This window comes from Elizabethkingia occulta (assembly GCF_002023715.1).
Classification (GTDB): Bacteria; Bacteroidota; Bacteroidia; order Flavobacteriales; family Weeksellaceae; genus Elizabethkingia; species Elizabethkingia occulta.
The window spans coordinates 115,343-173,013 of record NZ_MAHX01000005.1 but is presented as its reverse complement, the minus strand read 5'-3'; the positions used below and the strand labels follow the sequence as shown (position 1 = coordinate 173,013).

56 protein-coding genes (2 of these 56 running past the window's edge) are annotated in these 57,671 nt (G+C 34.5%); 28 read left to right on the top strand and 28 right to left on the bottom strand.

The window, feature by feature from the left end:
• Positions 1–467, top strand: the final stretch of a protein-coding gene (locus BAZ10_RS02970) for an aminopeptidase P family protein (protein WP_078770778.1). 928 nt of this gene lie to the left of the window's left edge; only the last 467 of its 1,395 coding nucleotides appear in the window; its start codon lies beyond the left edge, outside the window; the stop codon is at positions 465–467.
• Positions 468–480: 13 nt separating this feature from the next.
• Entirely contained in the window at positions 481–2,652 is a 2,172-nt protein-coding gene (locus tag BAZ10_RS02965; RefSeq protein WP_078770777.1) for a S9 family peptidase, read from the top strand.
• Between the two features lie 371 nt (positions 2,653–3,023).
• Here BAZ10_RS02965 and BAZ10_RS02960 read toward each other — a convergent pair whose 3' ends face one another.
• The 3 genes from BAZ10_RS02960 to fsa all read right to left on the bottom strand — a co-directional run bounded on the left by BAZ10_RS02960 (position 3,024) and on the right by fsa (position 5,872).
• Complete coding sequence (locus BAZ10_RS02960) at positions 3,024–3,581, bottom strand: DUF6705 family protein (RefSeq protein ID WP_078770776.1); 558 nt, start codon at positions 3,579–3,581, stop codon at positions 3,024–3,026.
• A gap of 19 nt (positions 3,582–3,600) precedes the next feature.
• Entirely contained in the window at positions 3,601–4,980 is a 1,380-nt protein-coding gene (locus BAZ10_RS02955; protein WP_078770775.1) for a hypothetical protein, read from the bottom strand.
• Positions 4,981–5,218: 238 nt separating this feature from the next.
• Positions 5,219–5,872 (bottom strand): fructose-6-phosphate aldolase, encoded by a 654-nt coding sequence (fsa, locus tag BAZ10_RS02950; protein ID WP_078770774.1) that lies wholly within the window; start codon positions 5,870–5,872, stop codon positions 5,219–5,221.
• Positions 5,873–5,999: 127 nt separating this feature from the next.
• On the opposite strand from fsa, the gene pepE reads away from it, so the two are divergent.
• Positions 6,000–6,698, top strand: a complete 699-nt coding sequence (gene pepE, locus BAZ10_RS02945; protein WP_078770773.1) for a dipeptidase PepE — start codon at positions 6,000–6,002, stop codon at positions 6,696–6,698.
• A 46-nt stretch (positions 6,699–6,744) separates the two neighbouring features.
• Here the strand turns inward: pepE and BAZ10_RS02940 are convergent, their stop codons facing one another.
• Complete coding sequence (locus BAZ10_RS02940) at positions 6,745–7,149, bottom strand: acyl-CoA thioesterase (RefSeq protein ID WP_059154036.1); 405 nt, start codon at positions 7,147–7,149, stop codon at positions 6,745–6,747.
• Between the two features lie 128 nt (positions 7,150–7,277).
• Between BAZ10_RS02940 and dnaA the strand changes: the two genes are divergently transcribed.
• From dnaA to BAZ10_RS02910, 6 genes are all read left to right on the top strand, one after another.
• A complete protein-coding gene (dnaA, locus tag BAZ10_RS02935; RefSeq protein ID WP_078770772.1) occupies positions 7,278–8,732 on the top strand; it encodes a chromosomal replication initiator protein DnaA in 1,455 nt (484 codons plus the stop codon).
• A 65-nt stretch (positions 8,733–8,797) separates the two neighbouring features.
• On the top strand, positions 8,798–9,247 hold the full coding sequence (locus BAZ10_RS02930; RefSeq protein WP_078770944.1) for a low molecular weight protein-tyrosine-phosphatase: 450 nt from the start codon (positions 8,798–8,800) through the stop codon (positions 9,245–9,247).
• Between the two features lie 11 nt (positions 9,248–9,258).
• Positions 9,259–9,957: an SAM-dependent methyltransferase gene (locus tag BAZ10_RS02925; protein WP_078770771.1), complete on the top strand. Its 699-nt coding sequence runs from the start codon at positions 9,259–9,261 to the stop codon at positions 9,955–9,957.
• Positions 9,958–10,007: 50 nt separating this feature from the next.
• Positions 10,008–11,132, top strand: coding sequence for an AI-2E family transporter (locus BAZ10_RS02920; RefSeq protein WP_078770770.1), 1,125 nt, complete (start codon positions 10,008–10,010; stop codon positions 11,130–11,132).
• Positions 11,133–11,143: 11 nt separating this feature from the next.
• Complete coding sequence (locus BAZ10_RS02915; RefSeq protein WP_078770769.1) at positions 11,144–11,716, top strand: hypothetical protein; 573 nt, start codon at positions 11,144–11,146, stop codon at positions 11,714–11,716.
• Between the two features lie 326 nt (positions 11,717–12,042).
• Complete coding sequence (locus BAZ10_RS02910) at positions 12,043–12,423, top strand: GreA/GreB family elongation factor (protein WP_078770768.1); 381 nt, start codon at positions 12,043–12,045, stop codon at positions 12,421–12,423.
• 35 nt (positions 12,424–12,458) lie between these two features.
• Here the strand turns inward: BAZ10_RS02910 and BAZ10_RS02905 are convergent, their stop codons facing one another.
• Positions 12,459–14,057, bottom strand: a complete 1,599-nt coding sequence (locus BAZ10_RS02905) for a peptide chain release factor 3 (protein ID WP_078770767.1) — start codon at positions 14,055–14,057, stop codon at positions 12,459–12,461.
• Positions 14,058–14,115: 58 nt separating this feature from the next.
• Complete coding sequence (locus BAZ10_RS02900; RefSeq protein WP_245803729.1) at positions 14,116–14,823, bottom strand: hypothetical protein; 708 nt, start codon at positions 14,821–14,823, stop codon at positions 14,116–14,118.
• A gap of 128 nt (positions 14,824–14,951) precedes the next feature.
• Between BAZ10_RS02900 and BAZ10_RS02895 the strand changes: the two genes are divergently transcribed.
• From BAZ10_RS02895 to BAZ10_RS02880, 4 genes are read left to right on the top strand one after another with little or no spacing between them, the layout of a single operon-like run.
• Positions 14,952–15,782, top strand: coding sequence for a CPBP family intramembrane glutamic endopeptidase (locus tag BAZ10_RS02895; protein ID WP_078770766.1), 831 nt, complete (start codon positions 14,952–14,954; stop codon positions 15,780–15,782).
• A gap of 5 nt (positions 15,783–15,787) precedes the next feature.
• Positions 15,788–16,354 (top strand): RdgB/HAM1 family non-canonical purine NTP pyrophosphatase, encoded by a 567-nt coding sequence (gene rdgB, locus BAZ10_RS02890; protein ID WP_078770765.1) that lies wholly within the window; start codon positions 15,788–15,790, stop codon positions 16,352–16,354.
• Between the two features lie 33 nt (positions 16,355–16,387).
• Entirely contained in the window at positions 16,388–17,302 is a 915-nt protein-coding gene (locus BAZ10_RS02885) for a ribonuclease Z (RefSeq protein ID WP_078770764.1), read from the top strand.
• 1 nt (position 17,303) lies between these two features.
• On the top strand, positions 17,304–18,071 hold the full coding sequence (locus BAZ10_RS02880; protein WP_078770763.1) for a TIGR02757 family protein: 768 nt from the start codon (positions 17,304–17,306) through the stop codon (positions 18,069–18,071).
• A gap of 94 nt (positions 18,072–18,165) precedes the next feature.
• Here BAZ10_RS02880 and BAZ10_RS02875 read toward each other — a convergent pair whose 3' ends face one another.
• The 3 genes from BAZ10_RS02875 to BAZ10_RS02865 form a co-directional block, all read right to left on the bottom strand.
• The gene (locus BAZ10_RS02875) at positions 18,166–19,821 is read right to left on the bottom strand and encodes a SusD/RagB family nutrient-binding outer membrane lipoprotein (RefSeq protein ID WP_078770762.1); all 1,656 of its coding nucleotides are present in this window, start codon (positions 19,819–19,821) and stop codon (positions 18,166–18,168) included.
• Between the two features lie 11 nt (positions 19,822–19,832).
• Entirely contained in the window at positions 19,833–22,793 is a 2,961-nt protein-coding gene (locus BAZ10_RS02870; RefSeq protein ID WP_078770761.1) for a SusC/RagA family TonB-linked outer membrane protein, read from the bottom strand.
• A 421-nt stretch (positions 22,794–23,214) separates the two neighbouring features.
• Complete coding sequence (locus BAZ10_RS02865) at positions 23,215–23,940, bottom strand: Bax inhibitor-1/YccA family protein (RefSeq protein ID WP_078770760.1); 726 nt, start codon at positions 23,938–23,940, stop codon at positions 23,215–23,217.
• Between the two features lie 235 nt (positions 23,941–24,175).
• Here BAZ10_RS02865 and BAZ10_RS02860 point away from each other — a divergent pair, with 235 nt between their 5' ends.
• Positions 24,176–26,068, top strand: a complete 1,893-nt coding sequence (locus BAZ10_RS02860; protein ID WP_078770759.1) for a DUF3857 domain-containing protein — start codon at positions 24,176–24,178, stop codon at positions 26,066–26,068.
• A gap of 6 nt (positions 26,069–26,074) precedes the next feature.
• The gene (locus tag BAZ10_RS02855; protein WP_078770758.1) at positions 26,075–28,012 is read left to right on the top strand and encodes a DUF3857 domain-containing protein; all 1,938 of its coding nucleotides are present in this window, start codon (positions 26,075–26,077) and stop codon (positions 28,010–28,012) included.
• Between the two features lie 84 nt (positions 28,013–28,096).
• Here BAZ10_RS02855 and BAZ10_RS02850 read toward each other — a convergent pair whose 3' ends face one another.
• From BAZ10_RS02850 to rsmA, 3 genes are all read right to left on the bottom strand, one after another.
• The gene (locus tag BAZ10_RS02850; RefSeq protein WP_078770757.1) at positions 28,097–29,065 is read right to left on the bottom strand and encodes a glycoside hydrolase family 130 protein; all 969 of its coding nucleotides are present in this window, start codon (positions 29,063–29,065) and stop codon (positions 28,097–28,099) included.
• A gap of 15 nt (positions 29,066–29,080) precedes the next feature.
• Positions 29,081–30,373 (bottom strand): MFS transporter, encoded by a 1,293-nt coding sequence (locus BAZ10_RS02845; protein WP_078770756.1) that lies wholly within the window; start codon positions 30,371–30,373, stop codon positions 29,081–29,083.
• 144 nt (positions 30,374–30,517) lie between these two features.
• Positions 30,518–31,285: a 16S rRNA (adenine(1518)-N(6)/adenine(1519)-N(6))-dimethyltransferase RsmA gene (rsmA, locus tag BAZ10_RS02840; RefSeq protein ID WP_078770755.1), complete on the bottom strand. Its 768-nt coding sequence runs from the start codon at positions 31,283–31,285 to the stop codon at positions 30,518–30,520.
• Between the two features lie 92 nt (positions 31,286–31,377).
• On the opposite strand from rsmA, the gene BAZ10_RS02835 reads away from it, so the two are divergent.
• From BAZ10_RS02835 to truB, 4 genes are all read left to right on the top strand, one after another.
• A complete protein-coding gene (locus BAZ10_RS02835) occupies positions 31,378–32,277 on the top strand; it encodes a cell division protein FtsX (protein ID WP_078770754.1) in 900 nt (299 codons plus the stop codon).
• Positions 32,278–32,279: 2 nt separating this feature from the next.
• Positions 32,280–32,567: a DUF3098 domain-containing protein gene (locus BAZ10_RS02830; protein ID WP_059154016.1), complete on the top strand. Its 288-nt coding sequence runs from the start codon at positions 32,280–32,282 to the stop codon at positions 32,565–32,567.
• On the top strand, positions 32,567–33,385 hold the full coding sequence (locus BAZ10_RS02825; RefSeq protein WP_078770753.1) for an undecaprenyl-diphosphate phosphatase: 819 nt from the start codon (positions 32,567–32,569) through the stop codon (positions 33,383–33,385). Before BAZ10_RS02830 ends, BAZ10_RS02825 begins: the two co-directional genes overlap by 1 nt.
• A 73-nt stretch (positions 33,386–33,458) precedes the next feature.
• The gene (gene truB, locus BAZ10_RS02820) at positions 33,459–34,166 is read left to right on the top strand and encodes a tRNA pseudouridine(55) synthase TruB (protein ID WP_078770942.1); all 708 of its coding nucleotides are present in this window, start codon (positions 33,459–33,461) and stop codon (positions 34,164–34,166) included.
• Between the two features lie 111 nt (positions 34,167–34,277).
• Here truB and BAZ10_RS02815 read toward each other — a convergent pair whose 3' ends face one another.
• The 15 genes from BAZ10_RS02815 to BAZ10_RS02745 form a co-directional block, all read right to left on the bottom strand.
• Positions 34,278–35,051: a nucleoside phosphorylase gene (locus BAZ10_RS02815; RefSeq protein WP_078770752.1), complete on the bottom strand. Its 774-nt coding sequence runs from the start codon at positions 35,049–35,051 to the stop codon at positions 34,278–34,280.
• 28 nt (positions 35,052–35,079) lie between these two features.
• Positions 35,080–37,122: a M48 family metalloprotease gene (locus BAZ10_RS02810; RefSeq protein WP_078770751.1), complete on the bottom strand. Its 2,043-nt coding sequence runs from the start codon at positions 37,120–37,122 to the stop codon at positions 35,080–35,082.
• A gap of 210 nt (positions 37,123–37,332) precedes the next feature.
• Entirely contained in the window at positions 37,333–38,304 is a 972-nt protein-coding gene (locus BAZ10_RS02805; RefSeq protein ID WP_078770941.1) for a bifunctional helix-turn-helix transcriptional regulator/GNAT family N-acetyltransferase, read from the bottom strand.
• A 205-nt stretch (positions 38,305–38,509) separates the two neighbouring features.
• Positions 38,510–38,950, bottom strand: a complete 441-nt coding sequence (locus BAZ10_RS02800) for an HD domain-containing protein (protein WP_078770750.1) — start codon at positions 38,948–38,950, stop codon at positions 38,510–38,512.
• A gap of 61 nt (positions 38,951–39,011) precedes the next feature.
• A complete protein-coding gene (locus tag BAZ10_RS02795; RefSeq protein WP_078770749.1) occupies positions 39,012–39,293 on the bottom strand; it encodes a hypothetical protein in 282 nt (93 codons plus the stop codon).
• 76 nt (positions 39,294–39,369) lie between these two features.
• Positions 39,370–40,605, bottom strand: a complete 1,236-nt coding sequence (locus BAZ10_RS02790; protein ID WP_078770748.1) for a YdcF family protein — start codon at positions 40,603–40,605, stop codon at positions 39,370–39,372.
• A gap of 196 nt (positions 40,606–40,801) precedes the next feature.
• Entirely contained in the window at positions 40,802–42,577 is a 1,776-nt protein-coding gene (locus tag BAZ10_RS02785; protein ID WP_078770747.1) for an acyl-CoA dehydrogenase family protein, read from the bottom strand.
• 186 nt (positions 42,578–42,763) lie between these two features.
• The gene (locus tag BAZ10_RS19420) at positions 42,764–42,985 is read right to left on the bottom strand and encodes a four helix bundle protein (RefSeq protein WP_221405757.1); all 222 of its coding nucleotides are present in this window, start codon (positions 42,983–42,985) and stop codon (positions 42,764–42,766) included.
• Positions 42,986–43,019: 34 nt separating this feature from the next.
• Complete coding sequence (locus BAZ10_RS02775; protein WP_078770746.1) at positions 43,020–44,198, bottom strand: acetyl-CoA C-acyltransferase; 1,179 nt, start codon at positions 44,196–44,198, stop codon at positions 43,020–43,022.
• A gap of 36 nt (positions 44,199–44,234) precedes the next feature.
• Positions 44,235–44,597: a four helix bundle protein gene (locus BAZ10_RS02770; protein ID WP_078770745.1), complete on the bottom strand. Its 363-nt coding sequence runs from the start codon at positions 44,595–44,597 to the stop codon at positions 44,235–44,237.
• Positions 44,598–44,625: 28 nt separating this feature from the next.
• Positions 44,626–47,028 carry a 3-hydroxyacyl-CoA dehydrogenase/enoyl-CoA hydratase family protein gene (locus BAZ10_RS02765; protein WP_078770744.1) on the bottom strand — a complete coding sequence of 801 codons (2,403 nt, stop codon included), beginning with the start codon at positions 47,026–47,028 and terminating at the stop codon, positions 44,626–44,628.
• 14 nt (positions 47,029–47,042) lie between these two features.
• Positions 47,043–47,492, bottom strand: a complete 450-nt coding sequence (locus BAZ10_RS02760) for a MarR family winged helix-turn-helix transcriptional regulator (protein ID WP_009093306.1) — start codon at positions 47,490–47,492, stop codon at positions 47,043–47,045.
• 169 nt (positions 47,493–47,661) lie between these two features.
• Complete coding sequence (locus BAZ10_RS02755) at positions 47,662–48,594, bottom strand: ABC transporter ATP-binding protein (protein ID WP_078770743.1); 933 nt, start codon at positions 48,592–48,594, stop codon at positions 47,662–47,664.
• Entirely contained in the window at positions 48,584–49,564 is a 981-nt protein-coding gene (locus BAZ10_RS02750) for a FecCD family ABC transporter permease (protein ID WP_078770742.1), read from the bottom strand. Before BAZ10_RS02750 ends, BAZ10_RS02755 begins: the two co-directional genes overlap by 11 nt.
• An 8-nt stretch (positions 49,565–49,572) precedes the next feature.
• Positions 49,573–50,139 carry a TlpA family protein disulfide reductase gene (locus tag BAZ10_RS02745; RefSeq protein WP_065082627.1) on the bottom strand — a complete coding sequence of 189 codons (567 nt, stop codon included), beginning with the start codon at positions 50,137–50,139 and terminating at the stop codon, positions 49,573–49,575.
• Between the two features lie 93 nt (positions 50,140–50,232).
• Here BAZ10_RS02745 and BAZ10_RS02740 point away from each other — a divergent pair, with 93 nt between their 5' ends.
• On the top strand, positions 50,233–51,276 hold the full coding sequence (locus BAZ10_RS02740; RefSeq protein WP_078770940.1) for a 2Fe-2S iron-sulfur cluster-binding protein: 1,044 nt from the start codon (positions 50,233–50,235) through the stop codon (positions 51,274–51,276).
• A 62-nt stretch (positions 51,277–51,338) separates the two neighbouring features.
• Positions 51,339–51,920 (top strand): SanA/YdcF family protein, encoded by a 582-nt coding sequence (locus tag BAZ10_RS02735; RefSeq protein ID WP_034867009.1) that lies wholly within the window; start codon positions 51,339–51,341, stop codon positions 51,918–51,920.
• Positions 51,921–52,094: 174 nt separating this feature from the next.
• On the opposite strand, the gene BAZ10_RS19190 is transcribed toward BAZ10_RS02735, so the two are convergent.
• Positions 52,095–52,253: a helix-turn-helix domain-containing protein gene (locus BAZ10_RS19190; protein ID WP_245803728.1), complete on the bottom strand. Its 159-nt coding sequence runs from the start codon at positions 52,251–52,253 to the stop codon at positions 52,095–52,097.
• A 172-nt stretch (positions 52,254–52,425) separates the two neighbouring features.
• Here BAZ10_RS19190 and BAZ10_RS18940 point away from each other — a divergent pair, with 172 nt between their 5' ends.
• From BAZ10_RS18940 to BAZ10_RS02700, 7 genes are all read left to right on the top strand, one after another.
• Positions 52,426–52,602 carry a bacteriocin-like protein gene (locus BAZ10_RS18940; protein ID WP_165689653.1) on the top strand — a complete coding sequence of 59 codons (177 nt, stop codon included), beginning with the start codon at positions 52,426–52,428 and terminating at the stop codon, positions 52,600–52,602.
• Positions 52,603–52,669: 67 nt separating this feature from the next.
• On the top strand, positions 52,670–53,494 hold the full coding sequence (locus tag BAZ10_RS02725; RefSeq protein WP_078770741.1) for a GLPGLI family protein: 825 nt from the start codon (positions 52,670–52,672) through the stop codon (positions 53,492–53,494).
• Between the two features lie 43 nt (positions 53,495–53,537).
• Positions 53,538–54,374, top strand: coding sequence for a GLPGLI family protein (locus tag BAZ10_RS02720; RefSeq protein WP_078770740.1), 837 nt, complete (start codon positions 53,538–53,540; stop codon positions 54,372–54,374).
• 64 nt (positions 54,375–54,438) lie between these two features.
• Positions 54,439–55,059, top strand: coding sequence for a uridine kinase (udk, locus tag BAZ10_RS02715; protein ID WP_009088536.1), 621 nt, complete (start codon positions 54,439–54,441; stop codon positions 55,057–55,059).
• 2 nt (positions 55,060–55,061) lie between these two features.
• Positions 55,062–55,412: an FtsB family cell division protein gene (locus tag BAZ10_RS02710; RefSeq protein ID WP_034867016.1), complete on the top strand. Its 351-nt coding sequence runs from the start codon at positions 55,062–55,064 to the stop codon at positions 55,410–55,412.
• 3 nt (positions 55,413–55,415) lie between these two features.
• Positions 55,416–56,591: a methylmalonyl-CoA mutase family protein gene (locus BAZ10_RS02705; protein ID WP_078770739.1), complete on the top strand. Its 1,176-nt coding sequence runs from the start codon at positions 55,416–55,418 to the stop codon at positions 56,589–56,591.
• Positions 56,581–57,671, top strand: the 5' portion of a protein-coding gene (locus BAZ10_RS02700; RefSeq protein ID WP_078770738.1) for a class I SAM-dependent methyltransferase. 64 nt of this gene lie beyond the right edge of the window; only the first 1,091 of its 1,155 coding nucleotides appear in the window; it begins with the start codon at positions 56,581–56,583; its stop codon lies beyond the right edge, outside the window. The genes BAZ10_RS02705 and BAZ10_RS02700 overlap by 11 nt, the downstream gene beginning before the upstream one ends.

Here is a 57,671-nt window from a genome sequence, read left to right as displayed (position 1 = left end):
AAGGACTTACTGATTTAGGATTAATGAGAGGAAATCCTGAAGAGGCAGTAAAAAATCATGCTCATACTTTATTCTTCCAATGCGGATTAGGGCATATGATGGGATTAGATGTACACGATATGGAAGATTTGGGCGAACAATACATTGGCTATACCGAAGAAGAGCCGAAAGACACCAAAACTTTTGGACTTAAGTCTCTACGTTTGGGTAAAACACTGGAAACCGGATTTGTATTAACCGTAGAACCTGGCATCTATATGATCCCGGAACTAATCGATATATGGCAGGCAGAAAATAAAAATGCTGAATTCATCAATTATGATAAAGTAAATGAATACCGGAATTTCGGAGGCGTACGTGTTGAAGATGATTTCCTGATTACAAATGAAGGATACAGACTTTTAGGAAATGGACTAATTAAAACGGTTGAAGAAATTGAAAACTACAGAGCCCAACATTTAGCTTAATTAAATACCAGATATGAAGAATATAAAAAAACTAGTTAACCTTGCGTTTTGTTATTTGTGCATTTCTCCTCTGATAGCACAGAACAAACAATGGACGCCAGATGGGAATGCGTATTATTCGTTTACCAAAAACGGAATCGAGGTTGTAGATCTTGTTAATTCCGGAAAAAACCAGCCTTTTCTGCCAAAAGAAGCACTTATTCCCGCAGGAAGTTCAACACCGCTGAATGTGCAAAGTTTTCAGGTATCTCCAGATGGAAATAACCTGTTATTATTTGCTAATACAAAACGTGTATGGCGGGTGAATACAAAGGGAGATTATTGGGTTTTTAATAAAAATACAAAGAAACTTACCCAGCTGGGTAAAGGTTTGCCTGAAGCCTCTCTTATGTTTGCTAAGTTTTCGCCAGACGGAAAGAAAGTAGCTTATGTGTCTAAACACAATATTTATATTGAGGATCTTGCAAACAATAAACTAAACAAAATAACCAACGATGGTACCGACAGAATGATTAATGGAACATTCGACTGGGCTTATGAAGAAGAATTTGGTGCCAAAGACGGTTTCAGATGGTCTCCGGACGGAAACAAAATTGCTTACTGGAAGCTGGATGCCAATGGTACTAAGAACTTTTTGATGATTAATAATACCGATAGTCTGTATTCATTTACGATTCCGGTAGAATATCCAAAAGTAGGCGAGAACCCTTCAGGTTGCAGCATCTGGTTTTACGATCTTTCTACAAATACTACCAAAAAAGCCAATATAGAAGGCGATGAAGTACAACATTATATTCCGAGAATGGAATGGGTATTGGACTCAAAGTCAATTATTCTACAACAGCTGAACAGAAAACAAAATCAGAGTAAAATTATTCTGGCAAATGCTTCTACAGGAGCTAGTAAAACTATCCAATCGGAATCGGATCCGGCATGGATTGATGTGAAAACAATGTGGAATGATGGTGATCCAAGCGGATGGGATTGGATCAATAACGGGAAGGAATTCCTTTGGCTATCCGAAAAGGATGGCTGGAGACATATCTATAAAATAGACTTGAATGGAAAGGAAACATTAATTACAAAGGATGCTTTTGATGTTATAAAGCCAGAGTTTTTTGATGTTCCTAATAAGTTAATTTATTTTTCAGCTTCACCTAAAAATGCTGCTCAGGAGTATTTATATAAAGTAAGTCTGGATGGCGGAAAAGCAGAGAGAATTACACCAGAAGCCTATACCGGATCTAACAAATATACGATATCACCAAACGGAAAGCTTGCGATATTCAATAACAGTAGTGTAGATGGGGTTTCTGCAGGTACGGTGATTTCTCTTCCTGACCATAAAGAATTGGTAGCTGCAAAAAGATCCGCTAAAGCAGATCCTGCAAAATCCAAAGCAGAATTTTTCCAGATAACAACCCAAGATGGTGTTACTTTAGATGGATGGGTAGTAAAACCTAAGAATTTTGATCCTACAAAAAAATATCCAATTGTTTTCACAGTATATGGTGAGCCTGGATCCCAAACAGTAACTGATAATTTCTATACAGGCTGGAACAGCTTATATATTGGTGATATGGCTCAGGATGGTTATCTGTATGTTTCTCTTGAAAACCGTGGTACACCAGCTCCAAAAGGACGTGAATGGAGAAAATCTGTTTACCGTAAAATTGGACAGCTTAATATTCGTGACCAGGCAATGGGAGCTAAAGCTTTATTTGCAAAATGGCCATATATAGATACTTCCAGAGTTGCTGTATGGGGCTGGAGTGGTGGTGGATCTTCCACATTAAACCTTTTAGGTCAATATCCAGAAATTTACCAAACAGGAATCGCCATTGCACCTGTAGCCAATCAGCTATTCTACGATAACATCTATCAGGAAAGATATATGGGGCTTCCACAGGAAAACAGAGAAGATTTTGTAAAAGGTTCTCCTTTGGCTTATGCTAAAAACCTGAAAGGAAATCTTTTATTGGTACATGGAACAGGTGATGATAATGTACACTATCAGAATACAGAAGTCTATATTAATGAGTTGGTAAAATACAACAAACAATTCCAGTTGATGTCTTACCCTAACAGAACGCATTCTATTAGTGAGGGAGAAGGAACATCACTTCACCTGGCAACAATGTTTACGAAATATTTAAAAGAACATTGTCCTCCGGGAGGAAGGTAATAAATAAAAAATAATCATAACCGAAGGCTTTGCTTTCGGTTTTTTTATATAAACAGCAGAAGGGTAATGAATGAGAAAGCTAAATTTGTAATCTATACGTTTAAGTACCGATTATCTTATAATTAATAACTTGTTAAATAAAATAAGTCTATGTATCAAGGAGTTATACAGTTTTTAACTATTTTTCATCTATTAACTTCTGTAATTTTAAAATTGTAAATAATCAAATTTCCCGATTACTTCGTATTACAATATTAATAAAAAAAACAATATGATGTTAATAAATAAAAAAAATACCCATTCAAAAAAAGAAGAGGTACAAAGAAAAACCCCGAGGTTAGTCGGGGTTTCGTACTTAAATTAATTTAGAATTATTGTTTAGTAAAAGTTAAATCTTCAGTTTTTGGCAAATAAACTTTAAGATCAGAACCTTGTGGACACTCTCCTGCTATAATTAATGAACTCTCAGGATAGTAGCTCCATTTAATATGGGTTGAGTCTATATATTCTAAAAAAACTCTGCCACTTCCAACTCCACAATCACCTCCTGAATATGTAAAAGCGATAGTATTATCTGGACGAGGAATAATACTCTTAATATTAGCTTCCGTAATTGCTTTGTCCAAAGTACTTTGTATAATTGCTCCATTTGAATTTTTAATAACATATCTTACAAATAAAACATCGTTATAAAAGCTGATATTTCCAAATTTAGAGGGGTGTTTTGTTACATTATCAATGGTTAAATAAATACTTGCTCCATTATAATCAGTTCGCCATGTGCCAGTATAACGAGGAAGTATATTGTCCAAATCTTTCAAATAAGAATTAGTCGTTATTTCTGTATAATAGGTGTTCAATGGAAGAATCTGCGCCTTAAGTGGCAATGATAACATAAGGCTAACAATAATAAAGAATAAATTTTTCATAATTAAAATTATTTACTAATTAACATGGTTTTGGATCAGCAATAGTGCCATCAGTATTTTGTGTGATAGTAGATGTATTTCCGTCCTTTTCTTTAATTAAATTAACTTTTCCTTTCAATCCCATTTTTTCTGTAATATCAAAGAATAATTTTTGCAGTTGTTTATCAGAAAGTTGTTCACCTTTTTTCAAATATACCGACATTCCATATTGTATCCGATCATAATCTTCTCTAAAACCTTGTACTTGGCTATCATAAATAACAGGAATATCTGCCTTTGTTCCATTGAAACTTATAAAATAATTACCACTCTTAGAAATCATACCTACAAAAGCATTGCCAACATTATCATCAGATTGCATTCTTGCGGCAAATAGCATCATTCTTATATCTTTTACGGATAGCATATTAACTCCACCTTCTGGATGATTATGATATACTCCTTCCATATTATTATCTATAGGAATTAATACATTATCCTGCTCACCTTGATACATAGTAGGATCTCCAACTTTATTTTGTCTATATGCTGTTTCACCAGCTCCCGGTATTTTTGCTTTTGCTTCTAAATCTTTAATAATTTCTCTTCCCTTTTCGGTAGCAATTTTATTTTTCATTTTACTACATGCATCTTTATTACTTGGATCAGTCGTAGTTCCGTGTGTACTACTACCACCACTCATACCAGTTCCCGGACCACTACTTCCGGCTCCGCCACCTCCAGAAGGTTCATCAGGATATTTAGGAACCCATTGATCAGGAGGAGGAGTTGTTGGATTCTTTTTTGTTATCACTACTTCTTCAATGTCTATAGGCTTTTGTTCATTACCATTTTTTAATGCAACTGGATTTATTAGTTTTGATGTTGATGCTACTGTTCTGGAGGAAAAATTACCAATCTTTTTATCATAGTAATTCTGGAAAACGTTCTTAATATCTGCCAGTTCAGCAGAATTATCATTCATATAAGAGAAATTAACAAAGCTTCTTTCTTCATTAATAACGCCATACCACGCTGCTGCTACTTTCCCGCTTTCATCTGTTACAGGAAATATTATAGCTTTTTTATCTTCCCCAAAAGTTTGAGAAGCAACATCCAGTCGTATTACTCCGACGGATTTATCCATCCACTGAGCATAATCGGGATGATTTTGCATAAAGTTTGTTATAATCTCTGCAAAGGGTTTAGCATAGCTAATATATTTTTGAGGTGCTGTAGCTTGATTTGCTCCTGCGATTGGCTGAACAATATTATTCTGTTTCTCAAATCTCTCAAAAGCAGCAATTTTCTCTTTTGAAGCTACTGTTTGTTCAGTTGTTGCACTATCTGTACGACAAGAATAGAATACGGATAATGTCAGAATTCCCCACAATGCGGGATAAAATAAATGTTTTTTCATTCAATAATATTTTAATGATTCAATATTTAAACTTAAACATTTTATTTTAAATGACAATTTAACATAAAAAATTAATAAAAAATACCCACATCTGTTATAGAAGTGGGTAAGATTTTAAAACAATCCTGTTTGTTTAAAATCTGGGAAAAGGAATTATATATAGGCTTCATTAATATAAAGCACCCCTAAAAAGTTAAACTTTATAGGGGTGTTTTGTATAAGTTATTTATACTATTAACTATCCAAGTTTCTTAGCATCGGCTACAAACTGAGCTAAACCAAGATCTGTTAATGGGTGCTTTAATAAGGCTAGGATTGAAGGTAACGGAGATGTAATAACATCTGCACCAATCTTAGCACAGTTAATAATGTGCATAGGACTACGGATAGATGCTGCTAAAATCTCAGTATCATACATATAGTTATTGTAGATTGTTCTGATTTCCTCGATTAGGTTAAGACCGTCAGTAGAAATATCATCAAGACGTCCTAAGAAAGGAGAAACATAAGTAGCTCCGGCTTTAGCAGCTAAAAGCGCCTGTCCTGCAGAGAAAATTAATGTACAGTTCGTTTTAATTCCTTTATCAGAAAAATATTTCAACGCCTTTACACCATCTTTAATCATAGGTATTTTTACCACGATATTTGGGTGGATAGCAGCTAATTCTTCTCCTTCTTTAATCATTTCCTCATAAGTAGTAGAAAGAACTTCAGCAGAAATATCACCATCTACAATCTCGCAAATTGTTTTATAATGCTGCTTAATAGCCTCAGCTCCATTAATACCTTCCTTCGCCATCAAAGACGGGTTAGTCGTTACACCATCAAGAATTCCTAAATCTTGTGCTTCTTTAATCTGCTCTAAGTTGGCTGTGTCGATAAAAAATTTCATTTCTCTTTTAGATTTATAAACTTTCACAAAGATACGATTTGCTTTGGCATTCCGAAAAAATAATATGAGTTCTTCCTTTTACTATCCGTAAAAGCTTTATTTTTGTTTGTCTATACAACATATATATATGAACATACTCTTAGCGTCCACTTCTACATTATTTGGTGGACAATATTTAGAATACATTCGAGAAGAAATTATAAAGCTATTCAACGGAGCAGACGAAATTATCTTTGTACCATTCGCACGTCCGGGAGGTATTTCTCACGATGAATATACAGATAAAGCAAGAAGTTTTTTTTCTACAATCAATATAAAGGTAAAAGGATTGCATGAATATGATAATCCTATAGAAGCATTAAACGAAGCTAAAGGCTATTTTACGGGAGGTGGTAATACTTTCCTTTTGGTAAAGACGTTACATGAACAAGGATTACTTTCTGTATTGAAACAAAACGTAGAAAGTGGTAAACCTTATATGGGAGCCAGTGCAGGCTCTAATATTGGAGGACTTAATATGAGAACGACCAATGACATGCCTATTGTATATCCACCAAGTTTTGAATGTATGGGATTGGTACCTTTTAACCTGAATCCGCATTATCTTGATCCTAATCCGGAATTACATCATAATGGTGAAACCAGAGAAACCCGTATTCTTGAATTCTTAACACAGAATGATACTCCGGTTGTGGGATTGCGCGAAGGAAACTGGATCAGAAGAATTGGTGATAAGATAACAACTGAAGGTTCCGAATTAACCAGAATTTTTGAAAGGGGCAAAGAACCTTATGAAATAGAGGCAGGGAGCGTACTGAGATTTTAAAATAAAAAAAGAGACTAATTAATTCGGTCTCTTTTTTATTCTGTAACTAAAAGTGTTTATCCATAAGTTCCATTAACCAGTCCGGACACTTGACAACTTTATTTTTTTCAGCATCCAAAAAGAAAAGGGTAGTGGATGCTTCCGTCAGCTTTTCACCCTCTTCATTATATATTTCATAATCGAAAATAATCCGAACTCCCGGACGCTCTTTTACCTTCACTTCAATCCTAAGTTCCTGATCATAAAGAGCTGGCTTCAGATATTTAATATTATACTCCGAAACCGGAAGCCAAATTCCACGTTTTTCAATCTCATCATATGACATTCCGATACCCCGAAAAAGTTCTACACGAGCCACCTCAAAATAGGTTGCGTAGTTACCATAATATACATATTTCATGGGGTCGGTTTCGGCGTATCTAACTCTTAATGTGCATGTTGTACTAATCATTTTAAGTCTTTATCTATACTTACAAATATATTTTTTAATAAGCAAGAGTCAAATATTTTTTTTTACTAATTTTAATTTTCATATTTGTCATCCTGTTATTTTCAAGACGCAAAAACTACTATCTTTCTATGGAGCAGAACATTACTTTGATTTGGGACAATTGCCTCAGCTTTATGAGGGATAATCTCAATTCTATTGAGGAAAAAGAAGGTGTTAATAAATTAGACGATTCCTTCGATTTACTCTTTTCAAAAGTAAAGCCTGTTTCTTTATTAGAAAAGAACCTTACACTGCAGGTTCCAAGTGATTTCTATCGTGAATATATTGAAGATAATTACCTATCTCTTCTTTCAGCGGCTTTAAAGAAAAACATCGGAAAAGGTGTAAAGCTTTGGTATTCTGTAATGGAGAACAAACCGGTAGGGAAGGTTCCACCAGTAACTATACAGATGAAAGGTCAGTCGATACAGACACCAAGACCTCAGGAAGTAAGAAATCCTGCTTATGCTCAGAATGTAGTAAATCCATTTGTAGTTCCGGGAATTAAGAAAGTTAATATAGACAGCCAGCTTAATCCTTCATTATCTTTCGATAATTTTATAGAAGGAGAAAGCAATAAATTTGCTTCTACAGTAGCAAGAACTATTGCTAAAAGACCAGGAGCAACATCCTTTAACCCATTATTCCTTCACGGAGGTGTTGGAGTTGGGAAAACCCACATTGCACATGCAATCGGATTGGAGGTTAAGAATCTTTATCCGGAAAAAGTGGTACTATATGTATCTTCCGAAAAGTTTATTCAGCAGTTCGTATCCGCAGCAAAAGCTCAGAACAAAACAGACTTCGCCAACTTCTATCAGATGATAGATGTATGGATTATCGACGATGTTCAGTTCTTATCCAGCAAAGTTGCAACACAGGATATGTTCTTCCATATTTTCGATCATCTTCACCAAAATGGTAAGCAGATTATCCTGACATCGGATAAGGCACCTGCTGACATTCAGGATATTCAGGAAAGAATTGTTTCCCGATTCAAGTGGGGATTATCTGCTGAGATCAAGTCACCAGATTATGATACCAGAAAGAAAATCGTTGTAAACAAACTACACCGAGATGGTATTGTACTGGACAACGAGCTTATAGATTATCTTGCAACAGAGGTTAACTCTAATGTAAGAGAACTGATTGGTATTATCAATTCGGTTATAGCACACTCTATGATTGTTAAGTCTGAGCTTACAATCGGACTGTTGAAAGATACAATTAGTAAGATTGCTGCTAATCAGAAAAAGACAATAAATATAGCTTATATTCAGGATGTAGTATGCAAATACTTTGGCCTTCAAAAAGACAAACTATTATCCAAAACCAGAAAACGTGAGGTAGCACTACCTCGTCAGCTGGCTATGTATTTTGCTAAGGAATACACTAATGCTACTTTTACAAAAATCGGTGAAGAGATGGGCGGTAAAGACCATTCAACCGTAATGTATGCGTGTGATACAATCCGCGACGTTGCAAAAGTGGATAAGGAAATGAAGAAATTCATTAAAGAAATTAAGGACAAGATATTTGAATAATAACTACTAACTGACAGTTTACTTTTATGGTAAACTGTATATTTTCTTCTGTAAATTATACTAGCATGAAAATTTTAATGGTCTGCCTGGGCAATATTTGCCGGTCTCCTTTAGCTGAAGGAATTCTGAAATCTAAACTTCCGGACCATTATATAGTAGACAGCGCCGGAACAATATCTATCCACGAAGGCAATCATCCAGACAAACGCTCTGTGAAAGTTGCAGCGTTACATAACATAGATATTTCCAAACAACGTTCCCGTCCCATTCAGCCTAAAGATTTAGAGTCTTTTGACAGAATATACTGTATGGATCGTAATAATCTGAAAGACGTATCTGCCATGGCTAGAAATGAAGAACAAAAGCAAAAAATATCTTTTATACTTGATGTTCTTCATGATAAAAACAATACCGAAGTTCCCGATCCATATTGGGGAAATCAGCAGGATTTTGAAGATGTGTTCCAATTACTGAACAAAGCCTGTGATATTATAAAATCTCAACTCTCAGAATAAAAACAGAACCAATGCTTTTCTTATTACCTGCATATCTTTCGGAAAATACACCTGTAGAACATTTTGGCTCAGCAATCAAAGAATACATCATGCAGACTGATTATTTCTTTGTAGAAAATGAAAAGACAGCCCGCAAGGTCATTAAATTCTTTGCTCCTGAAAAAAAGCAGTCTGATTTAAAACTGTTTTTACTCGACAAATATTCTGAAACTGCAGATCTAAAAGAAGCTCAGGAACTTATGAAGAAAGGGCAGGACTTTTGTCTGCTGTCTGAAGCTGGTTTGCCCTGTATTGCAGATCCCGGGAATATTATGGTTGCATGGGCCCACCGAAACAATATAAAAGTAGTCCCTGTGAATGGGCCAAGTTCTATTATATTAGCTTTAATTTCAAGTGGATTCAACGGACAGCAATTCACTTTCCATGGTTATTTACCTATAGATAAAGGAGAAAAAAGAAAACAAATCCTTCATTTGGAATCACTGGTTCAGAAAACAGGTTATACTCAGATTTTCATGGAAACTCCGTATCGTAACAACCAGTTATTGGAGGAACTTACCAAAACACTGAATGGTAAAACATTACTTTCTGTAGCTGCTAATATCAATGACCCGGAAGGAGAATTTATTAAAACCCAGTCTGTTAATGATTGGAAAAAGTCTAAAACCAATCTGCACAAGATTCCTGCTATTTTTGTTTTAGGAAAATAGGCCTTTTCAGCTAAACTTTTTTTACCTTTAATGCATTGAATTTTCTGTGTATGAAGGCATTTTTATCATGGCCATTTTATCTAAAACTGGCTTCAGTACTTATTAGCATTATGATCTTGGGTTATCTGGCCATTCAGGGACAGGATTTAATCATTCCGATGATTATGGGATTGTTATTTGCAATATTACTTGTACCTGTCTGCAACTTTCTGGAGAGAAAACTACGATTTAACCGTTCTATATCTGCGATTGTCGTAAGTGTATTGGGACTAACCTTAATAGGACTTATACTATACCTTATAGGAATACAGACTACCAGTTTTTCGGAAGACTGGCCAGCTTTTCAGAAACAGATTACTGCAGCTTTCGATAGTATTCAGGATTGGATTGCCCATAAATTCGGTGTACAAAAGCACAAACAGCTTACTTATATTAATGACCTTGCACAAAAGTCATTAAGTACCGGAACAGTTATTGTTGAAAAAATGCTGAAGTCGATCACCTATATTCTCATGCTGATTGGTCTTACATTTTTGTTTACTTTATTTATCCTGATATACCGAAGACAACTGGTACGCTTTATTATTATGTGTTTTGCAGATAAGCACAAAGCTATAGTGATGGATGTTGTAAACAGTATTCAGTATATGGTAAAAAAATACCTGATAGGTCTTATTATACAAATGGTTTTGGTGACCATATTGTCTTTTATAGCCTATACTATTATCGGAATAAAGTATAATTTCCTTTTGGCTATTATCACAGGAATATTCAATGTATTACCTTATCTGGGAATTTTAATAGCTACTGTACTAGGTATTTTTGTGACTTTTGCGACTTCTTCAGCGGCCAATGTATTATGGGTTTTAGTAGGAATGGTTGCCGTACATGCTGTAGACGGAAACATTATCATGCCTAAAATTGTGGGCTCTCAGGTTAAATTAAACTCACTGATTGTAATTATTGGTCTTATAGTAGGAGAAAGTATTTGGGGCGTTATGGGAATGTTCCTTACAATTCCGATTATGGCCATTGCAAAAATTATTTTCGACAGGGTGGAAGACCTTAAGCCATGGGGCTATCTAATGGGAGATGACGACGATGCAAAAGAATATGGAAATGAAGAGCTCCTGCCAATTGAAGAGGATGAGACAGAAATGGAAATAGAAAAATAAATAAAACCCCTATGTATAGCAAGCCTGTTATATATCTGTTCTTACTATTTCTTGGCGTGAATGCCTATAGCCAGCAGAAAACCGTAATTCATCAAATTGCGAAGGGTGATCTTAATAAAGACGGAATTCCTGATTTGGCTATTGTAAAAGCAGGAAAGAATGGTAATATAACCAATTACATTCTCGAGATTTACTTTCTGGATAAAGATGGGAACAAAAAGCTGATTGTGAATACAAAAAATGCTATTGAAGCGTCACAGCACGGAACCGGAGATAATCTTGAAAATGTTGAGATTGTAAAAGGCACTGTACATATTAATTACAGTTTCCTTAGAGGTCAATCCAAACATATTTTCAGGTATCAGAATAACGGATTCGAATTAATTGGTTTTAGTTATGGTATATCCGACGGACAAGGGCATATTACAGATGTAGAATTCAATCTTTCTACCGGCAGATATATTAGTAAATTATCCAATTACGAAACCGGAGAAACAGAAAGTAAAGAGGATAAAATTGTTAAAATAACCCCTCTCCCTAATCTTAGGAATTTTGAGCCTTACAAAAGCAAATACTTTTATTAGTAACCAAACATTTGGATATCATATTTAAAAGCTATAACTTAGTTTCTAATATTGAAGAATATTGAAATGAACTTTTCTAATCAACTTCAGAGTTGTTTTGGTAATGTAATTCTTACATACCTTCACGACGATAAATTCTTACAAAACTCCAAGGAGTTTATTCATTAATCCCTGCCGAAGTTCGGAGCAGGGCTATCTCTTTATTTTTATAATTCAATTCTATTTTGGTGTATTTCTACATCGGATAAATTACAGCGTATAATTTATCTGTATTCCGGGCTATAAAAAGTATACACCACCAATTAAACCTATTAATTTTAAGAAAAATGTCGGAACATATTATTGTAACAACCGGGATTTATGATGTAATCAAAGATCAGCTAAGAAGAAAAAGAGTAACACCTGAACAGGAGATAAGATTAGCAAATGAACTTAAAACTGCTAAACAGGTTCTTAGAAGAGATCTCCCGAAAGAAGTTGTAACCGTTAACAGAAGAGTCGTTATAAAGGATCATACTGCAGATACAGAAAAAGAATACATTTTTGTGCCTTCCACAAAAGCAAAACCACAAAAGAATAAATATTCCATACTTTCGGATATAGCTTTGGCAACAGTGGGCTATAAGGTAGGAGATATTATAGAATGGCCATTTATAGATGGTGAAAGAAAAATTGAAATCCTGAAGGTAGAACCTTTCGAAAACTAAAATAAATAAGGCTGGCAATTTGCCAGCCTATATAATTAATCCTCATTTCTAAATTCACTGATAAAGTGAAGTTTGATATTTGGAAATTTCTCCTGATTCATTGTAATCGTAAATGAAGAGTCAGCTAAGAATACCAACTGATCATATTTGTCTCTGGCTAAGAAGCGTTGTCTAAGTCTTGCGAATTCTTTAAACTCGTCAGACTTCTCATCAGCTTCTACCCAACATGCTTTATAAATATTAATTGGCTCATAAGAACATTTTGCTCCATATTCATGCTCCAAACGGTACTGAATAACTTCATATTGTAATGCACCTACAGTTCCAATAATTTTACGTCCGTTCATTTCCATCGTGAACAACTGTGCAACACCTTCATCCATTAACTGGTCTATACCTTTTGCCAACTGTTTAGCTTTCAACGGGTCATCGTTATTAATGAAGCGGAAGTGTTCCGGCGAGAAAGAAGGAATACCACGGAAACTCATTACTTCTCCGGCTGTTAGTGTATCTCCGATACGGAAGTTTCCGGTATCGTGAAGTCCGACAATATCTCCCGGGAAACTCTCATCTACAATCTCTTTTTTATCTGCAAAGAATGCATTCGGAGATGCAAACTTCATTTTTTTATTTTCTCTTACCAACAGGTAGTTTTCATTTCTTTTGAAAGTACCCGATACAATCTTTACGAAAGCAAGTCTGTCACGGTGCTTAGGGTCCATATTAGCGTGAATCTTGAATACAAAACCACTGAACTTCTCTTCTTCAGGTTCTACAATTCTTTTATCACTTTCTTTAGGCTGGGGCATTGGTGCAATTTCTATAAATGCATCAAGGAGTTCTCTTACTCCAAAGTTATTCAATGCGGAACCGAAAAATACTGGCTGAAGATCTCCTTTCATATATGCTTCGCGGTCGAATTCAGGATATACAGAAGTAGTTAATTCAATTTCTTCACGAAGCGCATTTGCTGCCTTTTCGCCAACTAATTCATCTATTTTCGGATCATTAACATCTTCAATCTTAATAGCTTCACCTACTTTTTGTTTTTTATCCTCTAAGAATAACTGAATGTTGTTTTCCCAGATATTATAAATTCCCTGAAATTCAGCACCCATACCAATTGGCCATGAAAGTGGCGTTACATGAAGTCCTAATTTTTGTTCTACTTCATCCAGCAAATCGAATGCATCTTTACCTTCACGGTCCAATTTATTAATGAAAACTAACATCGGGATATTACGCATACGACAAACCTTCACTAGTTTCTCGGTTTGTTCCTCAACCCCTTTAGCAACGTCTATTACCACAATTACACTATCTACTGCAGTAAGCGTACGATACGTATCTTCAGCAAAATCCTTGTGTCCGGGAGTATCCAGAATATTAATCTTGTGATCTTTATATTCAAATGCCAGAACAGAAGTTGCAACGGAAATTCCTCTCTGACGTTCAATTTCCATAAAGTCAGAAGTAGCCCCTTTTTTAATTTTATTGCTTTTTACAGCTCCTGCTTCCTGGATAGCACCACCAAAAAGTAAGAGTTTTTCAGTCAATGTTGTTTTCCCGGCATCCGGATGGGAGATAATCCCGAAGGTTTTACGTTTTTGTATTTCTTGTAGTAAGTTCGACATATTGAATTTTAATGAGTGCAAAAATCGGGAATTTTTACGAGCAAATCAAATGATCTTGTTATATTATAAAACTTACTATTATAAATAGGAGTGCTATAATCCCAAAAACAACAACTTTTAGATAAATATCCTTTCTGAACTTTTCCGGAACAAAGTCTAATGTGTCTTCATTAAGATAAAAGTCTTTATAAACGTCAGTATTAATAGTAAGGTCAGGCCTAAACAATTTTATACCTTTAAGGAAATGAGCAATAAGACGATATCTGTTCTTCGCAAAAGCAGAATTGAAATCAACAATTCTGTTTCTAACTTGTCCATTAGCATCTTTTTCAAAGATACAAATATTCATTCTGAAGGAACTATATTTTCCGGAACCAGAAGATTTACTATAAATATCCTTGCCGTAGATATCAGGACTTTTTGTGAGATCTCTGAAGAGTATTTGCTGAATCAGCTGATCTTCTTTATTAAAAAATAAAACTCCCAGGTTATTAATTTTATACCAGCTTATTCTACGATTCTTATTATTGATTGTATCATAAATAAGTAAGCATGCAAGTGAAGCTAAAATTATAAAAAAAACAAAAAATAAAATTCTGTAAGTATTATCTATTATTGGCGTATAATCAGTGAAAGTTAATAAAATCAGAATCAGAAGAACTGCAGCAATAATAATGAATATAATACCAAGCATAAATTCTTGAAAAAATCTTAAAGGCTTTGGAGCATATAATCCGGACTTCATTTCTGGAAAATCTATTTTCATAATAATTCAAATATAATAAAAACGGATATAAAATAATCACAATAAGTCTGCACTTCTCTGGCAAATAAAGACTGTGACATTAGCAAAAAAGAAGTGCAAACATTATCTTTGTTGTTCAAATCATTTTAATGGATAAAGATTTACATCCCGGAAGAAATTACCTGTTTGGCTGGAAAGAAGCTATACTTTTAGCAGTTACATTTCTCTTTATGCAGTTTTTACTAGCTGGCTGGTCGGCCTTCGAAATGTTTGTACTTCATGATAATCCGGCTTATAAAGATTACTTTATTATCGTTTCTTATGTCCTAACTTTTACAGGATGCATATTTGCATTCGATCAGTTTATTGTAAAACCTACAGGCAGCAGGCTTAGTTTTAATATGCGTACTTCACCTTTTTCTACCTATCTGCTTGTATTTCCATTAATGATTGGCGGAATATTTATTGCCGAATATACTTCCGGATTACTTCCTACAACAGGTGATTTTTTTGGACCTTGGTATGAGCAGGTAACCGGTCTTTTTGCAAGAATGTCTCTGGACCCGTTTACAATGATGTTAATGACCAGCTTTTTCGCTCCGATACTCGAAGAAATACTTTTCAGAGGCATAATTCAGAAAGGGTTAATTAATAAAGGGGTTTCTCCGGCCAATGCGATTATTATCTCCGCCGTAGTTTTTGGTGTTGTTCACGGAAACCCCTGGCAGTTTATGGGGGCTGCAATTTTAGGTAGTGTAATGGGACTGGTTTATTATAGAACCAAAACATTATTACTCCCAATTCTTTTACATGCCTTTAACAATCTGATATCATCACTGCTTGTCATTTATACCAAACAGGAATCCTATTCCGAATTTTTCGGAGTTCCGGAAAACTATTTATTATTGATCGGTATATTTCTGACAGCAGTTTTTGGCTATTTATTTATCTATAAAAATAAAATTCATTATAACGATTAACGAAGATGGAAATTCTAGTTGCAACACACAACCAACACAAAAAAGAAGAAATTCAGCAAATTTTACCCGATTACAATATCACAAGTCTTACCGATTATAATCTTTTTGAAGAAGTCATCGAAGATGGCGATAGTTTTGAAGCAAATGCTAAAATAAAAGCTAAATACTGTTTTGAGAAGACTGGAAAACCAAGTCTTGGAGACGATAGTGGATTGGTAGTCCCTGCATTAGACGGAAGACCGGGAATCTACTCTGCAAGATACGCTGGAGATCATGATTTCAAAGCAAATATTGTAAAGGTTCTTGGCGAAATGGAGGATATAAAGGAACGCGAAGCTTACTTTATTACTGTTCTATGTCTTATTTCAGAAGGAAAAGAAGAATATTTTGAGGGCAGAGTATATGGTACTTTAACATACAGACCAAGCGGGGAGAAGGGATTCGGTTATGATCCGATTTTTATTCCTAAGGACCACAGTATTACATTTGCTGAAATGCCTGCAGAGGAAAAAAATAGAATCAGCCACAGAGCCAATGCTTTGAAGAAGTTTTTAGACTATTTAAAAGCATAAAACGTATATTTGTTATAAAATTAAGTATAAATTTTGGGGGCATATCTCACTATTTTAGGTTATAATTCAGCAATACCAACCGTTAAATCTTCACCTACAGCACAATTCTTGGAAATGGATGAACGCTGTTTTCTTATCGACTGTGGTGAAGGAACACAGGTACAACTGAGAAAAGCTAAAGCAAAGTTTTCTAAGATCAATCATATTTTCATCTCTCATCTTCATGGAGATCATTGTTTCGGGCTGCCCGGACTTATTGCTTCATTCCGACTTTTAGGAAGAGACCAGGAATTGCATGTCTATGGGCCGAAAGGAATCAAGAAGATGTTGGAAACGATATTTGAAATTACTGAAACCCATCGCGGTTTTCCAATTATTTATCATGAACTGGAGGGAGATCAGTCTCAGAAAGTTTATGAAGATGATAAACTGGAGGTATGGACTATACCTTTAGATCACCGAATTTACTGCAACGGGTATCTTTTCAGAGAGAAACCAAAGGACAGACGCTTGAATATGGTAGAGATCTCTAAATATTCTGAAATTGAGATATGTGATTATCATAATCTGAAACGTGGTAAAGACTTTGTTTTATCTGATGGATATGTTCTGAAAAATGAAGTATTAACTACAGATCCGGAACCGCCTGTATCTTACGCATTCTGTTCTGATACCAGATTCAAAGAGGATATTATTCCAATAATTGAAAATGTAGATCTTTTATATCATGAATCTACTTTCCTGCATGATCTAAAAGAAATGGCAGATTATACAGGACATACTACGGCGAAAGAAGCTGCAATAATTGCACAAAGAGCTGGTGTTAAGAAACTTATTCTAGGACATTTTTCTAACCGGTATGCAGACCTAACCGTCTTTACTGACGAAGCCCGTGAATATTTTCCAAATACTTTTTTACCAATAGCTTTAGAGCCTGTAAAAGTATAAAATGACCGAAAAAGAAATTTTTGCATTTCTGGATGAAAAAGCAGATGCTTTCAATCATCCGGAATATATAAATAGTGATCCACTCCAGATTCCACATCGTTATTCTGTGAAGCAGGATATCGAAATTTCTGGATTCTTTGCAGCTACATTAGCTTGGGGAAACAGAAAAAGCATTATTACAAATGCTACGAAGATTATGGACTTCATGGGAAATTCTCCCTATGATTTTGTAATGAATGCCAAAGAGTCTGATTTTAAAAGCATAGAAGATAAAGCTGTACACAGAACTTTCAATGGAGAAGACCTAAAGCAGTTTGTTTTCAATCTGCAAAGACTTTATCAGGAACAGGAATCTCTTGCTTATTTTTTTCAGCCAAAAGATGATGAACAAAATTTTTATCATGCTTTAGAGCGTTTCAGAACATCATTTCTTAATGAAAATAATCACCGTTGCTATAAGCATGTAAGCAGTACATATAAAAATTCTGCAGCAAAACGACTGATTATGTACCTGAGATGGATGGTAAGGAAGGATAAAAGAGGAGTAGACCTTGGAATATGGTCCGAACTGGATCAGGGCAAGCTATCATGTCCTTTAGATGTCCATTCCGGAAACATCGCCAGACAACTTGGAATCCTTAGCAGAAAGCAAAACGACTGGAAAGCTGTTGAAGAATTAGATATAAAACTTAGAGCCTATAATTCCGGAGACCCTGCACTTTATGATTTTGCACTTTTCGGATTAGGAGTAACAAAAGAATTAGAATAGAGTAGTATACTAAGACTTTCTTATCAAAATGCAAACGCCATAGATACAAAATCTATGGCGTTTTTTGTGAAAAATAATTGGTTATGAAGATATTTTAATTTTTATCCCAGATAAGCTTTGTGTTTAATTTATCTCCTCCCGGGCCTAAGTTTTTAACTCCTGAAGCATATCCACTCGGATTTAGTTTAGCTAACGTTACCGGATATGTTATTCTTGAAGGCATTTCCGTTAAAGTATAATCTGAAGGAGAAATTGGTGTAAAGGTGTAAGTTGTAGCACCATCGACAGCTGGTATTACCAAATTATTGACATCGCCAGGTTTAATTAAAAAATTAGGATATCCTGTTCTTCTCCATTCCGCGTATGCTTCCTGGGGCTGCATGTATAAAGCTATCCATTTTTGATTCAGCACATTTGCTTTATTGGCTGCAGGCAAAGAACTTACAAAATTATTGATGCTATTGGCAGGAACATTCCATTTCTCCATAGAAGCTCTGACTGCTGCTTTATAATTAGTATCACTCCATCCATTAATTTCTGACAAAATAAACTGTACTTCTGAATACTCCATTAAAACTTCTCCAAAATCAGCTTTAATAATATTATTACTCCACCATGAAGTTCCCGCTGCATCCTGACGGGCTACCATTGTTCTGGTTAGCCCATAAGGCAAACCTACATAATTGTCAAGCCTGTTGCTATTAGCGTATTCAAATGCCGCCTGATTAGGATCAATTGCAACTTTTACTTTGTCATTACTATTGGGATCAATAATATAATTATCATTATTATCAACTCTGTAAACAGGGGCAGCATATTTAAACAATCTTGGATCTAAGCTAAATCCACCTAAAAGTCCCTTAAGCGTATTAACCATTGTATTGGTAATTTTAAAATCAGTTCTGTTCTGTACAAAAACAGAATTAAACATTGGGGAGGGGAGTAATTTATCATTCTGATATTTTTGTACAGCATTATCACTGTTCGATGCCATCAGCCCTGAGGCTATTGCATCCTGTATATGAGCATTCGCACCTGGTATAGCGTCTTTTAACCGGTTCGCAATCCTTAGTCTCAAAGAGTTTGCAAATTTCCTCCATTTTAATACATCCCTGTTATAAATAACATCACCTGCCAATCCTGGCTCACTTGTGTTTAATTGTTGTGAAGCCTCTTTTAATTCTTTTAGAATATCTGTATATATTTTTTCCTGTGAGGCGTATAAAGGCATTGGATGTTTTTCCAGATTAAGAGCCTGAAAATCGGCATCTTTATTTCCGTATGACCAATAGGGTACCGACCCATATGTATCTGCGAGAATAGAAAAGCTATAAGCCAGCATAATACGAGCTGTTGCAATCTGATTCTGAGTATCTCCATATTGCTTCATCTCAACTATTCTGGACGGGTCAGTATTCAGATCAATTATTGATTTGAAATCCAGGATTACTTTATATAAAGTTGAATAAAGATCCTGATTATTATTTTCCCTAAACTGAAATCTGTCCTCTTCTGTATAAGCTACCTGTGCCGAGTACTGAATCCACGGCAAAGACATCCTTCCGGATGCAAAACTATTTCTGGTGGCATCCATTAACTCCTTCGTAGCAGAATTCATTAAACCTGAACTAAAAACTTTCTCAGGATCATTAGGATTCTTGTTGATATCTTCTAAACTCTGATCCTGACAACTAGCAAGTATAAGTAAAGTTCCTAATGTTATTGCTGGTAATATTTTTATTTTTTTCATTGCTGATTTAATTAAAATTTGAATTGAATATTAAGTCCAAAAGTTCTCGTTGAAGGAAGAGAACCTCCTTCCAGCCCTTGAACATTTCCACTTGCATAGGATGCTGTTTCAGGGTCTATATCCCAGGCCAGTCCCCATGTAAATAAATTTCTTGCGAATGCTGTAATACTTATATCCTGAATAGCATTATTCAGAAGACCTTTTGGTAAAGTATAGGTTAAAGTAACTTCTCTTAACTTCCAGTAACTAGAATCGAATACATTTGCAGCATCGACCACATTATAATGACTGATTGCGTATGTGTATACATCGATATTTTTGGTATTCTGAATATAGGATCCATCTGTTTGCTTTACTACGCCAGGGAGAACAAGTCCTGCTTCTCTCATATTATTGGCTGTAGTTTTTTCAAGCATCCCAGAATACATTCCAAACATATGCGTTGTAGAAAAATATTTACCACCTTTTTGGCGGTCTATTAATGCACTCAGTGTAAAATTCTTATATCTGATTGTATTTCTAAGTCCGGCATTGTAATCAGGCAAATAAGATCCTAAATAAACAGGAGTTGAAGTTGGTACATAATATCCATTGGCTCCGATAATCTTATTTCCCTTGTCATCATATGTATAATCGGTTCCGTATATCTGTCCGTATCTCATTCCCTCTACAGCATAAACACCAACTCTGAAAGGTGCATTCGCCAAAAGTAAATTCTTGGCATCCGGAGAAAGCGTAACAAGTTTATTATTGTTTTTTGAGAAATTTAAATTTATATCCCATGAGAAGTTTTCAGATTTTAATATTTTCCCGTTAAGTGTTAATTCAACACCTTTATTCGCCATTTCACCGACATTAATGACTTTGGTATCACGACCTGTTCCTCCATCAACAGGCAATTCAATAATCTGATCTTTTACTTTGGAATTATAATAAGTAAAATTTATTCCTAATCTGTTATTGAACATATTTGCATCCAATCCAATTTCAGAAGTAATTTTTCTTTCATTCAGCAAATTTGGATTTTTACTGGCATTGGTATTACTAAATCTTGGCAACCCCAGAAATGGAAGACTTACATCATATACATTTACCAGCTGGTATGGATCTGCATCAGATGCAATATTTGCCCAGCCTCCTCTTAATTTAGCGAAGTTTAACCATTTAGCTTTAATCAAATTGGAAAATACAATGCTACCGGAAATAGAGGGGTAGTTATAACTTTCGGGAATTGTAGATGACCAGTCTGTTCTGTTTGTGGCATCGATAAAGAAAGTATCTTTGTAGCCCAATGAAACAGATTCATATAATGAATAAACTCTTCTGTCTGCAAAGCTCTGTAAAACAGTAGAAACTCCATATCCGTTTTTCAGGTTATAAAAGTTTGGAATCACAAGCCCTCCGTTCGTTTTTCCATAAAGCATATCCGACTTAGATTGTCTCATATTGGTTCCTACAAATGAATTGATACTAAAATCTCCAAATCTATGGTCAAAATGTAATCTTAATTCATAATTATATTCTGAAAAATTTCTTTTTGTGATAAAATAGCTTGATTGTGCCTGAGAACCAACAGCAACTCTTCCGTCATTACTAAATGAATAAATGTCTCCATACAAATTCCCTACTGCATAAAGACTTTTTCCTATAAGGTTATAAGTTAATGTAGCATTACCATATACACGTTGCCTCTTATCAGTTGTATAATTTTCAAAAACTGTCCAGTATGGATTGTCAGAATATTTTGGATTAGCATTATCCCAAGCTATTCTGTTCCATGTCCTTTGTTTTCCGTTTTCTAGTTTATAGTCTCTTGCTTTAGCAAAATCTAATGAACGGGGACCAAACTGAAAAAACTTTTGAGCAACAGAATTATTCCCATAACCTTGCTCCGGTCTGTTAAATCCTTCTGTCAGATTGTATGTAATTCCTGCATCTAATTTCAACCTATCACTCAGCTGACTTGTGATATTAATATTCATTGAGTTCTTCTTTAAATTGGAATTTGGAAATATACCCTCTGTTTTGATATTTCCATAAGAAAACCTAATTCCCGTTTTTTCAAATGCTCTTGAAATAGAAATATTATTATTATAAGTAACACCTGTTTTAAAGAATGAATCTATATCATGCTGAGGAGCAACCCATGGAACCTCCTTCATATAGTCATCTTTAAATTCAGGGTCAAACGCATACCACGGCAGGTACTTTATGTTTGGATTATACTTAGGTCCCCATGATTCATCTACAGTATATTCTGCAATATTATAGGTTTTTCCGTTGATCACTTGAGTAGGTAGAGCACTCCGCTCAGAACCCTGCCCATATTCTTTTTGCAACCTTGGCATTTTATATATACTTTCGAAAGAGACTCCGGAATTCAGTACAATTTGCGTTTTTCCTCCCTTACCTTTTTTTGTTGTATATACTATAGCACCATTAATAGCTCTTGCTCCGTAAAGTGCAGCAGCAGGACCTCCCTTTAATACAACTACCGACTCTATATCATCGGGGTTAATATCAGATGATGCATCACCATAATCTACTCCTCCGGCACCTCTTGCTGTTGTACCGGAATTATTGAGCGTAGAACCGGTATTGAAGTTTGCATTGTTAAAAGGTATACCATCTACAACTATCAGAGGTCTGTTTTCTCCATTTATGGAACCAATTCCTCTTAAAACAATTCTTGTAGAACCTCCCATAGATGCAGATGATGTTGTTACCTGAACTCCGGCAATATTACCAGACAGGGCACCTACTGCACTAGTCTGACGAGAAGCAGTAATAAGGTCTCCTTTAATTTCCTGAGCTGCATAACCTATCGCCTTTTGGTCTCTCTTTATACCCAGTGCAGTTACAACAACACCTTCAATTTCTTTGGCTTTAGCTGTATCCATCTTCTGTGCTGAAATCATCACAAAAGAAGAAGACAGTACAACAGCCAAAATACTGTTAGTTAGTTTATTCATATCAGATTAATTTTTTTAACTATTTCAAATATGTACTTTTTTAATTAAATAAAAAAATAAATTTTTAATAAAATATAATCAAATGAATATTATATATTATTTAAAATATTAAAATATCTAAATATTGTAAAAATAAATCATTATTTAATGTTATATTTTAATTATTATATATTTTAATATCTAAAAATATATTTTGTTATAATTTACTTTATTATATTCATATTTAAATTATGATTAAATTTTAAATATATTTTGGTTATATAACGAAAATAAACAAAAATTAAGAATATAATTCTAAATAATGATTTAACAGATATCAACTTCATAATAAAATCTTAATCCAGAATAAAAAAATAAACCAAGCATAAAAAAAACCGGAAGAATAATCTTCCGGTTTAAATTTTTATATTTTGACGATGTCTTAGTCGTTGCTTCTTCCGCCTCCAAATAATCTTAGAAGGAATAAGAACAGGTTGATAAAGTCTAAATAAAGCGTTAAAGCTCCCATAATAGCCATTCTTCCCATTAAGGATTCATCTCCGTTTAGTTCAAGGAAATAGTTCTTAATTTTCTGAGTATCATAAGCAATAAGTCCTACAAAAACTGCAACACCAATGTAAGTTGTAATCCAAGCGATCATTGGACTCTTTAAGAATATATTTACTATAGAAGCAATGATTATACCTACTAAAAGCATCATTAAAATTTTACCAACCTTAGTAAGGTCTGACTTGGTAACATATCCGTAAACACTCATTACAGCAAATGTACCTGCAGTAATAAAGAAAGTCGATGTAATTGATGTAAGCGTATAGGCTAAGAAGATTACAGATAATGTAAGACCATTTAATACAGCATATCCCATAAATGCTGTAATAGCAGTTGCAACAGACATTTTAGCAATTCTGGTAGACAACCAGATTACCAAACCTAGTTCAGCAAAGATTAATCCATAGAAAAGAAGTTTATTTAAAATTATTGCATTGATAAGAGCAGGGCTTTCAGATACTAAATAAGCAATTAAACCAGTTACCACTAAAGCCAGTGACATCCATCCATAAACGTTCGACATGTACTTCGCCTGACTTGCTTTCAGCTCTTCAGGCACTACCTGAATTGTCCTTGGTTCGTAAGTGTTTTGTTCCATTTCGTTATTTTGATTAAATACAAATATAATTATTTCAATTGATTAAATCAACTTCTATACCACGGATTAAGCTAAGACAATATGACACTAAAATTTAAATTACAAAGCAGATAAATTTTATAAAATGGTTCTGTAAATAAATACATTATATCCGGAATAAAATTATCTCACAGGATATTGATAAATTTTAATCATTCCAGTTTGTTATTTGTTTATTTTTATCGAAATTATTTTTATGCCGAAAAATTATTTTCTGCCTTTCACAATCCTCTGTATCTCTGCCTTATATGGACAAGAGTATGCCGTAGGCAATATAAAAGATGAATTGAAAAAGAAAGCAAACGCTGTCATCAGAAAGGACCAGCAGGATATTACAATAAAATCCATCGATCAGATGGAAATAAAGTACTCGAAAGCCACAACTGTTCTTAACCAGAGTGGAGCTGAGCTTGCTTATATAACTATTCCTTATGATAAATTATCCAGGCCCAGCCAAATAAAAGTCAGCATACTGGATGAAAATGGCAAACAGATTAAAACTTATTCAAAATCCGATTTTAAAGATTACAGCCATGGTCAAAATTTTGTTCTGTATACTGATGACAGAGTATTATTCCTAACTCCCGAAGACTCTACCTTTCCGTATACTGTAGTTGCAGAATATACTGTGAATACCAGTAATACAATATTTTTCCCGAGTTTTATACCATTTCACTCCTATAAAATATCTTTAGAAAAGGCTACAATTAATATCAAAAATACTTCTGGTATTAATTTAAGAACTAAGGTTAATCCAAGCTTTATTGCAACCCCTTCAGAACAAAAAATTAATGACATCATTAGCTATACCTTTACAAATGTTCCGGCCGTTGAAAATGAAGTAAAGTCTCCGGATTTGGATCAAATACTGCCCAAAGTGCAATTTTCACTCGATCAGTTCAGCCTTGAAGGGAAGAAAGGAGATTTTAAAGACTGGAACAGTTTTGGGAAATGGTATTATAGCAATCTTCTTCAACCATCGTCTGTTCTCACAGAAGATTTGAAAAAAGAAATTGTAGCACTCAATCTTCAGGGGAGCACCGAAGATAAAGTAAGAAGCCTCTATCAATATATGCAGAATAAGACCCGCTATATAGCCGTTGCAATTGGAATAGGTGGCTGGCAACCTATGTCAGCAGATGATGTCCGTAAAAAAAGTTATGGTGACTGTAAGGCATTATCCAATTATATGAAAACACTTTTGGATGCTGCCGGAATAAAATCTTATTATGCCATTATAAACAGTGACGATAGTGTTATAAATTTTGATGAAGATTTTCCAAAAATGGGTGGTAATCATGCTATTTTAATGATTCCAACGGAAAAAGACAACATCTGGTTAGAAAACACGTCACAAAAAACCGCATTTAACCATTTAAGCTATTCAACTACTGCAAGAAATGTTTTAGCTGTAGATGAGAATGGAATAAAGATTATAAAAACCCCTGTATATGATGCCAGTAAAAACAAAAGCATCATGAAAGCTGAAATAACAGTCAATAGTGAAGGAGGTGTTAATGGTAAATCTAATTTTAGTCTTACAGGTTGGCAATACGATATGTACTTGTCATTAGATGGGCAGAGTAATAAAGAAGCTTCTGATGCTTTAAAGGACAGATTTAGTGAACTGAATTACGAAACAGCAAGCATTAACAATTTCAAAAACAACCGCAACGATGCAGTAATGTCATTCGATTTTGATTATCAGGCAAAAAATTATTCAAAAAAGATCGGTCAGGATTTACTTTTCCGGGCAATTCCTTTCAATGAATTAACATCCATTAATAATACTGAAGAGCGAAAATTGCCTTTTGAAAATGCATTTGCTTATGCCGATGACTATGAAATCACATATAATATTCCTGCTGGATATAAAATATCAGAAATACCACAATCACAGTCTATAAACTCTGTTTATGGAAACTATTCCTTGAAGGCAGTTACTAATGATAAAAACCAGATTATCATTAAACGACAAATTACAATTAACAGAGGAAGCTACCCAAAAGAACAGTTTGCAGATTATCTCGCATTCCGTAAAAAAATTGTCAGCGCGGACAATTCTAAAATGCTAATTACTAAAAACTAGATATTAATGAATAAACTAATTTTACTTGCTTGTTCAGGGATTTTCACAATGAGCTATGCTCAAAAAGATAAGTTTCTGAACTATCCTAAAGTATCTGAAAATGATATGAAAAAAGAAAAATCAGCCATCGACCCGAATGCCGGTGCTGAAATTTTATATCGCTCAGTACATTACTTCATAGACCCAAGCAGCAATATGCTGAATCAGGAAGTCTACAGCCAGGTAAAGATCTATGATAAAAATAAAGCAAAAGATTATCTCACAGTAGAACTGAATCTATATAAATCTACAAAATCATCTGATGCAGAAATACTTACTGCTCTAAAAGGAACGACTTATAATTTTGTCAACGGAAAAGTTGAAGCTGACAAAGTAGAAAAAGAAGATAAGTTTAAATCAAAAGAGAGTAAAAACTACGAGGTTTCCAAATTTACATTTCCTAATGTAAAAAATGGTTCTGTACTGGAATTTAAATACAAAAGAATATCGCCATTTTTCTGGTATGTTCCAACAACAACAATTGAAAAGGATATTCCTGTAGTCTACACAGAATATGTATTTGATATGCCGAAATACTTTGGTTATAATATCAATTATACAGGTAGTTTAACTCCTAAAAACAGGCACATTGCTGAAGAATTCTTGTATGGAGTAGAAGGCAGAACATACCGTTTCGGATTTGAAAACCTTAAACCATTTGAAGAAGAAGAATATGTGCTGAATAGTGACAACTATAAAACTAAAGTTTCTGCTGAGCTAAACTCTGTAGCTTATAGAAATGGAGAAGTTAAAAACTATGCGATGAGTTGGGAAGATATCCGAAAGCAACTATATGAGCGTGATGATTTCGGCAGAGAGCTGAAAAAGAAGCTTCCTTCAGGCTTTATTCCTGCTGATATAATAGCTGAAAAAGATCAAATGGAGAAAGCAAAAAAGGTACTTGCTCTTGCTCAAAAAAGCTTTAAGTGGGACCGTACACATGACTTTACTTCAGATAATGGAAGTAATAACCTTATTAAAACAAAAATCGGAAATGTCGGAGATATTAACCTGACTCTTGTAAAGATGCTTCGGGAAGCAGGTATTACAACCAATCCATTAGTTCTGTCTACTATCAACAATGGTTTTATCAGCTATAATCCTTCTATCAACAGTCTTAATTATGTTATAGCTTGTTCCGAAATAGATGGAAAGCTTTACATTTTGGATGCTTCTAACAAACAATCCCTTATCAATGTATTACCTCCTAAAATATATAATTACAGAGGATTTATTATGAAAGACAAAGAGGTAAAGGAAGTAAATCTGGAGAATGAAAATAGTAGTAAAACATTTTTAACAGTAAATGCTACACTTAATCCGGATGGGACAATTAAAGGCAGCTTTTCCGACAAAGACACTTCTTTATATTCCATGGTCAATAATGAGCGCTATGAAGATGACAAGGAAGATTACCAGAAATCATATTATAAAGATCGTTACAAATTTCCGTTTACTGATATTAAAACAGAACTGTTACCTAATAATGATTTTGAAACAACATTCAATTTCACAGCCGATAATATGGTAGACGCAGTAGGGAATAAGTTTATTATTAATCCATTATTATTCTTAAATACTGAAAAAAATCCGTTTGATCAGAAAGGAGAAAGAACAATGCCTATTGAGCTTTTAACAGGCTACGAAAAGATTAAAAATGTTTCTCTTACTATTCCGGAGGGCTATGTTGTAGAAAACCTTCCAAAATCTAAAAGAATAGTTACAGAAGACAAAGAAATCTCTTATACTTATGAGGTTTCTCAGGATAAAAACAAGATTAATATAAAAACTTCAACGATTGTAGCAAGCAGCAATTATCCTAAAGACTATTATGTTGCTTTCAAACAAATATGGGATACCATGCTGAAAAAAGAGAGCGAACTGATTACTGTCTTAAAAAAATAAAAGAACAACTTTTCGAAAAATGAAAGAGAGGCATTTTGCCTCTCTTTTTTATTTAAAGTATTATAAACTTATATCTAACAAGTATTATAAGCTGTTTTTCTTGATCGATTCAATAATCTCATCGATATATCCAAAAGCTACAGATACAACAGTATCTGCTGCACCATAATAGACACATACTTTTTCACCATCCTGTAATGCAGCACATGGGAAAACTACATTCGGGACGTCGCCTGCAAGTTCATAACCAGCAGCAGGAGCCAGGAGGTAATCTTTACTGCGATAAAGAACTTTATCCGGATTGTTCTTGTCTAAAATAGCCGCTCCCATGGAATAACGGAAACCATTACAAGTATTAATTACACCATGATAAAACATTAACCATCCTTCTTTGGTAAGGAAAGGTACTGTACCAGCACCAATTTTTGTACACTGCCATGCACTATCCTGGAATGGAGCTACTTTCATTACATTACGATGCTCTCCCCAATATTTCATATCCGGACTGAAACTTATATAAATATCTCCGAATGGTGTATGCCCGTTATCACTAGGCCTGCTGAGCATAGCGTATCTGCCGTTAATCTTTTCCGGAAAAAGCACACCATTTCTGTTGAACGGAAGAAAAGCATTTTCGCACTGGAAAAATTCTTTAAAGTCAAAAGTATATGCAATTCCTATTGTTGGTCCATGATAACCATTGCACCAGGTAATCCAATAGCGATCTTCAATAAAAGTTACTCTTGGGTCATATTTGTAATCAGACTCTATCATTTGTGTATTACCCGCCTGCATTACAATTGGGTCATGATTAATATCCCAATTAATGCCATCCTTACTAAAACCTGCAAATATATTCATCTGCACAGCCTTGTTATCGCATCTGAATACTCCGGCAAAACCATCTTCAAACGGCACAACTGCACTATTAAAAATACTGTTTGAACTGGGAATATGATAGCGTCCTATAATGGGATTATTACTATATCTCCACATTACATCTGTACAGTTTTCAGGTCTTTCCTGCCACGGAATTTCTATTTTTGTCGACATATAATTATCTGTATTTTAATTTGTTATATTTTTAGAAGTTTCATCATAAGTAAAAGGCACGAAATAAGTAATCAATAGTGCCGGTATTGTAGCAATCAGTACAAAAATAAAGAAATGTTTGTATCCAACCATATCACTGATATAACCACTCAGCATTCCCGGCAGCATTACTCCAAGGTTCATAATCCCCGTACCAAAAGCATAATTAGCCATTTTATATTTTTCCGGAGCAATTTGCTGCATCATAAACAGCATAATTCCTACAAATCCGAATCCATAACCAAAATATTCAACTACAATTCCCAATGTAATCAGGTAAACATTTTCAGGCTGCCAGCAGGCTAAAAACACGTAAACAACATAGGGGAAATTGAACACACAGCATAAAGTAAATAAAGACTTTTTGAGCCCTCTTTTGGATACATACAAACCAGAAATAAGAGATCCTGCAATAAATGCGATAGCTCCCGCAGTACCATATACAAGGCCTATTTCTTTTGTGGAAAGCCCTAATCCGCCTTCACTACGATTTGCTTTTAGAAAAAGCGGTACTATCTTCACAGCAAAGCCTTCTGCAAAGCGGTACAAAATAATAAAACAGATATAGTAGAATATATGCTTCTTTGTAAAGAAGTTCTTAAAAATAAATAACAGCTCTTTAAAACGGTCTTTAAGTGTAATATCTGCAAATTCACGTACCTTTCCGGAAGGAAGCTGTCTTATATTAAACAGACCTATAAGGAGCATAATTCCGCCATAAATAAGCATAATAACAGTCCATCCTGGAGTTACACCCATTGTTTTCTCCAGAACACCGGCTAAATAAATAATAAGTCCGCTGGTAAAAACCTTTGCCACATTATAGGCTGCTCCCTGCCAGCCGATATAACGGGATTGTTTCGTAGAGTCTAGTGTATCCATATACAGTCCGTCACCTGCAATATCGTGTGTAGCGCCGCTAAAAGCCATTAATGAAAATATAGCTATAGAATAAGCAAAATAATGAGGTAGTGATAACGAAATGCAGACCAGGCCAAAACAAACAGCTGTAAATATTTCTGTAAAGACTACAAAATACTTTTTGGTTTTAAACATTTCCAGTACAGGACTCCAGAGTGGCTTTATAGTCCAGGGAAGCATAATAAGAGAAGTCCAGAAAGCGATGCTTTTATCAGGGATCCCCATACTCTTGTACATTATAGACGATGCTACCGAAATAGCAACAAAGGGCAACCCCATAGCAAAATATAAACTTGTTATCCAAAAAGCAGGATTACTACGTTTCTCCTTATTTATCATTACATCCATTAAAGAATTAATAAAGATTAAAGATAAAAGTTTTATTTCAATTATTAACCTATGCCTACAATAAAAAACTCTGGTAAATTTAAAATTCTACCAGAGTTCTATTTTATTAAATGATAAATACAGATAAAATAACTGCTTCAAAAATTATTTATTCTCTTTCCAAAGCTTTGTAATATAGATAAAATCCTGTACGCTAAGTTCTTCAGCACGTTTACTCATGAATTCATGATCCGACAAGACCTCAGGGATTCCCAAAACTTTCCATGAATTACGAAGTGTTTTCCGGCGCTGATTGAATCCTGCTTTTACAATTTGCTTAAACAAAACTTCGTTCCCTTCCAGTCCTTCTTTAGGATTTCTTACAAGACTTATAACTCCGGACTTTACCTTTGGTGGGGGATTAAAGACATTTTCATGTACAGTAAAAAGATATTTCACATCATAATATGCCTGAACCATTACCGACAATATTCCGTAATCTTTTGTTCTGGGCACAGCTGCAGTACGTTCTGCAACTTCTTTCTGAAACATCCCTGTCATTTCCGGAATACGTTCGTAATTGTCAATAATCTTAAATAAAATCTGAGAAGAGATATTGTATGGGAAATTACCAATCACAGCAACCTGACCATCAAAATGTTGAGGGATATCAAGTTTCAGAAAGTCATTCAGGATATGATTTTCAAGTTTTGGATAATGAAGCTTCAGATAGGCTACCGATTCCTGATCAATTTCGGCAACAAAAGTTTCCTGTTCCTTATCTAGTAAATATTTGGTCAGTACTCCCATACCCGGACCAACTTCCAGAACGACATCGTATCCGTCTCCGGATAAACCATTTGCAATTTTGGATGCGATGTTTTCATCGGTTAAGAAATGCTGTCCAAGGTGTTTTTTAGCTGTTACTTTCAATTGAGTTTTAGGATTTAATTAACATTCATTTTTCCTCTGTCAGGTGCAAATTTCGGAAGTTTTTTTCTATTTTAGCAGAAAATTAATCTTGAATGGCAAAAAGTGTAGACGATTTTAATAAGAAAAGACTCAGATCCAGCAACATAACTGTTGTAATTAGTATTGCGCTGGTTTTATTTTTAATTGGTCTTTTTGGTTTAATTTTAATTAATGCCCAGAAATACTCTGACTATATTAAGGAGCAATTGGTAGTAAATGCTTATTTCGACGAGCATCTGGATGTTAAAGACAGTACTAAAATTGCAAAATTAAATCAGGAAACTTTTGAAGCCGTTCAGAAGTTACCATTTGTAAAAAAAGCTACATTTATTACTAAGGATCAGGCTGCAAAAGAAGCTAAGAAAAGTTTAGGAATCGACAGTGATGCTCTTTTTGAAGAGAACATTTTCCCTGCATCTGTAGAAGTTGCTTTAAAGCCTGAATTTGTAGATCCTGCTAAGATTAACGGTGTTGTAAAGCAGTTATCTCAGGTACAAGGGATTAAAGAGGTTAAAAACGACAGCAGTCTTACAATTGACGTTTACAATAACCTGAACAGGATCTTAACATGGATTCTTGCATTCTCTATTATCTTCCTAGTTGTTGCAATTGTACTGATTAATAACTCTATCCGTCTAAAAATATTCTCTAAGAGATTTACCATTAAAACCATGCAGCTGGTAGGTGCACAGCGCCGCTTTATCCTGATGCCTTTTATTAAGGAAGCTATTATCCTTGGCCTTATAGGAGCTGTAATTGGTTTAACTGTTCTTTTTGCAGGATGGTATTACTTCACTACTGAGATTGGATCTGTATTTATTACCGATCAGACCAAATTCGTTTATCTTATCATTCTAGTTCTGGGAGTAGGAGTATTAATTACTGTTTTAAGTACTATTTTTGCAACCTGGAGATTCCTGAGAAGTAGAATCGACACTTTATATTATTCTTAAGAATGAGCAAAAAAAATCAAAATATCGTATCAACTGATTCAACGCAGGAGAACACTTTTTACTTTGGTAAGAAAAATTTCAAATTTATGCTTATCGGGTTGGCTTGTATTATTGTAGGTTTCTTTTTGATGATGGGACCAGATGCTAATACCACACCTGATGGTAAATACGACCCTAACTATTGGAATGAAGGAATCAATTCAATTCGCAGAATCAGAATTGCGCCTTTCCTTGTTATTGCAGGTTTTGTTATTGAAATTTATGCCATCTTAATTCGTAAAAAAGACTAATGGATACTATTCAGGCGATTATTTTAGCTATTGTAGAAGGACTTACCGAATTTTTACCGATTTCATCTACAGCACATATGGGGTTTGCAGCAAACCTTATGGGAATGGAAGAAACTGAATTTCTTAAAATGTTTCAGGTTTCAATTCAGTTCGGTGCTATTTTAGCAGTTGTTGTAGCTTACTGGAAAAAGTTTTTTGACTTCAAAAACCTTAATTTCTATATCAAATTGGCCATTGCCGTTATTCCGGCTTTAATCCTTGGAAAATTATTCGATGATAAAATCGAAGCTGTTTTAGGCAATCAAATCGCTATATCAACAGTACTGGTATTGGGTGGAGTAGTATTGCTTTTTGTAGACAACTGGTTCAAAAATCCTACAGTATTGGATGAGAAAGAAGTAACTATAAAAAAGGCTTTAACTATTGGCTTCTGGCAGTGTCTGGCAATGATGCCGGGAACCAGCCGTAGTGCAGCTTCTATTATCGGGGGTATGACACAGGGACTTTCCAGAAAAGCAGCCGCTGAGTTTTCTTTTTTCTTAGCTGTACCAACTATGCTTGCTGTAACAGTTTACTCTATTTTTGTAAAGACTTGGGGAGAAGGAACAGCACAGGCTACCAAAGGATACGAAATGCTGCTTAGTTCTCATGATAATCTTTTCCTTTTCCTTATCGGAAACGTTATCGCATTTATTACAGCACTTATTGCTATCAAATCTTTTATAGCATTACTGAATAAATACGGATTCAGATTCTGGGGTATTTATCGTATCGTTATCGGTTTAGCTTTACTTATTTATTTTTACTCCGTAAAATAATTACTATTTTTGCAAACATCATATTAAAAGGAAAATGTCAATTTTCCTTTTATTTTTTATATTATACCAACAAATGAAATTTACAGCAGAAGACATACAGGCAGGACAGATATTATTAGTAGACAAACCATTGGACTGGACATCCTTTAATGCTGTAAATAAAATAAAATGGAAGTTAAGGCGTGAGTTTAATCTGAAAAAGGTAAAAGTAGGGCATGCCGGAACTCTTGATCCAAGAGCAACCGGACTGTTGGTGATCTGCACAGGAAAAGCAACAAAACAAATTCCGCAAATTCAGGATGCATCCAAAGAATACTGGGCTGAAATAAAGATTGGTGTACAAACAGAATCTTATGATACAGAGAAACCGGAAATTCTGCCTCAGGATATCTCCGGAATCACAGAAGCAAATATACAGGATGCTTTAAAAAAATTCCTTGGCGAAATCGATCAGAAACCACCTATTTTTTCAGCTTTGAAAGTTGACGGTAAAAGGGCTTATGATCTTGCCCGTGCAGGTCAGGAAGTGGATATAAAGATCCGAAAAACAACAGTCCATTATATTGACAGGATAGAAATCAATTTACCATTTATTTCATTTTATGTTGGATGTTCCAAAGGGACTTATATCCGTTCCCTTGCTCATGATATAGGAAAGGAGCTTGGTGTTGGTGCATATTTAACGCAACTTCGCAGAACTAAGATAGGCGAGTATACTATAGAAAATTCTACCGCAGATTATTTAGAAAACGAATACAGATTTGGAGATACTGAGGAATAACTATATTCCTTACAGTTCTTTATAGATAAAACACCTCCCTGACTATAAAGATCTGTGAGGTGTTTTTTATTGAAAACCTGAAATATGCCGGATTCAGTTTATACAAAAAAGTTAATCCATTCCCCGAAGTGTGTCTATAGCGACAACAAAAGTCTGTATAATGGATTGCTGCGTACCATCAGAATGAAGATGCTCGTCCCATTCTTCTAATGCAACAATATCACTGATAACAAATAAAGCTCCTACAGATACATTTCTGAACTGACCAACTGCAAACATGGAAGCGGCTTCCATTTCAACAGTATCTATTCCCAATCCACCATAGTATTTAATCTCATCTATTGTTTCACGGTACATGGAATCTATAGTCCATGTACTACCGTTTTTATAGGATATATTCATATTTTCTAATGAGGCTTGCAAGGCATTAGTCATTTTCTCAGATGCATAAGCGTACATATCACTGGCGAGGTAATGATAAGATACACCTTCATCCCGTACTGCTTTTTCACAAAGAATAACAGAGCCAGCAGGTCTGTCTTTCTGTAATCCGCCAGCATGACCTATCATAATATAATTTTCAATTCCCTGCGCAATAAGTATCTCAAGCAAATGAGTACTTGCCGGGCCTCCTATACCAAAATCCCCGACTATAGCTATACCTTCATATTCATCCTGAAGCATTATAATCTCGGCTGTCCAAAATCGACCCGAACTAACTTTATAATTAGACTTCACATACTCCATAATGTATTCTTCATAACAGAAAATAATAGCTTTGGGAGTTTTATTATTCGGAAAAGCGTCTCTGTCTGCTTCAAAATGATCTTTGGGAGTTAAGATAACCTTCTGAGAAAAATTCTTTGGGAAATTTGGTATTGCCATACTTGATTAATTATTATATGATGAAAATCTAAGCCTCAATTGCTTCCTGTAGATCCAGTAATATTTTTTTAACTTTAAAATAACCGTCGTATATACTGTTGTAATAAGAATCTATCGCAGTATTTAGTTGGGTAATATGATCCGACTGGTAAGTATTAAACTCAAAATAAGTCTGGTTATTGTCATTAAATTTAGTTAATGCTTCCAAGTCTTTATCCTCCAAATGTTTACTGAATACAGATTCTTCTTTTAGCTTTCGTACTTCTTCTTTGAAGGTTTTCTGAACCTCCAATAATTTTGAACAATGCACTTTAATAACATCTACTTCCAGTGTTTGTGACATGAAATGTATAAATGGAAGGAACTCGTTGAGGCTTTTCACATATTGCTCAAACTCTTGTTCTGCAATCAGGAGGTCTTTATAGGAATCAAGATATTCCTCCTGCCTATTTTCTCTGATGGCTTTATTATAAAAATGCTGATATATGGCCTGATCATTTCCTTTAATAGAGTCACCAACTTCTTTAAGTCTGCCTTCTAATCGCGGGATAAAATTTTTGGCTTCTTTTCTTTCATATTTCTGTCCATCATAGTCGAAGAGTTTTACTTTAATACTCTTGTCAACTATTGATTTCAGGGTATTGATATCTTTCTCTAAAGCTATTTTTTCATATACTAATGCCACTTTTTTGTCATTGTATAATTCTTCAATTGAAGTAGTATTTTCAGCAATATTATCGATATTAATATCTACCGGATTATGATTGGTGTAATAACCGTTGAATATCTTAGGAAAACTGTAATTCTGATGCTCTTTTTGAAAGAGCTCCAAAAAACCTTCAGCACTTATTTTTTCAGCTTTTTTATCCATCCCGTTAATACTGTAAAGCTTATCTGTAAGAGCTTCAGCATAACTATCAAAGTTATTGAGCAATGTTTTTGCCAAATTATTATTGATATCTACCGAAGGAATATTTTCTTTTTCTATAGCCTGTACACGATCTTTTATAGAAGGGTGCGACGACCATTTATCTTCTATTTCCAGTTTAGACAAGTTGTATTTTTCGGACTCTTCTAATGTAACCAGTGGAAGCTGATTCACAAGTTTGTGGCTGTATTCCTCAGCATAAAAGTCCATCAATACAGTCTGATCCGCATATAGATTATCGGTGTAATAAGTTTTATTATGAGCATAAAAGAAGTTGAGGGGTTTTGTAAATGCCATTTCGGACAAGCTCAGTCTGAGTAATGATTCTGCTGAAACTCTGGATCCTACAACATGGGCTGCGATAGCATCTGCATTGAATTCCATCTGGCGGCTAAGTGATAAATGCTTTGAGAATAAGAAATCAAATAATCTGGCCAATATCCATTGTATACCACGGATAAAATAAACTGCTATCATAACAAACAAGTAGAAAATAGCATGAACTCCTGCAAACCCGCTTATATTTTTGAAAAACTTCTCGTTGTTATAGAGCATATCGTATAACATTTTCTGTGCCTGATTGGTATAACTTCCAACCTTCATACTTCTTTGAGAAAAATGGCCGAACTCATGTGCAAGAATAGACTTAAGTTCACTTACCGTTGTTGAATTGATGAGTCCCAGACCTATCGTAAGATTCTTCTTTACCGGTAAAAACATACTCCAGAAGCTGGAATCGTAACTTACAAAAGCATTAACATCTGTGGTAAGAAAAACATGCTTTGGTGCTGGTGCGCCAACTTGCTGGTAGGTTTCTTCTATCAGTTGGAATAAAGCAGGTTCTTGTTCCTTTGTAATCCGAATTTTTTCATAATTATCTTTGGAGACGGAGAACAAAAACTTAATCAGGAATACAAAAACAATTCCGCCCATACCAATCATTGCCCCGGCAATAAGAATTGTCCAAAAGCCTATTTTAAAGTTCTTCAGAAACGAAATTGCCAGAGAAATAACAGCAAGTAATATCGCCAGAGATACTAAGATCAGGATAAAGTAAACCGTAAAAAATAGAATAATAGATAATACTGATTTCCGGACTTCCTTTTTGTAAGTGTCCGAAATCTGTGGTAAAGACTGCATCATACATTAACTTTGCTGTTAAGATAATAATAATTTCAAGAAAAATAAAAAGTAACTACCTCAAAAGTAGATCATTGTACAGCAATATACTCTATGTCAATATATTATTCAAACATTGTTGATATATTTTTAAAGTTAGCCATAAAAAACTGCATCAATATGCTGATGCAGTTTTTTATATGGTAAATTATAAAAGGGTAGAGGTATTACATTTTAATCTTGACTTTCAGGAATATTTACCAGATCAAGCGCCATCTGAATATTAGCACGCTCATAAGGACTTGGACGTCCGACAATTCTTTTAAAACCTAATTTTTCATATAAAGTAATGGCAGGTTTTAGGATTGTATTGCTTTCAAGATAAAGATTTTTAGCTCCGGCCTTTCTTGCCGCATTTATGATAGCTTTCCCGAGTAATAAGCCAATATGTTTTCCCTGGGCTTTAGGAGATACAGCCATTTTTGCCATTTCGTAATCATACTCGTCATCAAACATTTTGATAAGTGCACAAACACCTACAGGCTCGCCTTTGTATAATGCAACGAATATCCGCCCGCCTTTATCCAGAATATATTCTTCGGGATTATCCAAAGCTTTGTAATCAGCTTCTTCCATTACAAAATAATTGGAAATCCATTCTTCATTCAACGCTCTAAAAACCTTTTTATACTTCTTTTCATAAGGAACAACTTGTACATCTTTAGCTTCTCTGGCTTTCTTCTGATCCAGTACTCTTTGCAATAAAGTTCTTTTTTCCAAGAGGTATTCCCATTCTTTTACAGCTTCCCAAAGGTTATAATTGGCTTCATTAATCATATTTTCCACTGCGGCGTCTATATCTCTATACTGATCCTGAAGCTGAGAGGAAAGAGACCTTCCTTTATTTGTAAGGCCTACTAAGTTTCTGCGCTTGTCTTCAGTTTTCAAATTTTCACACAAACCCGCCTTTATCATTTCTTTAATTGTCTTAGTTGCGGAAGGCTGGGAGTGTCCTATATATTCTGCAATTTCTGTTATAGTCAAAGGACCTTCTTCTACCAGTGTATAAAAGGCTGGCAACCACTTTGCCGAAAAGTCATTTTTATATATTTCATAAATTTTATCGGCATCGTCAGCCATTCTTGCTGTAAGTAGGCGTAGTCTACTGCCTAATGCCATTTTTCCCGTTTTTTCGAATATTTTCATTACCAATGCATTAAAATAACTAATTATATAACCAGTAATGCAAATGTAAAAAAATATTCAAATATCAAAAAATCTATTTATTAAAAAATCTTCTAGATAATGAATAAAAGGTGAGTGCCATAAATGAAAAATCTATATAATATTAAGTATATATAAACAGGAAAAGAGGTCGTTATCAGACCTCTTTTCCTGTTTGCTTGATATTTTAATATTTATCCGTTAAATAGCGGTAATATTTAATGTATTTATTAAATCTTTTCAGGTCTCTCTCAGTAAGTAATCTCGGCATTCTTTTCAGATCCATATTATCTGTCAGATCATTGATTTTTACAGCTATTGCGAGAGGACTTGTTTCTATACGTTGAATCAGAATATTATAATCTTCTTCATCATCTGTTTTGGTAATACATCTTACAGCCTCTACAATATGGGGTGGAAAACCTTCGTATGCTAAATCCGCCAATGTAATCTCTGAATCTTCTACAACATCATGTAGAGCTCCAACGATTTTTTCGTCTAATGTTTTACCAAGATTAGAAACTCTTAAAACATGATCTATATATGGAGCATCATACTTATCTTTTTGCCCTTTATGTGCTTTTACAGCAATCTTAATGGCACGATGCAACTGTTCCTCTTTTGTCATAAATTATTTAGAAAGTAGAGGGCAAATTTAATAAATCGGCTTTTTTTTTGAAAATGAATTTTTATTTATTTTCTTTTTTTTCAGGCTTGGGCAATAATCGCGTTTGTGGTGTAGGAGTAAATTTATAAGCTGGCTTCTCATCTTTTTTCAGAATATGATATTTATTCTTTTCTTTAGGCACAGAATTCAAAATTTTATATTTACTGGCAGATGCAGAATCAACATTCTTATAAAAGTTTTTTGATGATGTTTTATTTTTTGAAAGGAGAGAGTCACTCTTCTTTGCCTGAGAAAAAACCAAACCTGTTAATAAAATAGCAGTTGTAATAAAAACCTTGTTCATAACTTTTGTTTTGATCAAAATTATAAAAAACAAGTATTAGAGATTCTACTTTAACTAAGATTAACTTTTTCTATAATTACGGATCCAGAGGTTCGGCCGGATTAATTAAGAACGCGTCTGGAGTAGGTTTATATTCCAACAACAGATCATCGATTCGTTTACCAACAATATAAGGAACAGTACCCAGTTCTTTTATGCTGCGTTTATCCATTGCTTTCTCAACGTAATCAATGTGGGTTTTACTACTGGATACTAAAGACCATTTGTCTTTTGGAAAACCATAATCTATGAGCATACGCCCGGCATTCCTTACATTGGTTGTTGTATGTCTGGCAAAAGGGTCTATAATAATTGCAGATGCAGGAATTCCAAGAACTTCTACCATATAACGTTTCATTTCCACTGCCTCTGTATATTGTGTTTTAAAAGGGTGAACACGTCCTCCGGAAACGATAATAAATGGCGCTAATCCTTTCTGATATGCCCTCAATGCCTGCCTGGATCTCAACATTCCCATCGGGCTTATTTTCTGTCCATAGACTTGCGGACCTGCCCCTAAAATAAGTAAAGATGCATAAGGGTATTTGGAAAAATCAGTTTTCTTTACTTTGTTATAAGCTTCTTTATTTTCGGTCTTGGTCAGAGGCTCTAACATAGCTGCATCCCAACGTTCATTTACTTCCAGCAGACGGATAGCAGATAACAATGTCTGGTCGAAAGCATTCTTTTCTGTATCAGCAGCTACATCAAACCGCACATTTCTTAATAGCTCAATATAGTTTTTATCTTTTACATTAAAAGAAATAGAATCTATATCCGGGTAATTAGGTTTCTTACCGGCACCATAAATATCAATAACATTATTCATCGCTTTTAGGTCCTGTAATAAAGCCTTTTGGAGATATTCTTTAGGATTCAGAGATTCAGACTTTGAATATTTCCGGGATGGATATAGTGTATGTTCTATAAAACTCTGAAAGCTTTTGTTTCTGGCAAAAAGGTCCTGAAATTTATTATTAAGAGCAGTAATTTCGGACTCTTTCCATTTTAAAGCATCAATAAGACAATCGGTAGTAGGGCAGTCTTTCCCAGTTTCAAATCTCTTATTTCTATCATTTAGCATTGTTTGTACAGCAGGATCTTTATGCAGTTCCTGAAATAGGGATGTATTATTCCGGAAGGAATAAATCAAATAATAATTTTTATAAATTTCCCATTCTTGTGGAGATTGAGGTTGTTTTTCCTGAGCAGAAAGTGTCTGCAGGGTAATAGCTATACTCAATACTGCAACAGTCCGGATTTTTGATATCATAAAAACTAGAATTTGTATCCAAAGATAGTTATTTGATCAGGATTTTATAAATCTAAATAAGGGTTTTGAAAAGATGTATTGTTAAATTAATATTGGAAATGACTCATCTCGATAGAGACATATAATATATTTTAACAGACAAAAAAACGCCTCACAAAAGTGAGGCGCTAAAAAAACTATTTGTGATTATTAAATCCTAGTAAGATCCTTTATTAACAAAGTGTGCAGCAACTTCTTCAGTTAACTTCACTACGTTTGGATGGTTTGTATACTTTGTAAATCTTCTAAGACCTGAAAGCATCATACGCTGTTCGTCGCCTTCTGCGAAAGAAATAATTCCTTCTTTAGCCGCAACATTAATCTTTTCTACAGCTTTGTATAAGTTTAGTCTTGCCATTGCAGCTTCTACGCTACCTTCAGCAAAATGTTTCTCAGCTCTTAAAATTGCTGATTCTGCCATATAAATCTGGTTCAGAATTTCAGAAGCATTTAGTAATAAGTGCTGTTGTTTCTCAATCTCAGTCATGTATTTCTGAAGTGCAGATCCTGAAACCATTAAGAATACCTTTTTAAGGTTATGGATAATTGCTTTTTCTTCAGACATATAAGCTGAATAGTCTGGCGTTTCGAACGAAGGAATTCCCATCAATTCTTTTCCTACAGCCATTGCTGGAGAAAGCAAGTCTAATTCACCTTTCATCGCACGCTTAATAAGCATTCCTACAGAAAGAAGACGGTTGATTTCGTTAGTTCCTTCATAGATTCTGGAAATTCTGGAATCTCTCCATGCTGCTTCCATTGGTGTATCTTCAGAGAAGCCCATACCACCATAAACCTGAATACCCTCATCTGCAGTATGCTGAGCAAGATCGGATACATAAGTTTTAAGGATTGAGCATTCTACAGCAAATTCTTCTACACCTTTTAATTCTGCTTGTTGGTGATCCAATCCGCCTGCTACTAATTCTTCAATTTTATCTTCGATGTCCTTAGCTGCACGGTAAGTACCAGCTTCACTTACGAAAGTACCAGTAGCCATTTCAGCAATTTTCTTTCTGATTGCGCCAAAAGTGGAGATCGAAACACCGAACTGTTTTCTTTCGTTAGCATAGTTTATGGAATGATTCATTATACGTCTTTGAGCATCCAGACAAGCCGCAGCAAGCTTAATACGTCCAACGTTCAATGCATTTAAAGCGATCTTGAACCCGTTATTTCTTTCTCCTAAAAGATTCTCCACAGGAACTTTCATATCATTGAAGAATACCTGACGAGTAGAAGAGGCGCGAATACCTAATTTGTGTTCTTCTTCACCAAACGTTAAGCTATCCGGATTTTCTAATTCAGATTTATTAATAACAAAACCTGTAATATTTTTGTCATCATCTATTTTTGCAAATAATGTGAAAGTCTCGGCAAATCCTGCGTTAGAGATCCACATTTTCTGTCCGTTGATGATGTAATGCTTACCATCTTCAGAAAGTTTAGCTTTAGTTTTTCCTGAATTAGCATCTGAACCAGCATCTGGCTCAGTAAGGCAGTAAGCACCAAAATGGTTACCAGTTGCCAGATCCGGAAGGTATTTTTGTTTTTGCGCTTCAGTTCCGTAAAGAACTACCGGCAAAGTACCAATACCAGTGTGTGCACCATAAGCTGTAGCCAATGAACCTGTAGCTCCTGAAAGATAGTCACAAGCCATTACAGTTGTTACAAAACCCATTCCGAGACCACCGTAAGCTTCAGGAACAGCAATTCCTAAAAAGCCCATTTCACCAATCTTACGCATTACTTCTTCAGTATATGCATAATCTTTTTTCTCAAAACGTTCTCTGTTCGGAACTACTTCACGATCGATAAATTCCTTAGCGGAATCACGCATCATTTTTTGATCCTCGTTTAATTCTTCGATACTGAAAATATCCTTTGCTTCAATATCTTTTATTAGGAATTCTCCTCCTTTAGTATTTGCCATGTGTTTGATTAATTTTAAGTTATAGATTTTATATTTTAAGTGAGATTCTGTTTATAAATTTTCAGATGATGTTTTAATAATCTTAGTTAAAATATTAATAATGCTTTCAATTTCTTTTAAATAAAAATCTAAGTTAAACTGAACCAGATTTGATGACTCATAAAGCCTTACCCAGTATTTTGTTTCTCAAGCCTCTTTATTTGCAATAGAAAGCTTAGAAATAAAATCTTTTTTACTTTGAGCTGCTATCGCTTCTTCTACATTAGCACCAATGGAAGTTCCGCAACGAAGAATTTGCTTTGCCAGAATAAATTCATTTTGAGATTTACAAATTTCATAAAACTTGATAATCTCTAATGCAAATTCAAATGTTTTATTCTGAATTAAGTTATCTTCTTTGAAACTCATTTCAACTAAAATTTAGAATTTAAAATCTAAAATTTTATAATAATTCAAAAACTGAGGCAGCTCCTTGTCCTGTACCTACACACATAGAAACTAAACCATATTTATTACCTCTTTTTCTCATTTCATCCAAAAGTTGTACTGTCAGTTTTGTTCCTGTACAACCTAGCGGGTGTCCCAGTGCAATAGCACCTCCGTTTACATTAAGAATATCAGGATTCAATCCTAATTCTTTCTTAATAGCTACAGACTGAGAAGCAAAAGCTTCATTAAGCTCTATCAAATCAATATCATTAAGAGAAAGTCCTGCCTGTTTCAACGCTTTAGGAATAGCATAGATAGGTCCTATTCCCATAATTCTTGGCGGTACACCTGCCGCTGCATAAGATGCTAATCTCGCAATTGGGGTAAGGTTAAATTCTTTCAGAAATTCTTCTGATACTACCAAAACAAATGCAGCACCATCTGACATCTGTGAAGAGTTACCTGCAGTCACAGATCCTCCATTAGCAAAAACAGGTTTTAATTTTGCCAAACCTTCAAGAGAAGTATCCTTTCTTGGTCCTTCATCCACAGAGAAATCAAATTTCTTAGTCTGCGTTTTTTGGTTTTCATCCAGAAAAGTATACTCTACAGGAATGGAAGCTATTTGATTTGCAAATCTGCCTTCTGCGATTGCTTTTAAAGCTTTCTGGTGAGACTCGAATGCAAACTGATCTTGCTCTTCTCTGGAAATATTGTATTCTTTTGCCACAGCTTCGGCAGTATAGCCCATTCCCCAATAGTAATCAGGATGATCTTTTGCCATATGAGATTCCGGAACCGGTTTGTATCCACCCATAGGAATATAGCTCATAGATTCAGTACCCCCTGCAATAATACAATCTGCCATACCAGTCTGGATTTTTGCAGATGCTAATGCAATAGCTTCTGATCCTGATGCACAATATCTGTTTACTGTAACACCCGGTACTTTATCGGTGTTAAGCCCCATAAGAGAAATAAGACGTGCTACGTTAAGTCCTTGCTCTGCTTCTGGCATTGCATTACCAACGATAAGGTCATCTATTCTGTCTTTATCTAGTTGTGGGAAATCACCCACTAATTTTTCAATAACTGTTGCAGCCATTACATCTGGTCTTGTAAAGCGGAGTGAACCTTTCGGAGCTTTACCAACCGCTGATCTGTATCCTGCAACTATATATGCTTGTTTCATAATTTAGAAGTTAGAATTTAGAGGTTAGAGATGAGTCTAACCATCGATTAAATTTGTTTTAAACTTATAGATCATCTTCTGAATTTCAGTTAGGTTTTGTAGAAGCGGTGAAATTTTAATTTCTTCTATAAATTTCAATTCAATTAAAAGAATCAACTGTGTTTCAAGTTCGTAGCTTGACCCTTGGGCTATTCCTAAAAATTGATAAAATTCTTTTGAATTATTTCTTCCGGCTCCTTCAGCGATATTTGAAGGGATAGATACTGCACATCTTTTTATTTGAGAGACAAGACCATATTTTTCATCAGCCGGCAAATTCTCTGTTAAGAGATAAACTTCCTTAACTAATAAAATAGATTTTTGCCAAATCTGTAGATCTTGTAACCTATGAGCTTTCATCTAACTTCTAATATCTTGCTTCTAACTTCTAATTACGAAGAGGTTTTCCGTTTTGTAACATGTACTGAATTCTTTCCAGAGTTTTTCTTTCACCACAAAGCGATAAGAAAGCTTCTCTTTCAAGATTTAGTAAGTATTGTTCAGATACATCTGTAGCTTCAGAAAGATTACCTCCGGCCATTACAAAACCTAACTTATCAGCTATTTTTTTATCGTGCTCAGAAATATATCTTCCAGCCAACATCTGGTCTGTTCCTACATAGAACATACCCAAAGCATCCTGTCCAAGTACTTTTACTTTCTCTTTGATAGGCTGTGTGTATCCTTGCTCAGCTAATTGTAAAGCAACTTGTTTGGCTTCAGCAATCTGACGGTTTTTATTTACAACAACTATATCTTTATGTTTTTGTAAAATACCCATATCATAAGCTTCGTATGCAGAAGTTGCAACTTTAGCCATGGCAATATTCATAAAGGCATCACGTAATCTGTTTGTTTTAACATCGTCCGCAATTACTTCTTTCATTGTTCTTACAGTAAGTTCTTTGGAACCACCACCTCCAGGGATTACACCAACACCAAACTCAACAAGTCCGATATAAGTTTCTGCTGCTGCCACAACTCTGTCTGCATGCATCGTCATTTCGCAACCACCACCCAAAGTCATACCATGAGGTGCCACAACAACAGGAATAGAAGAGTAACGTACTCTCATCATAGATTGTTGGAAATAGTTAATAGCCATATTCAGATCATCCCAATCCTGGTCTACAGCCATCATAAGGATCATAGCAAGGTTGGCCCCAACCGAGAAGTTAGCAGCCTGATTACCGATTACTAATCCATTGTAATCTTTTTCAGCTAAATCAATTGCTCTGTTTAATCCGTCTAATACTTCACCTCCAAGAGAGTTCATTTTAGAACGAATCTCGAAGTTGATAATACCATCTCCCAGATCCTCAATTGCAGAACCGGAATTACTCCAAAGAGTCTTGTTTTTTCTGATATTATCTAAAATAATGAATGCATCTTGTCCAGGGATATTAGCGTACTGGTTAGCTTTCTCGTTGAAGAAAGTTTTTTGTCCTTCATCATTGATTTTGTAGAAGCTTGTACCTTCAGCCATATTTTTCACCCAGTCAGATACTTCATATCCAGCTTCTTTAGCCAGTTCTATACCTTTCTGAACGCCTACTGCATCCCATATTTCGAAAGGACCATTTTCCCATCCAAATCCTGCGCGTAGAGCATCATCAATTTTATAGATTTCATCAGAAATTTCTGGAACCTTATTAGAAGCATAAGCAAATAAGGCTCCCAGCATTTGTCTGTAGAATTCACCAGCCTTATCTTTTCCGCCAATTAGTACTTTGAAACGATCGATAGGACGGTCAATAGTCTTTGTTAATTCCAGAGTAGGGAAGCTTGATTTTCCTTGTGGTTCGTATTGTAGAGTCTCAAGATTAAGACCTAAGATTTCTGACTTACCATCAGCATTTTTTACTTTTTTAAAGAAACCAGCATCAGTTTTAGATCCCAATAACTTGTTGTCTATCATGTATTGTACAAAATCAGGTAGAACAAATTGATCTTTGAAAGTATCTGATTCTGCACCACTGCCATAGATTCCGTTAGCTACGTGTACTAATGTATCCAGACCTACTACATCCGCAGTACGGAATGTTGCAGATTTTGGACGTCCAATAACTGGTCCTGTTAATTTATCAATTTCACCAACTGTTAAGCCAAGCTTTTTCACAGAATGGAATAAATTCATAATACCAAAAGTACCAATTCTGTTAGCGATAAACGCTGGGGTATCTTTTGCTAAAACTGTAGTTTTTCCCAAGAATTTAGCACCATATTCCATATAGAAATCTACAATATCAGGATCTGTTTCCGGAGTAGGAATAATCTCTAAAAGTGGTAAATATCTTACCGGGTTAAAGAAGTGCGTTCCTGCGAAGTATTTTTTAAAATCATCGCTTCTTCCTTCAATAAGGAAATGAATAGGAATACCAGAAGTATTAGAAGATACTAAAGTTCCCGGTTTTCTGTATTTCTCAATCTTTTCGTATACAGACTTCTTAATGTCAAGGCGCTCTACAACAACCTCTATAATCCAGTCAGTATTTTTTATTTTCTCTAAATCGTCATCGAAGTTTCCTGCAGTAATTCTGCTTACAAACTTTGGAGAATAGAGTAGTGCAGGACTTGCTTTAGGAAGTTTTTGTAAACTTTCGGAAGCAATTCTGTTACGAACCGCTTTGTCTTCTAATGTAAGACCTTTAGCTGTTTCCGCATCAGTAAGCTGGTTGGGTACAATATCCAGAAGCAACACTTCTACACCAATGTTGGCAAAATGTGCAGCAATACCGGATCCCATAATCCCAGAACCAAGAACGGTAACATGTTTTATTCTTCTTTTCATAAAGATTTGGAATTTTATTTCTTGTTATTTAAATCGTTTGCTATATTCAAAATATCACGCATTACTTCCTTGAAAGTTTCCAGTTTTTCAGGATTAATGGTTTCGATTACTCTTTTGTTGAAATTAACTACTACTTCTTTTGAAAGGTTTCTGGAATTAAGTCCTTTATCGGTAAGCTTTATTATAACCTCCCTTTTATCTGTAGTTGTTTTTTCTTTATAGATATAACCGTTGTCTTCAAGAAGTTTAATGATTCTTGTAAGTGATGTTGGCTCGATAGCCATCTTTGGTCCAAGGTTAGTGCTCCTTGTTCCTTCTTTAGGATCGATCTTTAAAAGTGTTAAAGCCTGAACAGCTGTTGAATCATATTCCTGAGCGCGCTCCGAATACATTTTGGAAACGGCCAGCCAGGTCTGCTTCAGAATAAGATCAATGTTATCAACTCTTCCTTTGTTATTATCCATATCAATATTAAATTCTGGTCTTCTCAAATTTAATAATTATTATGCATGCATAATATCACAGGAAAGTTAATTTTTGTTAAAATATTCGAAACCAGTACTTTAAAAACTATGAAAAGCATAATACTATGCATGCATAATATTAATTTGAAGCTTCCGAACTATCAGATTATTAAAGGTTTCTGATTAATTGAATAATTTCTTCAAAACTTTTAGCTTTTTTTTGAAATGTATCTGAAGAAACATCCCAAATACCATCCTGAAAGATAAATTTGAATTGAGAAAGGTCTTTTTTGAAGTTTTTTTGAAGCACGGAGAAGAGCATTTCTTTATGTAACTGGGATGCTTCAATATGAGGAGTTACAAATGCTTCATTAAAATGAAAAAGGGCAGGAGCTGTCAATTCCGGATGGTTGGACAGTATATCCTCGGCAATACCAGAATATAATCCTCCTTCTTTAATATACCATATCTTATCTGAAAATTCTTTTGCCAGTCTCCAATCATGAGAGGAGAACAGAATTGTTTTATGATATTCTTTTGCCAGCATACGAAGTGTGGTAAGAACAATAGTTTTGTTCTTCTCATCCAAATGCGTTGTAGGCTCATCAAGAATAATAACTGAGGTATTCTGTACTAATGCACGGCCAATAAAAGCCTTTTGCAGGTTTCCGTCTGATAGCTGCTGAAGAGGCATATCTGTATATTCCTGCAATCCAATCTTATTAATTATATCAACAACCTCTTCTTGATCTTTTTTATTAAGGGAAAAATAATAGGGGTAATGTATGTACTTTCCTAAACTTATCAGGTCTTTTACTGTAAATCCGTTTGGAATAGTTGCTTTGGAAAATACTACTGAAATTTTTTTAGCAATTTGGAGTGCAGACAATGTGTTTATTGACTTTTCTGCGAGTAGAATATCACCATTTAGCAATTTGTTTTCACCAAGGATACTTTTAATAAGAGTTGTTTTTCCCTGTCCGTTATTTCCCATCAACAGGCAAACTTCTCCCAGCTTTAACTCCGCACAGATATCTTTTACCAAAACTTTCTGGTAGCCAATATCAAGATGTTCTAATTTTAAAATAACTTCAGACTGCACGGCGGTTCATTTTAACAAGCATGGTCAGAATAACAGGAACTCCAAACAAAGATGATATAATATTAATAGGCCAATGAGCCAGTTCCGAGATAATGGAAAACAACTCTAACAAGCAGGCACCAAATAATATATTAAGAATCCATTGCTGCCATAGTTGGGCAGGATTCCATAACATTCTGCAAAAATGAGGAACTACAATTCCGATAAACAAAACAGGTCCCAAAAATGCCGTAATACTTGCTGATAACAGAGAAGAGCAAATAATAACAAGGTATTTTAGTCTTTCCAGATTTACTCCAAAAGACTTAGCATAACTCTCGCCCAATGCATTTCCCATTAATGGTTTTATCGATCTGAAACATAAAAACATTCCGATTACAACCAAAGCACTCACAATAGCAATCTGAGAAAGTGTTACCTGATTATTGGCACCAAATGACCATAAAACATAACTTTTTAAAGATTCGTTTTGTGCATATACCTGCATAAGGCTTACAATAGCACTGGCCAAGGCAGATATAAGAAAGCCAAAAATAATGAGGTAGGTTTTATCTGTAAAGGCTTTGGAATATGCCAATAATATAAGCATTAACAAAAGACTGCCAGCAAATGCAGCCATACTGATAAGGCCACTTTGCAAAAATTCGGGTAATGTAAAATCTTTAGTAAGAAAAATATAGCTAGCAACAGCCAGAGAAGCAACAGAGGTTATTCCTAAAACTTCAGGCCCTGCCAGTGGATTCTGAAAATACTCCTGCATAAGAAAGCCACTTGTAGGAATGGATATTCCTGCCAGAAATATTATAACAACTCTGTTAATACGTAACTGAGCTATTAATGAAGTGCTTTCATCAGAAGAAAAGAAATCAGTAAAATTCAAATCAGTAAAGCCTATATTCAGATTGATAAAGGCTAAGATAAAGAATAGGGCCAGAAGCCCTATACTTATATTTCTAAATTTCACTGACATTCAGTCGGTTATTTAAACTCGTTAAGTTTACTCTGCATCTCTTCTTCGGAAAGTGTACCAACTTTCTCGAATACTTTATTTCCTTTAGACATTCTGGTAAATGGTATAGCACCACCATCCCATGTATTGGTATTGCTTTTAGCAAATCCAGGGGCAGCATTCACCATATCAAACAATACTATATTACTACTTAGTCCCTGGATATTTCCAAATTCTTTAACTTTAGTATTCCAATCTTCCGGCTGGTCTACACTTACAAAAGTGAATTTAACTTTCTCACCTTTTAGTTTTTCCATTTCAGTTTTAAAATACGGAATCTCAATCATACAAGGTCCGCACCATGTTGCAAAGAAATTAGTAACATACAGTGTATCATTATCTTTAGTCTTTAAAAGCTCTGCTACTTTATCCTCTCCAAAGATCTGCAATGCTTTTCCGGAATCTTTAACTTCCCCTTCCGGATTCGGAACCATTTCAGTTCTGTCGTTATTTTTATTTCCTGTTACAGGGGAATCTGTTTTTTTACAAGCAACAATTGCTGATAGTATTGTAATCCCAAAGAATAGCTTTTTCATCTTTTTTTATATATTTTTGTGTTAATGTTAGAAAACGTTACCATAAGAAACACAGTTCAATTTCATTGGCTAAAAATAGTCAAAAAAAAGCGATTGACAAAAACAAGCTTTTCCCTGACCTTCGAAATTCCGGAACATTTAAAGGAAAAATATCAATATGAATCCGGACAATATTCTGCTATAAAACTAGGAAACAGGCAAAATGATTACTCTTATACCTCGGCGCCTTATGAAAATGAGTTAAGCTTTGGAATTAAATATAGTAGTGAAGAGAGTTTTGCATACCACCTTTATCAGGGTCTGGAACCTGGCGATCTTGTTGAAATTTCGGAACCACAGGGACGTTTTACAATCAGATCCAGACCAAATGAGAAAAGAACTATTCTTTGTTTTGCTTCAGGAATAGGAATTACACCTATTCTTAGTCACATGAAGAACATTCTTCATAATGAAATCAATACAAGATTATTCCTGTTTTATGGAAACAGAGATAAAGAAAATATTGCTTTTATAGATGAACTGTCTGATTTGCAAACACAATATGCAGACAGATTTCATTCATTTTTCTTTTTCTCCAGAGATAAAGCTAAAAATCTAATGTTCCAGGGGAGACTGGATGCAAAAAAGGTGAGTCTTATTATCAACCAGATTCTTGATCAGGATGAAGAAGATGAAGAATCTACTATATGGGATGCTACCGATGAAGTTCTTATCTGTGGTCCTGGTGAGATGATTAAATCTATTGCTAATGCCTGCTATCAACATGGTATAAGAAAACAAAATATTCATTTTGAACTTTTTGATGAGTTTAATGAAGATATATATGAAATAGAAGAGGAGCTACCTGTAGTAAAAGATATTGAGGTAAAATTCACTCTTTTTGGTAAAGAATATGAACATCATATTCCTTCTAATGAAACCAGGGTATTAAGTTCTCTGTTAGAAGCAGGATATGATATACCATATTCCTGTAAGTCTGGATTATGCGGATCGTGCAGATGTCATTTGGAAGAAGGAGAGGTCTACATGGTAGAAAATGAATATTTAACAGAAAAAGAAACACAATCTGGTTTGATTTTACCCTGCGTTGGCGTAGCTTTATCCAGGAAAATTAATTTAAACTTCGATAATATCTGAGAAGAAAGATTTACATATTAATAAAGGCGATTATCCGCAGTTCAGAAATCCTTATTTTGCTAATGTTTTTAGCCAACATATGGGTTGTTGCGCTTACTGACGGACGTACTTTTACAAAACTGAGCAAAATTCCGGCACAGAAATGTGCATTAGTACTCGGAACTTCTCCAAAAACGGTAGGAGGAAGAGCTAATCCATATTTCATAACCCGTATGGATGCTGTAACAGCTTTATACAATATCGGAAAAGTAAAACGCATTATTGTAAGTGGCGAAAAAAGTAAGAATTATGATGAACCTAAAGCGATGAGAAACTATCTTATCTTTAATGGCGGGATACCACAGTCAGCAATTATTGAAGATCCTAAGGGGTTTAATACCCAGGCCAGTATTTTCAGATGTAAATATATCTACCAGGAAAACAATGTTATCATTGTATCTCAGGGATTCCATAATTTGAGAGCCTTATTTATGGCACGAAATGAGGGAATGAACGCTTATGCTTTCGATGCTCAGGATGTAAACAGCAACGAGAGCTTTTACAGGAATCATGCCCGTGAGTTTTTAGCACGGGTAAAAGCCGTGGTTCTTTATGTATTTAATATCTCTCCGGAAATTTCGGGGGAAAAGGTGAAAATAGATTAGTTTTCAAATAACTTACTTTCCCTGTTCCTTTAGCATCTTTCTTAAAAAATTTATTTCTTCTTTTAAAGATTCAATGTGCTTTAGGTTTTCCCCAAAGCTGTTACTATCCTCGTTCACATTCGTAATATTATTGCTTTTTTCACCAAACAATAAGGCAACAGAAACACCTAAAACTTAAGCAATCTTTTGAATTTTTGGAACAGTAAGTCTACTGTCCTGCTTTTCTAATCTCCCATAGTTGCTTTGAGAAATATCGAGCTCATAGGCCATATACTCTTGCTTAATACCTTTTTCTTCACGGATTCTTTTTATTCTGGATCCAACAATATTCATATTCTAGATATTTTTATTTATATTTTTAATTATTTTATTCAAATTAAAGTAATTTATACTAATATATGCATTTAATTTTAAACTACTTACAAAGCTCGAATTACAAAGAGCATTTACTAAGTAGCGAAATCCGAAAAGCTTATAGAGTAGGAGAACCTAAAATAATTTTAAAATGAAAACTTTAAAAAAGCTCTCAAGAGCAGATTTGAAAAACGTATTAGGCGGAAGGAGAGAAGAAAAGGCAATGTGCTCTACAGGATCTAATGATGACTGTAAAGCAATGGGACTTGAATGTGGCCTATACATAACAAAAGAATGGTATGCTATGAGATGTATAAAGCCAAGTTAACTACTATAAAATACTATCTAAAAAGATCAGTTTTCGTTTTAGATGGCATTTTTTAATTATACTTCCTATGAATATTCCTATAAAAAAGTTAATGATTCAGGTATTATTATTACGAATATTAATTACATATGGACAAGGTCATTCCATTGAGTATATAATGACTTATAAACCTTCATTAGAAAATAATAAAAAAATTTCTCAGTTATATTTTTTGGATATTCTGAATAATGAATCATTATTTCGGTCTGAAAAATCAAGAGATTCTGATTCAATACAAAATAAAACAGGTTACAGCGGCAGCGGATCAACAATTTTTAATGATTATTTCTATATAAAGAAAAACATGAATAATAATTCAGTTTATAAGTTTATATCTGTGCCTTTAAGTACCGATAAATTTAATATTAAAATGACTGATCCACTGAACTGGAAGCTTTCTTCTGATACAAAAGTAATTGAAAAGTTCAGATGTCAGAAAGCTGAAGTTGAATATGGTGGGAGGGACTGGATTGCATGGTTCACTGAAGAAATTAGCACACCTGAAGGACCATATATATTCAATAACCTACCCGGATTAATAATTCAGATTTCTGACAAAAATAAAGAATATGTATTTCAACTGGTCAAAATCAAAAAATACTATCACAAAGAATTATATACAACCAAAATGGGTAAAGAAATAACCCAGAATGAATATGAAAAAATACAAATCGATTATTACAATGACCCTTTTGCTTTTGTTAAATCTCAAAATTTAAAAACTGTAACTGACGACGGAATGGGAGGAACTAAAAAATTAGATTTTAGAGAAATGACCCAAGCCATTAGAGAAAGAATAAGAGAAAATAATAATCCTATAGAAATCAACCACAACATAGAATATAAACCCTAAAATAAATCAGTCAGCATTGTTATTTTCCAAATCTATATCAATAATGAAAAACATATTCTTTATTATATTAAACTGTATTTATTTTATTTCAAATGGGCAAATTAGGCGCTTCATATATGAATATACAACAGTTCCCGATTCTACAAATAGCATAAACAAAAAGACAAACATAATGTATCTTGATATTAGCCAAAAAGGCTCCGGTTTTTTTGATGGGCAGAAATATATATCAGATTCCACACTAACAAGCATGGCTAAAAAAAATCAGTTTATGATGCCTCCAAGAGATTCTAAATTTATTGACTACAGAATAACAAAAGAATATCCTTCTTATAAATTAACCTTCCTTGTTAGCACTTATAATAAGAAGCTTTCTGTAATTGATATTAGAAAGCAGCTATGGCATATAGAAAAAAACACGGATAAATATAAAGGTTTCTCTATACAGAAGGCTACAACTAATTTTGCCGGTCGAAAATGGGTTGCATGGTTTACAAGTGACATTCCAATTCCCGACGGTCCTTATAAGTTTTACGGTTTGCCTGGTTTAATATTAAAACTTGAAGACAATACTGGTAGCCATAAATTTAATTTAATAGGGATAAAAAATAATATTCCTGATTATAACTATCCGATACTAAACACAAGGAGCCCCAAAATTGATATATCATTTGAAAAGTATATTGAGATTTACAAAGAGTATCGAAGAGATCCTGCTAAGGACTACAGAATAGAGGTAATGAAAGGAAATATATTCGACAGTCTGGACGACAACGGAAATATTGAAACTCCACAGCAAAAATTAAAAGAGCTTGACGCTTTGCTGAAAAACAAGATAAAAAAGGATAATAATATTCTCGAATTAGATTTACTAAAATGATTTCGCACATAATTACTTTCATCGTAATTGACATTTTTTCTATCTTTGCCAAAATCAAAAGTAAATGCTCGTAATAGGTATCGCAGGTGGTACAGGCTCAGGAAAAACAACTGTAGTCAACAAAATCCTTCAGCAACTTAATATTGAAGGTGTAAATGTCCTTTCCCAGGACAATTATTATTTAGATAATCAACATCTTAATTTAGCGGAAAGAGAAAAACTTAACTATGATCATCCAAAGTCTATAGATTTTGACTTACTTTTAGATCATGTAAAGAAGTTAAAAAATCATGAGGAGATCGATCAGCCGGTTTATTCTTTTGTAACCCATTCCAGAACAGGAGATCATATTCTTATAGAGCCTAAAAACGTTCTTATTGTAGAAGGTATTTTGGTTCTTACGAATAAGGAATTATTGAAAGAGTTCGACCTTAAGGTATTTGTTCATGCAGATTCAGATGAGAGATTAATCAGAAGAATTAAGCGTGACACCCAGGAGAGAGGCCGTGATCTGGAAGAGGTTCTGCATCGTTATCAGACAACTCTGAAACCTATGCACAATGAGTTTATAGAGCCGTCTAAAAATGAAGCCGACCTTATCGTACCTAATATGCGACACAATACTGTTGCAATTGATTTTTTAACAACTGTTATCAATAACTCGTTAAAGAAACAAAGTGTATAAAAATGGATAATCTTATTAAAGATATCAAAAAGCCATCTTCAGGATTCAGATTTCTCCGGAAATATGTTCTGAACAAATATGTAATTACTATAACCGTATTTCTGGTATGGATGACATTTTTCGACAGTACATCTTTTTTAGTTATTAATGAACTAAATGGAGAGATCAAGAAATATGAAGAACAATTAGACTATTATAAAAAGGAATATCAGAAAAATGATAATTTTTATAAGAAGCTAATGTTCAACAAATCTGAACGTGAAAAATTTGCCCGCGAGAACTACTTCATGAAGAAAAAGAATGAAGAAATCTTTATTTTGGTAGTTGACAGCGCTAACAGTGTAAAAAAATAAAATATGTCTTTTGCAAAAACGAATCTTCAGGATTGGGAAAAACTGGTTGCTAAACAGTTGAAAACAGAAGATATCTATAAAGTACTGGAAAAAGAAAATATTGAAGGCTTGGAAATCAAGCCTTTTTATACTTTAGAGAATATCGTACCAGTAAAACTTCCCCGTCTGGAAGAAAACATGCATTTGGTTGCACCTTACAATGATTATTTATTGGAAGATGCTTATGCATTTCTCATCAAAGAAGAACCCTTACAATTACAGGACAAGGCATTCTTTTATGAAGATTCTGCTTTAAATACAGCTGCTGCAAAAGATAAAAACAATAATTATTTCTGTCTCCAGGATATCTTCAAAGGGATAGAACAAGGAGAGACTTTTAGCCCGCAAACAGGGAAAGAACTCTTAAATACTGAGGCAAAAAGAAAAATAGGAGTCGACATTTCAATTTATCAGAATGCAGGAGCCTCTATAGTTCAACAACTTGCTATTGCACTTCTTAAGACTAAAGAACTTGCAGAATTGTACGGAGAAGATGTATTCGAGCAGACTGTATTCAGAGTAGCAGTTGGCAGTCAGTACTTTCTGGAAATTGCAAAGATTCGTGCCCTGAAAATTTTAATCAATCAGCTGTCTAAAGAATATAACAAAGAAGCTATTCCTTATATTTTTACAGAAACATCTTTACGAAATAAAAGTCTTAATGATCCCGAGAATAATCTTATCCGAAGTACATTAGAATTAGCTTCGGCAATGATTGGTGGAGCAGATGCAGTTTATGCAAACGATTACAAACTTTCAGAAACAAATTCAGTCTCCGAGGAAATATCTTTCAAACAACAGATTGTACTGGCTTATGAAAGTATTATCAATGTTTTTGAAGATGCAACTTCCGGCAGTTTCTTTGTAGAAGATGCAACAAAAGATATAGCTGAAAGAGCATGGGAGCTTTTCCTTGAACTTGAAAAATCTGGAGGCTATATTAGTAATCTGAAATCCGGAAATATTCAGAAGCAGGTATACAATCAAGCGATCAAAGAGCAAAATTGGCTGGATGAGGGTAAGATAAAACTTTTAGGCGTTAATCTTTATCCGGCATTAGACGCTAAAATAGCACCGGAAAAGCTCTATAATGAATCTGTGATAAAGCCAGTCCGGTTAGCCGAACGTTATGGAGTTTAACCATATTCTTCGTCCTGAAGTACAACAATTCATAAAAGACAACAGCCAACAGGATATTACAAAATTATTACTGTCCGGTTCGCCTTTCAGTGATGTTAGTATTCAGGAAATTGCCCAGCAGATAAAAGGCAGACAAGCCGCGGAAAAGAAATTTCCATTCTTATTACAGGATGGGATCATTTTTCCACCTCAATTGAATTTGGAGCAAGCCTCCTCCGAAACAACTGCAGCCTTCAAGGCAAATTTATTTTCTGGTGAAAGCTTATTAGACCTTACCAGTGGCTATGGTATAGATGCCTACTATCTTTCAGCAAATTTCAGTAAAACAACTCTTGTAGAACAGAATAAAAAATTACTTGAAATAGTATCACATAACTGGTTGATTTTAAATAAAATTAACACTGATTATATAAACTCAGATTTAGGTGATTTTTTAGAGAAAAATGATCAAAAATTTTCTCTGATTTATTTGGATCCAGCCAGAAGAGACACACACAATCGAAAGAAATTCTTACTGGAAGATCTGTCTCCCGATATTACTGAAATCCAAAATAAATTATTTGAGTTCACAGATAAAGTAGTGGTAAAACTATCACCACTTATGGATATTTCTATGCTCGTATCTCAGGTACCGGGTATTTCAGAAATCTATATTATTGCTGTAAAGAATGAAGTTAAAGAACTTCTAATTGTTATCGAGAAAGACTTTAACCAGAGTCCTGCAGTAAAAATTCATAATCTGGAAAGCAGTGAACCATCATTGGAAGTTACTTTCAGCACTATCCAGCAATCAAAACCTATTTTTGGTGAAGCATCCGAATATTTATACATTCCAAATAATGCTGTATTAAAATCCGGAGCATTTAATTTTATCTCTGAGTACTATAATCTGGATAAACTTCATCCTAATACTCATCTTTACACTTCACCTGATTTTATTGAAGATTTTCCGGGGCGAGTACTAAAAGTAGTACCTGTAGAAGCAAAGAAAATAGGAAAAGGAGAACGTTTTAATATCATTTCTAAAAACTATCCATTAACTCCGGATGAAATTAAGAAGAAATACAAAATTAAAGATGG

Coding starts and splice junctions, on each gene's coding strand:
- BAZ10_RS02810 (WP_078770751.1), bottom strand. CDS start 37,122: ATGATGCAGTCTTTACCACAGATTTCGGACACTTACAAAAAGGAAGTC.
- BAZ10_RS02795 (WP_078770749.1), bottom strand. CDS start 39,293: ATGAACAAGGTTTTTATTACAACTGCTATTTTATTAACAGGTTTGGTT.
- BAZ10_RS02850 (WP_078770757.1), bottom strand. CDS start 29,065: ATGTCGACAAAAATAGAAATTCCGTGGCAGGAAAGACCTGAAAACTGT.
- BAZ10_RS02800 (WP_078770750.1), bottom strand. CDS start 38,950: ATGACAAAAGAGGAACAGTTGCATCGTGCCATTAAGATTGCTGTAAAA.
- BAZ10_RS02725 (WP_078770741.1), top strand. CDS start 52,670: ATGAATATTCCTATAAAAAAGTTAATGATTCAGGTATTATTATTACGA.
- BAZ10_RS02815 (WP_078770752.1), bottom strand. CDS start 35,051: ATGGCAATACCAAATTTCCCAAAGAATTTTTCTCAGAAGGTTATCTTA.
- BAZ10_RS02775 (WP_078770746.1), bottom strand. CDS start 44,198: ATGAAACAAGCATATATAGTTGCAGGATACAGATCAGCGGTTGGTAAA.
- BAZ10_RS02875 (WP_078770762.1), bottom strand. CDS start 19,821: ATGAAAAAAATAAAAATATTACCAGCAATAACATTAGGAACTTTACTT.
- BAZ10_RS02720 (WP_078770740.1), top strand. CDS start 53,538: ATGAAAAACATATTCTTTATTATATTAAACTGTATTTATTTTATTTCA.
- BAZ10_RS02910 (WP_078770768.1), top strand. CDS start 12,043: ATGTCGGAACATATTATTGTAACAACCGGGATTTATGATGTAATCAAA.
- BAZ10_RS02895 (WP_078770766.1), top strand. CDS start 14,952: ATGGATAAAGATTTACATCCCGGAAGAAATTACCTGTTTGGCTGGAAA.
- BAZ10_RS02805 (WP_078770941.1), bottom strand. CDS start 38,304: ATGAAAATATTCGAAAAAACGGGAAAAATGGCATTAGGCAGTAGACTA.
- BAZ10_RS02785 (WP_078770747.1), bottom strand. CDS start 42,577: ATGGCAAATACTAAAGGAGGAGAATTCCTAATAAAAGATATTGAAGCA.
- BAZ10_RS02940 (WP_059154036.1), bottom strand. CDS start 7,149: ATGATTAGTACAACATGCACATTAAGAGTTAGATACGCCGAAACCGAC.
- BAZ10_RS02710 (WP_034867016.1), top strand. CDS start 55,062: ATGGATAATCTTATTAAAGATATCAAAAAGCCATCTTCAGGATTCAGA.
- BAZ10_RS02765 (WP_078770744.1), bottom strand. CDS start 47,028: ATGAAAAGAAGAATAAAACATGTTACCGTTCTTGGTTCTGGGATTATG.
- BAZ10_RS02930 (WP_078770944.1), top strand. CDS start 8,798: ATGAAAATTTTAATGGTCTGCCTGGGCAATATTTGCCGGTCTCCTTTA.
- BAZ10_RS02735 (WP_034867009.1), top strand. CDS start 51,339: ATGTTTTTAGCCAACATATGGGTTGTTGCGCTTACTGACGGACGTACT.
- BAZ10_RS02855 (WP_078770758.1), top strand. CDS start 26,075: ATGAATAAACTAATTTTACTTGCTTGTTCAGGGATTTTCACAATGAGC.
- BAZ10_RS02960 (WP_078770776.1), bottom strand. CDS start 3,581: ATGAAAAATTTATTCTTTATTATTGTTAGCCTTATGTTATCATTGCCA.
- BAZ10_RS02830 (WP_059154016.1), top strand. CDS start 32,280: ATGAGCAAAAAAAATCAAAATATCGTATCAACTGATTCAACGCAGGAG.
- BAZ10_RS02705 (WP_078770739.1), top strand. CDS start 55,416: ATGTCTTTTGCAAAAACGAATCTTCAGGATTGGGAAAAACTGGTTGCT.
- BAZ10_RS02790 (WP_078770748.1), bottom strand. CDS start 40,605: ATGATATCAAAAATCCGGACTGTTGCAGTATTGAGTATAGCTATTACC.
- BAZ10_RS02870 (WP_078770761.1), bottom strand. CDS start 22,793: ATGAATAAACTAACTAACAGTATTTTGGCTGTTGTACTGTCTTCTTCT.
- BAZ10_RS02760 (WP_009093306.1), bottom strand. CDS start 47,492: ATGGATAATAACAAAGGAAGAGTTGATAACATTGATCTTATTCTGAAG.
- BAZ10_RS02865 (WP_078770760.1), bottom strand. CDS start 23,940: ATGGAACAAAACACTTACGAACCAAGGACAATTCAGGTAGTGCCTGAA.
- BAZ10_RS02900 (WP_245803729.1), bottom strand. CDS start 14,823: ATGAAAATAGATTTTCCAGAAATGAAGTCCGGATTATATGCTCCAAAG.
- dnaA (WP_078770772.1), top strand. CDS start 7,278: ATGGAGCAGAACATTACTTTGATTTGGGACAATTGCCTCAGCTTTATG.
- BAZ10_RS18940 (WP_165689653.1), top strand. CDS start 52,426: ATGAAAACTTTAAAAAAGCTCTCAAGAGCAGATTTGAAAAACGTATTA.
- udk (WP_009088536.1), top strand. CDS start 54,439: ATGCTCGTAATAGGTATCGCAGGTGGTACAGGCTCAGGAAAAACAACT.
- BAZ10_RS02845 (WP_078770756.1), bottom strand. CDS start 30,373: ATGGATGTAATGATAAATAAGGAGAAACGTAGTAATCCTGCTTTTTGG.
- BAZ10_RS02745 (WP_065082627.1), bottom strand. CDS start 50,139: ATGAAAAAGCTATTCTTTGGGATTACAATACTATCAGCAATTGTTGCT.
- BAZ10_RS02880 (WP_078770763.1), top strand. CDS start 17,304: ATGACCGAAAAAGAAATTTTTGCATTTCTGGATGAAAAAGCAGATGCT.
- BAZ10_RS02915 (WP_078770769.1), top strand. CDS start 11,144: ATGTATAGCAAGCCTGTTATATATCTGTTCTTACTATTTCTTGGCGTG.
- BAZ10_RS02825 (WP_078770753.1), top strand. CDS start 32,567: ATGGATACTATTCAGGCGATTATTTTAGCTATTGTAGAAGGACTTACC.
- BAZ10_RS02835 (WP_078770754.1), top strand. CDS start 31,378: ATGGCAAAAAGTGTAGACGATTTTAATAAGAAAAGACTCAGATCCAGC.
- BAZ10_RS02860 (WP_078770759.1), top strand. CDS start 24,176: ATGCCGAAAAATTATTTTCTGCCTTTCACAATCCTCTGTATCTCTGCC.
- rdgB (WP_078770765.1), top strand. CDS start 15,788: ATGGAAATTCTAGTTGCAACACACAACCAACACAAAAAAGAAGAAATT.
- BAZ10_RS19190 (WP_245803728.1), bottom strand. CDS start 52,253: ATGAATATTGTTGGATCCAGAATAAAAAGAATCCGTGAAGAAAAAGGT.
- BAZ10_RS02920 (WP_078770770.1), top strand. CDS start 10,008: ATGAAGGCATTTTTATCATGGCCATTTTATCTAAAACTGGCTTCAGTA.
- BAZ10_RS02905 (WP_078770767.1), bottom strand. CDS start 14,057: ATGTCGAACTTACTACAAGAAATACAAAAACGTAAAACCTTCGGGATT.
- BAZ10_RS02750 (WP_078770742.1), bottom strand. CDS start 49,564: ATGTCAGTGAAATTTAGAAATATAAGTATAGGGCTTCTGGCCCTATTC.
- pepE (WP_078770773.1), top strand. CDS start 6,000: ATGAACATACTCTTAGCGTCCACTTCTACATTATTTGGTGGACAATAT.
- BAZ10_RS02955 (WP_078770775.1), bottom strand. CDS start 4,980: ATGAAAAAACATTTATTTTATCCCGCATTGTGGGGAATTCTGACATTA.
- BAZ10_RS19420 (WP_221405757.1), bottom strand. CDS start 42,985: ATGAGTTTCAAAGAAGATAACTTAATTCAGAATAAAACATTTGAATTT.
- fsa (WP_078770774.1), bottom strand. CDS start 5,872: ATGAAATTTTTTATCGACACAGCCAACTTAGAGCAGATTAAAGAAGCA.
- truB (WP_078770942.1), top strand. CDS start 33,459: ATGAAATTTACAGCAGAAGACATACAGGCAGGACAGATATTATTAGTA.
- BAZ10_RS02925 (WP_078770771.1), top strand. CDS start 9,259: ATGCTTTTCTTATTACCTGCATATCTTTCGGAAAATACACCTGTAGAA.
- BAZ10_RS02965 (WP_078770777.1), top strand. CDS start 481: ATGAAGAATATAAAAAAACTAGTTAACCTTGCGTTTTGTTATTTGTGC.
- BAZ10_RS02770 (WP_078770745.1), bottom strand. CDS start 44,597: ATGAAAGCTCATAGGTTACAAGATCTACAGATTTGGCAAAAATCTATT.